The following is a 57671-nucleotide window of genomic DNA, read 5'->3' on the forward strand; positions in this document are numbered from 1 at the left end:
TAAGCGGGATCGAACCGCTGACCTCTTGCATGCCATGCAAGCGCTCTCCCAGCTGAGCTATACCCCCCTTGCAGAACAGAAACGAGATTCTAGAGTGCAAATCGCGCCTTGTAAATACCCTTTGAGTGATTACATGCGACTTTTTTTAAGAGCCGCATGAATCCCCCTCACGGCGCCTCTCGCAGCACTCAGTCAAACGTCAACCAAGCGCCTTTTCGAGGCGGCTCACCACCACATCACGACCGAACAACATCAGCACTGCGTCGATGGACGGCGTGTGCGTGGTGCCTGCCACCAGCAGACGCACCGGCATCGCCAGCTGCGGCATCTTCAGCTTGTGCGCGGCCAGCGTCGCCTTCAGCGTGGCCGAGATGCTTTCCTTGGTCCACTCCGCGCTCTTCAGCGCCGCGGCGAGTTCGGCGATTGCCGGGCGTACCGCATCGGTCACATGTTGCGCGAGCAACTCGGCATCCGGCGCAGGCGTCCGGTAGAACATTGCTGCGTTCTCGGCAATCTCCTTGACCGTCGACGCACGATCCTTCAGCAGGCCCACCACGGCAACCAGATCCGCGCCCTGTTCGAGCGCTACCGCGTCGATCTCCAGTTCCGCGAAGAACGGTCGCGCCAGTTCGGCAAGGCGCGCGTTGTCCGCTTCCTTGATGTAGTGCGCGTTCAGCCACGTGAGCTTGTCGTGGTCGTACTGAGCCGGCGACTTGCCGAGATGCTCGAGGTCGAACCACTCCACAAACTGCTCGCGCGAGAAAATTTCCGCGTCGCCATGCGACCAGCCCAGACGCGCGAGATAGTTGAGCACCGCTTCCGGCAAAAAGCCCGCATCGCGATAGCCCGTCACGCTCATCGCGCCGTGCCGCTTGCTCATCTTTTCGCCCTGCTCGTTCAGCACGGTCGGCAGATGCGCGTAGACCGGCGGCTCGACGCCAAGCGCGCGCAGGATGTTGATCTGACGCGGCGTGTTGTTCACGTGATCGTCGCCGCGAATCACGTGAGTGATGCGCATGTCGATATCGTCGACCACCACGCAGAAGTTGTAGGTGGGTGTGCCGTCCGGGCGCGCGATCACCAGATCGTCGAGCTCTTCGTTAGAGATCTCGATGCGGCCCTTCACGGCGTCGTCCCACGCCACCACGCCGGCGAGCGGGTTGCGAAAGCGCATCACGGGCTGCACGCCGGCCGGCGGCGTCGGCAGCACCTTGCCCGGCTCCGGGCGCCACGTGCCGTCATAACGCGGCTTTTCACCGGCGAGGCGTTGACGTTCACGCAACGCGTCGAGTTCTTCGGTCGACATGTAGCACGGGTACACCAGCCCCTGCTGCTCCATCTGCTTGAGCACTTCGCGATACCGGTCCATGCGCTGCATCTGGTAGAACGGACCTTCGTCGTAATCGAGACCGAGCCACGCCATGCCCTCGAGGATCGCATCGACGGACTGCGAGGTGGAACGTTCGACGTCGGTGTCCTCGATCCGCAGCACGAAGGTGCCCTTCATCTTGCGCGCGAACGCCCACGGATACAGCGCAGAACGGATGTTGCCGAGATGGATGAAGCCAGTGGGACTCGGTGCGAAACGGGTGCGAACGGAGGTGGTCATAAACGGTTACTCGGAAGACGGGCGCCGGCGCGCGGCAGTGAAACACCGGGAAGCGCGGCAGCAGAACGCGTCCATGCGGCAACAGCGTTGCGCATGAAGGCAAGTGAAAAATGCGAGAGCCGAATTATACCTGCCGGCGGCTCTTTCCCCAGCCCAAGCGGCGCGCCCGCGCGCCGCGTGCCGTGCACCGGCGCATTTCGCCGGGACGCCTCATATGCGCCTCATATGCGCCTCCAGACGCATCTGTAACGTTTCTTCACGCGTGTCGTGCGCGAGCCAGGCTTTGATTTATGATGTGCGCGCGCCGTGTTTCAGCTATATCCGCGGCGCATTACGATCGCCGCCGGCGATCCTGTTCGCTTGAAACGCGGCCGCGCGGCAACCCTCACTGGAACCGGCGCCGTTGCTGGAGAAATCGTTGACACAGTCCACCCCACGCCTCTCCCGCCGCAGCTTTTCGCTTGCCGCGGCCTCCGCTGTTTTGACCGCCTGCACGACCACCGGCAGCCAGCCGGACAACGCGTCGCGGCCGGCCAATACCGCGGCGACTAACCCGCCTCCCACGCCCGCAACGCCGCCGCTCGACAAGCCGCAACGGCCAGTTCGCGTCGGCCTCGCACTCGGCGGCGGCGCCGCGCGCGGCTTTGCACATATCGGCGTCATCAAGGCGCTCGAGGCGCGCAATATCCAGGTCGACCTGATTGCCGGCACCAGCGCCGGTTCGGTGGTCGGCGCGCTGTACGCCTCCGGCATGAACGGTTTCGCGCTCAACAAGCTCGCGTTGAACATGGATGAAGCGTCGATCAGCGACTGGGCCATGCCGTTTCGCACGCGCGGCTTCCTGCAGGGCGTGGCGCTGCAGAACTACCTGAATACGACGCTGAACAACCGTCCGATCGAAAAGATGGTCAAGCCGCTCGGCGTGGTCGCCACCGATCTGAATAGCGGCCAGCCGATCCTGTTCCAGCGCGGCAATACCGGCATCGCGGTGCGCGCCTCCTGCAGCGTGCCGTCGATCTTCGAGCCGGTGAAAATTGCTGGTCACGAGTACGTCGACGGCGGCCTCGTGAGCCCGGTGCCGGCATCGTTTGCCCGCAAGATGGGCGCCGACTTCGTGATCGCCGTGGATATCTCGCAGCGTCCCGAAGCGGGCACCACCTCGAGTTCGTTCGATGTGCTGCTGCAGACTTTCACTATCATGGGTCAGACCATCAAGTCGTATGAACTCGACAAGTACGCCGATGTCGTGATCCGTCCGAATCTGGCTGCCATGAGCGGTAGCGACTTCTCGCAGCGCAACGCAGCGATCCTGGCCGGCGAGGAAGCCGCGGCCAAGATCATGCCGGAGTTGCAACGCAAGCTGGCCGCGAGCCGCGTCGCGGTGTAACCGGGTGATACCCGGCTGGACCCGGAAGGCGCTCAGTGGTGCCCGGAAGGCGCCACTGGCGGAAGCCAGAACAAAAGCGCAAACGAAAAAAAGCCTGCTTCGCGAGAAGCAGGCTTTTTTGTCTACCGAACCGGTTTGCGGCCGAAGTGCCGCCTAGTTTGCAGGACCGCCAATCGCAGCATTGACACGCTGCTTCAGATCCTGCGAATCCTGATACGACGTCTCGATACGGCGTGCACCAGTAAAGCGCTTTTCCCAGTAGCCGTCGTCCAGATCGTCGACACGGATCGTGCTGCCCGTGGACGGCGAATGCACAAACTTGTTGTCGCCGATATAGATGCCAACGTGCGAGAACGTGCGGCGCATCGTATTGAAGAACACCAGATCGCCCGGCTTCAGGTTGCTCATGCTGACCTTCTCGCCGACCCGGCTCATTTCTTCCGCGCGACGCGGCAGGGCCATGCCGAGGGTGTCCTGGAACACGTAGCGCACAAAGCCGCTGCAATCGAGGCCCGAGTCAGGCGTGTTGCCGCCCCAGCGGTAACGCACGCCGATCATATTGAGCGCGCCGACCACCACGTCGCCCGCTTTGCCGGCCATGCCGGACAGAAACGAGCGTGCACCACCGCCGTTATCGGCCGCAGGAGCAGGAGTTTGCGAAGTGGGAGCGGACAGCGGAGTCGACCCATCCTGGGTCGAAAACGAGACATTCTGATTAAAACTGCTTACTTCGTCGGCGAACGCGCCGGGAGCTGCTGCCATCAGTACGCCAATGAACATCCCGGCGACGACGCGCGTGCAAGCCTGGGTTAAGTTTCGGTGCTGCATTGGTCGGTAGTTTTTGCCTAAAAATCAGTGGGATACGAAAAAAAGTTTGGTCGATACTAGCTAGTAAGTATTCGTGTGTCAAAACAAATAGAAAAATACAATCGAGACACGCACCCAATTGGTGAAAATCAGTCCGCGAGCGCGGCTTTCAGAAGCTTTCGAGTGTAAGGATGAGCCGGTGTCGCAAAAATCTGCTCAACCTCCCCGGCTTCCACAATCGAACCGTTCTGCATGACCGCTACCCGGTGCGCCATCGCACCGATCACCGCGAGGTCGTGACTGATAAACACGAAGCCGAGGTTGTACTTGCGTTGCAACCCGGCCAGTAACCTGAGCACCTGCTGCTGGATCGAAACGTCGAGCGCACTGGTTGGCTCGTCAAGGATCAGGATGCGCGGCTCGAGCACCAGCGCCCGCGCGATCGCAATGCGCTGCCGCTGTCCGCCGGAGAATTCGTGCGGATAACGGTACAGCACCGTGCGGTCGAGTCCGACCTCGCGCAGCACCGCCAGCACCTTGTCGCGCCGGGCTGCGTCGTCCAGTTCAGGGCGATGCAGCGCCAGACCCTCGCCCACAATCCGCTCGATGGTCTGGCGCGGCGAAAGCGAACTGAACGGATCCTGAAAGACAACCTGCATGTTCGAGCGCAGGACCGTCTGTTCACGTCCCCGGAAACTGGCGAGCGCCCTGCCCTGAAATTCGATCTCGCCCTGTACGGTACGCTGCAGTCCGAGCAGCGCCATGGCGAGCGTCGATTTACCCGACCCCGATTCACCGACAATGCCAAGCGTTTCGCCTTGCCGCACCGAAACACTCGCCTGCGCGACCGCACGGAAGCGCCCCGAGCGGAACCAGCCGCGCAACCCCGGCAATTTCGTCTTGAATTCAACCGAGACATCGCGCGCTTCGAGCAGCACCGGCGAGATCGGCAACACCGGCACCACCGTGCGCTCAGGACGGCTTTGCAACAGACGTTGCGTGTACGGATGCTGCGGCGAGGCGAAGATCTGTTCGACGGGACCGCTCTCGACCAGCACACCGCGCTCCATCACCGCGACGCGCTGCGCGAAGCGCCGTACGAGATTCAGATCGTGCGTGATGAGCAGCACCGCCATGCCGTCCCTCGCCGCTTCGTCGCGCTGCAGTTCGAGCAGCAGCTCGACGATCTGCGCGCGAATCGTCACGTCGAGCGCCGTGGTCGGCTCGTCCGCCAGCAACAGGCGCGGACGGCAGGCCAGCGCCATCGCGATCATCGCACGCTGCCGCTGGCCGCCCGAGAGTTGATGAGGATAACTATTGACGCGCTTGCCCGGCTCGGCGATGCCAGTGCGCGCAAGCAGGGCCACGGCGCGCTTCTTCGCCTCCAGGGCGGGCACGCCGTCGTGCACGACGATCGTCTCCGCGATCTGCTCGCCTACCGTGTAGAGCGGATTGAGCGCCGTCATCGGCTCCTGGAAGATCATCGCGATAGCGGAGCCGCGCAGAGCGCGCATCTCGCGCTCGCTCTTCGCGAGCAGATCCGCGCCGTCGAGGCGGATCGCCCCGCTCACCTCGGCGTCGCTCAGGAGGCGCAGGATCGACAGCGCGGTGACGCTCTTGCCCGATCCCGACTCGCCGACCAGCGCGACCCGCTCGCCACGTTCGATGGCGAGCGAGACGTCCTGCACCGCGACGGTGTCGCCGAACGTCACCCGCAGTCGATCGAGTTCCAGTAGCGGCCCTGCCGCCATTTGCTTGGCCTGCTCGCTCACTGGTTGCCTCCTGCGCGCATCGCATCGGAGATGCGGGTGTCGAGCGCATTGCGCAGCGCATCGCCCATGAAAGTCAGCAGCAGTAGCATCGAGACCAGCACGCCGAAGGTGGACAACGAGATCCACCACGCGTCGAGGTTGTCCTTGCCCTGCGCGAGCAATTCGCCCAGGCTCGGGGTGGGTGACGGGACACCCAGGCCGAGGAAGTCGAGGCTGGTGAGCGACAGGATCGCACCACTCATGCGAAACGGCAGGAACGTGATGACCGGCGTCAGGCTATTGGGCAACACATGACGCCACATGATCTGCCAGTTCGACAGGCCCATCGCCCGCGCCGCCCGCACATAGTCCTGGGTGCGATTGCGCAGGAACTCGGCGCGCACGTAGTCGGACAAGCCGATCCAGCCAAACAGCGAGAGCAGCACGATGAGCAGGATGAAGCCAGGCTCGAAGATCGCCGCGAAGATGATCAGCAGATACAGCTCCGGCAAGGCGCTCCAGATTTCGATCAGCCGCTGGCCAACGATATCGGTCCTGCCGCCGAAGAAACCCTGCACCGCCCCCGCGAAAATGCCGAGCACGGTGCCGATCAGCGTCAGCACCAGCGCGAACTCGACCGAGACGCGAAAGCCATAGACGAGCCGCGCCAGCAGATCACGGCCGCGGTCGTCGGTGCCGAGCAGGTTCTCGCGCGAAGGCGGCGCCGGATTGGGTGCTTTCGAGAAATAGTTGAGCGTGTCGTAGTAGTACGGGTTGGGCGGATAGAGCGCGAAATTGCCCGGCTTGCTGAAACGCTCGCGCACATATGGATCGAGATAATCGGCCGGGGTCGGGAAATCGCCGCCGAAGGTGATCTCCGAATAGCTCTTGAACAACGGGAAATACAGATGCCCGTCGTAGCGGGCCACGAGCGGTTTGTCGTTCGACCATAGCGGCGCGGCGAGACTCGCCGCAAAAGCGACGACAAATACAACCAGACTCCAGTAGCCAAGCCGCTGCCTGCGGAAACGCTGCCAGACGCGGCGGGCCGGCGACGGCGAGACGAATGCACGGACGGGCTCGGTGCGCGGCGCCAGATCGGCTCGGGTACGGGCTCGACTCAAGTCAGCGCTCCAGTTGTTCGAATTGAATGCGGGGATCGACCCAGACGTAGCAGAGGTCCGAGATCAGCTTGGTGGCAAGGCCGATCAGCGTGAACAGATACAGCGTGCCGAGCACCACCGGATAATCGCGCTGCATCACCGACTGATACGACAGCAGGCCGAGCCCGTCGAGCGAAAACAGCGTCTCGATCAGCAGGCTACCGGTAAAGAACGCGCCGATAAACGCGCCCGGAAAGCCGACGATCAGCGGCAAGGAGGCGTTGCGAAACACATGCTTCCACAGCACCCGGCGCTCGGACAGCCCCTTGGCTCGCGCGGTCAGCACATACTGCTTGCGGATTTCGTCGAGGAAGGCATTCTTGGTGAGCATGGTGATCACCGCGAAGCTGCCCACCACCGAAGCGACGATCGGCAAGGTGATGTGCCACAGATAGTCGAGGATCTTCGCGCCGAAACTCAACTGCGCCCAGTTGTCGGAGTAGAGGCCACGCAGTGGGAAAAGCTGCAGGAACGAGCCGCCGCCAAACAGCACGAGCAGCAGCACGCCAAGCACGAAACCGGGAATCGCATAGCCGATCAGCACGATCAGGCTGGTGACGAAATCAAAATGGGAGCCGTTGCGGATCGCTTTGGCAATGCCGAGCGGCACGGAGATCAGATAGGTGAGCAGGAAAGTCCACACGCCGATGCTGATCGACACCGGCAGCTTCGAGACCACCAGTGACCACACGCTTTGATGGCGGAAATAGCTTTGCCCGAGGTCGAAGGTCGCGAAGCGCTTGAGCATCAGCCCATAACGTTCGAGCGGGGGCTTGTCGAAACCGTACAACACCTTGAGTTGCGCAAGCTGCTGCGCATCAACACCGGTGTGGGCGCGCAGTCCGAACGGCGCGCCGTTCTCCGAACCCTTGCGCAGCTCATGCGCCATCTGTTCGACCGGGCCGCCGGGCACGAACTGGATCACGACGAAAGTCAGCGTCAACACCCCGAGGATGGTCGGGATCATCAACAGCAGGCGTTTGAGAATGTAGCTCCACATGGCGGCGTTTCCGGTGCACGTGCGAAAGGCGTTGAAATGGCGGCTCAGGCGTCGACGGACCGCCTCACTGCTGTGGCTTGAACCACCAGGTCGAAGTGATCCAGTCATCTGGCGCATAGTACAGCGGCAAGGTTTGCGGCCAGGCAAGCCCACGCCGGAACGCCACCCGATGAACCGCGCTGTACCACTGTGGAATCACATAGTAGCCATGCATCAGCACGCGGTCGAGCGCGTGGGTCGCATCGACGAGCTGATCGCGCGTCTGCGCCTGCACCAGTGCGCGCAAGATCGCGTCCACAGCGGGCGACTTGAGGCCAATCAGGTTGTCGGAGCCGGGGGTGTCGGCCGCCTTGCTGCCGAAGCGGTCGACCTGTTCGGTGCCCGGTACCTGCACGTCCGGCATCCGGATGGTTGTAACGTCGAAGTCGAACGCATCGAGCCGCTTCTGATAGAGCGCGAAATCGCTGACCCGAAACGTCAGCGTAATGCCGAGCTTCTGCAGATTGCGGATCAACGTGGCAACAATAGGCTGCATTGAAGTCTCGGAGGCCGAATCGTCGAGGATTTCAAACTGGAACGGCTGCCCCTTGGCATTGCGCAATGCACCGTCGCGATAGGTCCAGCCGGCCTGCTCGAGGAGCGCCCGCGCCTCCAGCAGGTTGGCGCGCAACGAGCCGGGCGGGTCCGTGTCAGGCTGTTTGGGCGGCGGCCCGAACACCGCCGGGTCGAGCTGGGCCCGCCACGGATTGAGCAGGGCGAGCTCCCCCGGCGACGGCAGCCCCGTCGCCTGCAAGTCGGTGTTGACGAAGAAACTGTCGATTCGCGTGTATTGATTGTAGAAAAGCTGGCGATTGAGCCATTGGAAATCGAGCGCGAGATCGAGCGCCTTGCGTACCCGAACGTCCTGGAAAAGCGGCCGCCGGATGTTGAAGAAAAACCCCTGCATGCCTGTGCCGTTGTGCTGCACAAACTCGCGTTTGATCAGCTCGCCACTATCGAACTTCTTGCCGACGTCCCGCCTGATCCAGTTACGCGCGACGTATTCGACGAGCGCGTCGTACTCTCCGGCCTTGAAGGCCTCACGGCGCGCTATGTCGTCCGAGTACAGCTTGTAGGTGATGCGGTCGAAATTGTAGGTGCCCACCCGCACCGGCAAACTGGCGCCCCAATAGTTCGGGTCGCGCCGGTAGGTGATGTTGCGGCCGTTATCGTATTGCTCGATCAGATAAGGGCCGCTGCCGATCGGTTTTTCGAATGCAAGCTGGTCGAACGGAATATGGCTGCCGTCCCGCTTCATCCCCCACTTGGGAGAAAAAATCGGGATTCCGCCGGCCAGCAACGGCAATTCCCGGTGCGGCTCGTGGAAGTCGAAGCGGATCGTGAGGCGGTCCACCACCACGGCACGGGTGATCTCAGCGAAGTAAGCAGCGAACGCGGGCGAAGCCTGCGGGCTTTTCAGCGTGTCGAGGGAGTATTTGACGTCCGCGGCAGTCACCGGGTCGCCATTAGAGAAATGCGCGTGCGGATTGATGTGGAACGTGGCGGACAGGCGATCCGGTGCGATCTCGACGTCATCGGCGAGCAGACCGTATGCCGACGCCACTTCATCCGAACTGCCGGCAAGCAGGCTCTCGAACAGAAAGCCGCTCCCGGGCGCAGCATTGCCGCGCAGCGTAAACGGGTTGAACTTGTCGAAGCTGGTTTGCCGGTCGGGGTTGGCCAGCACCAGCGTGCCGCCTTTGGGCGCGTCCGGGTTGACGTAGTCGAAGTGCTTGAAACCCGGTTGATACTTCGGTTCGCCGTACTGCGCAATCCCGTAGGACGCGTGCGCCGGTTGCGCGCCCAGCAAGGCCGCAGAAGCCCCGCACAGGACAAATGCCGCCGCGATCAAGCCACGTCCTGCACCCTGCGAACAGACACACGAGATCTTTTCCATCATGGAGCGCCAGCTTGCGCCATGTTGCTGAACCCGTCGCGTGCCAGTCGTCATAAGGGCCTTGTACGTTGGTGAGAGGTCGGTGGGCGGTTGCAATGTGAGAGAATTCTACCTAAATATCCCGCGCGATCCCGCACATCTGAGCTCGCGGCGCGTTGACTTCATTAGGAGAATTCATGGGCTTCCTCGCTGGTAAACGAATCTTGCTCACCGGCTTGCTGTCGAACCGTTCGATCGCATACGGCATTGCGCAAGCATGCAAGCGCGAAGGCGCAGAACTGGCCTTCACGTATGTCGGCGAACGTTTCAAGGACCGCATCACCGAGTTCGCCACGGAATTCGGCAGCGATCTGGTCTTCCCGTGCGACGTGGCGGACGACGAGCAGATCGCCGCGCTCTTTACCTCGCTGAAAGAACGCTGGGACAGCCTCGACGGCCTCGTCCACTCGATCGGCTTTGCACCGCGTGAAGCGATTGCCGGCGACTTCCTCGACGGCATGACGCGTGAAAACTTCCGCATCGCGCACGATATTTCGGCCTATAGCTTCCCGGCGCTTGCCAAAGCGGCGCTGCCGATGCTGTCGCCGGACGCGGCGCTGCTCACCTTGAGCTACCTCGGCGCCGAACGCGCGATTCCGAACTACAACACGATGGGGCTAGCCAAGGCCTCGCTCGAAGCGAGCGTGCGTTACCTGGCGGTTTCGCTGGGCGCGAGAGGTGTGCGCGTGAATGGCATTTCCGCCGGTCCGATCAAGACGCTGGCGGCAAGCGGCATCAAGGGCTTCGGCAAGATTCTCGATTTCGTCGAAGGCAACGCGCCGCTCAAGCGCAATGTGACGATCGAGCAGGTCGGCAATTCGGCGGCGTTCCTGCTGTCGGACCTTGCAGCCGGCGTGACGGCGGAAATTCTGCACGTCGATAGCGGCTTCAGTTCGGTGGTCGGCGGCATGGCCGCGGTCGCGGAGTAAGCATCGGTCAGAGCGCCCTGCTACGTGGCAGGCGTTTGCGCAAGCTTGTGCATGCGACAAAAAACCGCCCCTCGGGGCGGTTTTTTGCTTTCAGCGCCTGAAAAACCGCGCTAGCCAGCTTTAATTCCAGTGGCCGTGGTCGTGATAGCCGCCATGGTAGCCATAGCCGCCCGGCGGGTGGTGGCGATACCACTCGTCACGCCCCCAGTAGCGACGGCCGTCCCAGTAACGGTCACCGTGCCAGCCGATCACGATCGCCGGGCCGCCGTAGTACACCGGCGCCGGTGCATAGACGACCGGCGGCGGAGGCGGCGGCGGCGCGTAGACAGGTGCCGGAGCAACATAAACCGGCGCCGGGATACCAATGTTGACACCCACGCTCACGCCGGCCATTGCTGCACCTGACGCACCCAGCGCAAGAACCCCGATCAGAAGCGGAACAAGACGAGCGGACTTCATGGAATTCACCTTTTTGGCAAGTGTGTGTTTGTTGGCTGGAATATAGCGCAAGGCAATGATCCGCGTATTTCAAGTTTGTAAGAACTGATGCACAACATCGCACACTGAAGCGCTACGTTACGTCTGGTTACAAGGGACGATGTTTCGGTGAAAAGCGGGCGTGGTGGTAACACATGCGGTGGGGGCTTGGGGCGCCTTGCCGGGCCAGCCGATTTACCGAGGCGCGACGCGCACAATCGCCAGGTCCGCGCTGCACAACAAATCACGATTGATTGGGCATCCGAAACATGTTCGATGCGAATCTGAAAATCAGCGTTTCACGCTACGCCCAATCTCGCGTTGGCGAATTTGTCCGCATCAGAAACGGACGCAGAAAAAACAAAACCCCAAGAGACCGCGATCTCTTGGGGTTCCGCCGCCATTGCTGGCGGAGACGGAGGGATTCGAACCCTCGATCCAGGTTTTGGCCCAGATGCTCCCTTAGCAGGGGAGTGCCTTCGACCTCTCGGCCACGTCTCCCAAACTTTCGGTCGCGCAGGGAGTCAGCGCGACGAAGCCAAGATAATAGCGGCCCGAACCGCGAAGGTCAATGTCTTGGGCACATTTTTTGTGCCAGATTCGTCATCGACGACGCAATTTATTCACATTGGCCGCAAAGAGTGCACCAAGGAGGGCACGAAGCGAAAACACCAAGCGAACGCACGGAACAAATGCACAAGGCGAACGGGACACTCGGGACGCTCTTGTACGCCCCGTTTTTTAAAGCAGATTACGCCTGATCCAGTTCAAACGCCTTATGCAGCGCGCGCACGGCGAGCTCCATGTATTTCTCGTCGATCAGCACCGAAATCTTGATTTCGGAGGTGGAGATCATCTGGATATTGATGCCCTCTTCCGACAGCGTGCGGAACATCGTGCTGGCGATTCCGACGTGCGAGCGCATGCCGACGCCGACCACCGAAACCTTCGACACCTTCGGATCGCCCAGCACCTGCTCGGCCTTCACATGGTCCTTCACCTGGCCGGTGAGAATGTCCATGGCGCGCTGATAGTCGCCGCGGCCCACCGTGAACGTAAAGGCGGTCTTGCCCTCGACGCTCTGGTTCTGGATGATCATGTCGACGTCGATATTCGCATCCGCCACCGGTCCGAGAATCTGGTAGGCGATGCCGGGCTTGTCGGGTACACCCATCACGGCGATACGTGCTTCGTCGCGCTGAAACGCGATGCCCGAGATGACTGCTTTTTCCATGGTCTCGTCTTCTTCAAAAGTAATCAGGGTGCCCGAGGTCATTTCAGCTTCGAGCGGGATCAGCGGATCGGTCAGGCTCGACAACACACGCGTCTTCACCTGATATTTGCCGGCGAACTCTACCGAGCGGATCTGCAACACCTTCGAACCCAGGCTTGCCATCTCCAGCATTTCTTCGAACGTCACGCAATCGAGCCGGCGCGCTTCTTCGACCACACGCGGGTCCGTGGTATAGACACCGTCCACGTCCGTATAGATCAGGCACTCGTCCGCCTTCAGCGCCGCTGCCACGGCGACCGCCGAGGTGTCCGAACCGCCACGGCCGAGCGTGGTGATATGGCCTTCCGGGTCGATCCCCTGGAAGCCGGTAATCACCACCACCTTGCCGGCAGCCAGATCGTTGAGCACGCGCTCGCCGTCGATTTCGTTAATGCGTGCCTTGGTGAATGCGCTGTCGGTTTTGATCGGCACTTGCCAACCGGCGTAGCTGACCGCGTCGACGCCCGCTTCCTGCAGCGCGATGGCGAGCAGGCCCGAGCTGACCTGCTCGCCGGTGGCGGCAATCATGTCGAGTTCGCGTGGGCTCGGCTGGGTCGAAATGTCTTTTGCGAGACCGAGCAAGCGATTCGTTTCGCCGGACATCGCCGAGGGCACGACGACCATCTTGTGGCCAGCCTTGTGCCATTTCGCGACGCGCTTCGCGACGTTCTTGATGCGCTCGACCGAGCCCATCGAAGTGCCGCCGTATTTATGTACGATGAGTGCCATTGTCGTTCTGAACTGGAGAAGTAACCGCGCTGCCGCGCTGGAGACGACCGCACCAAGGCACAAGAGCTCAACGTTTCAGGAACGACGGCGAAGTGTGAAGGGTGGCGGCGTAGATGCAGCGCACGTGCAGCACGCGCGGATTTGCCCGCGAGGAATCGCCAAAGGCCGCTGGCTGGCGGCTCCCCGGTGGCCCCCCGGTGGCTTGTGGTCGCCGGGAAACACAGAAAACGGCCGGAAAACAGCAAGAGCGCATCGAAATGATGGCAATAGCGGCTTCGGGCAAACAAGTTAACGTACCCGATCAGGCGCAAAAAAACAAGCCGAATTCCCGGCATCAGCCGTTGCAAAGGCTTGTGCGCAAAGGAGTTGCGCCTTTTTTCGCAGCGCCGTCTGCCGTCGCGCGCCGGCAGGTGGCGGCTAATCCAGGGGTGCCCGACCGGTCGGTCAGGCGAGCAGCAGATCCTCGCGCCAATCGATCCGCACATAGCCCTCACCGGCCTTTGCAGCGCCGGCGCCGGCTTCAGCCTTCCCGGGCCACGCTGCCCGGTTCACGCCGAGTAACGGCACGAACAACAGCGTGTCGCCGGCGAACAGCAGCGGCACGTCGCGTTTCCATGCCGGTACGCCCTGCTCCTGGAACAGGTTTTTGAGTGTCCGGCTCGCGCCCTGTGCGCTCGTGCGCATGCGCTCACCGCCGCTACGCGAGCGGGCCGCGAGCGGCGCTGCCTTAAGGAGCGCGGCCGGCACAGCGGCCGGGTCGTCCGCCGAGGTCTCGGCAAACACAAAGGTGCCGCGCCATTGCGGCAGACGCCAGATCGATTCGCCCTGCCAGGCGAGTTGCGCGGTTGCGCGCGTGACCAGCGCGGTCTCGTCGGCAGGCTCGGCGCTGTCGCCCGCTTCCCAGTAGATCTGGCCGCGATAGCTGCGCAGCGCCTGACCGGCGTGATCGACACGCAGGCTGTGCGCCGCGCCCACTTCGCGCAGTTGCCGCAGCGCATCGCTCAAACGCGCAGTCGACGCCGCCGGTAAACCGAGCGAGCGCATCCAGAAACGCAGCAGGTTCAGCGCGCGTTCGTCGTCGAGTGCGAGCAAGGCGTCGTGCGCGAGCGCGCGGCCTTCGTCGCAGGAAACTGCCGCCATGTCGAGGCGTGCCAGTTCGTCGAGCAGACGCTGCGCGGAGGCTGCATGGCCCGCGCTGCGTGCAAGCGCATCGCGAAAGCCCGGAAAGTGCACGGCCAGCGCCGGCAGCACATCATGGCGCAACGCATTGCGTGCATAGCGGGTGTCGGCATTCGATTCGTCCTCGACCCATGTGAGCGAGCGCGCTGCCGCGTACTGCTCAAGTTGCGCACGCAACAAATGCAGAAGTGGCCGCACACGTGTCGCGCCGGCGCCCGCCGGCAGGTGCTCGAAAGCCATCGCGGCAAGTCCCGCCACCCCTGCCCCACGCAGCAACTGCAACAGGACTGTTTCGGCCTGATCGTCGGCGTGCTGGGCAAGCCACAGCGTGGCCGCGCCATGCTGTGCACACATGGCGTCGAGCGCGCGGTAACGGGCCTCGCGCGCGGCCGCTTCAACGCTCACGCCCGGGTCGCGCACCACTTCGACGCGCTCGGCCGCAAACGCCACGCCACGCGCGCGCGCAAACGCTTCGCAATGCGCAAGCCACTGGTCTGCCTGCGGACTGAGGCCGTGATGGACATGCAGCGCGAGGCAACGCGACGCGCCGGCCACGCGCACCGAGGCGTCGAGCAATACGCTCGAGTCGATGCCGCCGCTGAACGCCACCGCGACCCGTGCTTCGCCGGACTGCGCCGGCAGCGCGGAAAGCGCTGCGCCGACCGCCTCGATAACGAGGCGGTCGGCGGAAGAGTCAGCGCTATGTGTCACGGCGACGAGGCGCGAAGCGCCCTCGATTGGAGAGACGAGCCGGCTTATGCGCCCGGCGTCGTTTCCTTGAATTTGCCGTACGCCATTAGCCGTTCGAAGCGGCGTTGACGCAGGTCCGGGGTGCTCATGCCATGGAACTGGCGCAGCGAGTCGGCCAGCGCACGGCGCAACATGGCAGCCATGCCCTTCGGATCGCGATGTGCGCCGCCGAGCGGCTCGTTGACGATCTTGTCGATCAGGCCGAGCGCCTTCAGACGGTGCGCGGTCAAACCCAGCGCTTCCGCCGCTTCGGGCGCTTTGGCTGCGCTCTTCCACAGAATCGAGGCGCAGCCTTCCGGCGAGATCACCGAATAGGTCGAGAACTGCAGCATCAGCACGCTGTCGCCCACGGCGATGGCAAGCGCGCCGCCCGAACCGCCTTCGCCGATGATCGTCGAGATGATCGGCGTTTTCAGCTCGGCCATCACATACAGATTGCGGCCAATGGCTTCCGACTGGCCGCGTTCTTCCGCGCCGATGCCGGGGTAAGCGCCCGGCGTGTCGATAAACGTGAACAGCGGCAGGCCGAATTTTTCGGCGAGGCGCATCAGGCGCTCCGCCTTGCGATAGCCCTCCGGACGCGGCATGCCGAAGTTACGCAGCGAGCGCTCCTTGGTGTCGCGCCCCTTCTGATGGCCGATCACCATGCAAGCCTGGCCGTTGAAACGCGCGAAGCCGCCGACGATCGCCAGATCGTCCGCGAACGCACGGTCGCCGTGCAGTTCGTGGAAATCGGTGAACAGTTCGTTCACATAGTCGAACGTGTACGGACGCTGCGGATGACGGGCAATTTGCGAAACCTGCCATGGCGACAGGTTTGCGTACAGATCTTTGGTGAGCTGCTGGCTCTTCTTGGACAGCCGCTCGATTTCTTCCGAAATATCGACGGCCGAATCGTCCTGCACGAAGCGCAATTCTTCGATCTTCGCTTCGAGTTCCGCGATCGGCTGCTCGAAATCCAGAAAAGTGGTCTTCATTGGTTTTAATCCTTGGACTTACCAGGCAGCGCGTATTCTAACCGCGACCGCCGCTGTCAAAACCACCTCGAAACTATCGATCCAGCAAAACCGATAGCCCCAAGACGGCATTACATCAGTTCAGATCTGGTCAGTAATCGACCGGCAACGGATCGAGACTACGCCACATATACCAGGTCGCGACTGTGCGCCACGGCTCCCAGTTCGCAGCAACCTCGCGCGCTTCGCTGCGCGTGACCGGTTCGCCGCTGAAATAATTGATGCTGATCGCGCGGATCAGGCCGAGATCGTCGAGCGGCAGCACGTCCGGGCGGGACAGGTTGAAGATCAGGAACATTTCCGCGGTCCAGCGGCCGATGCCGCGAATCTGCGTGAGCTCTTCGATCACCGCCTCGTCTTCCATCGAAGTCCACTTGCCCACGTGCAAGGCGCCCGAGACGAAGTGCTCGGCCAGATCGAGGATGTATTCGGCCTTGCGCTTGGACAGCCCGCACGCCATCAGCTTGTCTTGCCCGAGCTTGATGAACTGCTGCGGCACGAGCTTCGGGCACGCGCTTTCGACACGCTGCCACGCCGCCTGCGCCGAGGCCACCGAAATCTGTTGTCCTACCACGGAGCGCGCGAGCGTCACGAACGGGTCGCCGCGGCTCAGCAGATGCACCGGGCCGAACTTCGGAATCAGTTTCTTGAGAATGCGGTCGCGCTTGACGAGGTCGGCGCACGCCCTGTCCCAGTAGTCGGGGCGCGTGACTTCCGCCGTGAGGCCGCCGACCTGCACCGGCACGGCCACTTCGGTGTCGTCCAGTGCACGTGTTTTGCGCACGACTTCGCCATCGTGCAGCACGTCGCGAGTGAGTTCCTGCGCGTCGTCGGCGAGTTCGGCCGGCACAGCGCCGTTGCCGCTATGCGGCTTCGCGCGCGCGGCACGCGTTGCCCTCGCCGGCCGCACCGGTTTGGCAAGCTTGCTCGGCGCATGTGCCGAGGCGCCGTTGAGCGCGCGCTTCACCGGTGCCTTCTTTGCGGTAGTGCCTGCCTTGCCGGCGGCCTTCGCCGTCGCCGCTTTCGCCGTCGCGGGCGCCGCTTTCGCCGCGCTGCCGTTACGCGCGCGGGTCGGTTTCACTGCGGCTGCCGCGCTTGTTTGAGACGCGGCCCGTTTAGCCGGCGTCTTCGTGGCCGTTGCCATCCTGCCTCCTGCCTGGCGAGTCGATCAAAGGGAAGTGCGAGGTGCGCTCACACGCGCCGCCACTCGGTCAACCCGCCCGGTTTGTCTTCAAGTGCAACGCCGGCCTCGAGCAATTGCGCCCGAATCCGGTCTGCTGCCGCATAGTCCTTCGCCTGCTTGGCGGCCACGCGCGCGGCGATCTTTGCTTCGATCGCGCCGGCGTCGAGCGCGCCTTCACCCGCACTGCCCGCAGCCTGCTGCAGATACACGCGCGGCTCACGGCCCAGCAGTCCGATGATGCGCGCGAGCGCACGCAGTTGTCGGGCCAGCGCGGGATCACGCGTGCGGTTGACTTCACTTGCCAACTCGAACAACACCGCTACCGCCACCGGCGTGTTGAAGTCGTCATTCATGGCCGCCTGGAAACGCTGCGCGTACGCTTCGTTCCAGTCGAGCCCGGCGCCATCCGGGCTCACGTCTTTCAACGACGTGTACAAACGCGTGAGGGCGTTACGCGCGTCGTCGATATGCGTGTCGCTGTAATTCAAAGGCGAGCGGTAGTGCGCCCGTGCAATGAAAAAGCGCACCACTTCCGCATCGTACTGCGCCAGCACTTCGCGGATCGTAAAGAAGTTGCCGAGCGACTTCGACATCTTCTCATTGTCGATCTGAACGTAGCCGTTGTGCATCCAGTAGTTGACAAACGTTTGACCTGTCGCGCCTTCGCTTTGCGCAATTTCGTTTTCGTGGTGCGGAAACTGCAGATCCTGCCCGCCACCGTGAATGTCGAAATGATCGCCGAGCAACGTGCAGCCCATGGCAGAGCATTCAATGTGCCAACCGGGACGCCCGCGCCCGTACTTCGAGTCCCAACCCGTGTCTGCAGGCTCCTCCGGTTTGGCCTGTTTCCACAGGACAAAATCGAGCGGATCCTGCTTGGCGTCGTTGGCCGCTACGCGCTCACCTGCCCGCAGGTCTTCGAGCGACTTGCCCGACAGCTTGCCGTAGCCAGAAAATTTGCGCACCGCATAATTGACGTCGCCGTCGCTTGCCTGATAGGCATAGCCGTTCGCTTCCAGCTTCCCGATCATGCCGAGCATCTGCGGAATATATTCTGTTGCGCGCGGTTCGAGATCCGGCCGCTCGATGCCGAGCGCGTCCGCATCTTCATGCAGCGCAGCGATGAAGCGATCGGTCAGCGACTTGATCGTCTCGCCGTTTTCGACCGCGCGACGGATGATCTTGTCGTCGATATCGGTAATGTTGCGCACATAGGTCACCTTGTAGCCTAGCGTGCGCAGCCAGCGTTGCGCGATATCGAACACAACCATCACGCGTGCGTGACCGATGTGACAGTAGTCATACACCGTCATCCCGCAGACGTACATCCGTACGACGCCCTCTTGCAGCGGCACGAAAGTTTGCTTCTCACGCGCGAGCGTGTTGTAGATGCGCAGTGATTCCATAGAGACGATGCGTGGGCCGAAAGAAATCCGCAATGTGTACCGTGCGCGCCGTGGCCGTTCGGGACAAGCTCAGTATCTCAGCACAGGGCGTCAGTACCAGGCGTCAGCACGAAACGGGTGTGGCTCATACATATAGCAGCAAACCGGCGCACCTGGTGCGGCGGTCATGCGAACAAGGCGGAGACGACCACGAGTGGCGAAAAGACAGTCTGTGGTTCAACGGAACGCGCAGACCTTTTGTTAGAATGGCTCGGAGTATAACATCCAGACCTGAGCCTATGAAACCTTCCAGCGGCCGCGCGCGCAGCGCCGCGACCCTCGCCGCGACGGCCCTGTGCGGCCTCGCCGTCATGCTGCTGCCGGGCGCCTCCGCGTACGCGCAAAAGACCCCCGTGATGTCGCAAGGCCCGGCCGTGCGCGACGGCACGCCGGAAATCGACACCTCGATCGAGCAGAAAAACTGGAACGCCGCGCTCACGCAACTCGACGCCCGCATCGCGGCCAATCCGCGCGACGCGCAGGCACAGTTCAAGCGCGCCACCGTGCTGGCTCACCTGAACCGCGACGACGAGGCAATCAAGGCCTTCATCGCGCTGACCCAGACGTACCCGGAACTGCCCGAGCCGTACAACAACCTTGCGGCGCTGTATGCCAAGCACGGCCAGTATACGGAAGCCCGTGAAGCGCTCGAGACCGCCACCAAGGCGAACCCCGACTACGGTCTCGCCTACGAGAATCTCGGCGACCTGTACCTGCGCCTCGCCGCCTCCGCCTACCAGCGCGCGCAGAATCTCGGCCATGCCAGCGGTCCGACGCAACAGCGCCTCGCCGACATCCAGAAGATCATTTCGCCGCCGGCAAGCAGCGCGAAACCGGTCAAGAAGGTTGCAGCGCCGGAAGACTACACCAATCGCGCCACCTCGAATATGACGGAGTCGCCAAGCTTCCAGTTCGGCGGCCCGAACGGTTCTCTCGCCATGCCGCCGTATATGGCGCCGTCGCAGTAGGCGCCCCAGGCACCCATACCGCGGACTCATCGCCAACGTTTTTTTCCACCCTGAGGATCTTCATGAAATGGTTGATGCTGGCGCTCGGTAGCGCCGCCCTGATCGCGAACGCACCCGCTTTTGCCCAGTCCGCCACGCCGGCTGCGCACCCGTCCGTCCTCTTCAAGACCACGGACGGCGACATTCGCGTCGAGCTGTACCCCGAGAAGGCACCGAAGACCGTGGCGAATTTCCTCGACTATGTGAAATCCGGCCAGTACAGCGGCACGATTTTCCATCGCGTGATTCCCGGCTTCATGATCCAGGGTGGCGGCTTCACGCAGAGCTACGCGGAAAAGCCGACGCGCGCGCCGATTCCGCTTGAAAGCCGCAACGGTCTGAAGAACGTCGTGGGCGCGATCGCCATGGCGCGCACGAGCGACCCGGATTCGGCCACGGCGCAGTTCTTCATCAACACTGCGGATAACGCCGGCCTCGACTACCCGGGCCAGGACGGTAACGGCTATGCCGTGTTCGGCAAGGTCACCTCCGGCATGGATGTCGTGAAGAAGATCGAAGGAACGCCGACCACCACGCGCGGCCCGATGGCCGACGTGCCGCAAACGCCGATCGTGATCGAATCGGCTACGATCGTCGGCAAGTAACCAGGCAAACAGGCAAGGGGCGCGGGCGCCCCCCGCCGGTGAGGCAGTCGCTTACCGCCCTTGCATCACTCACGCCCCGGCGCGGGCCCATCGCTTGATGCGCCTCGCCTTCCACCCACCTGTTCATCAAAGGATTCCATCATGGTCGAACTGCACACGAATCACGGCGTCATCAAGCTCGAACTGGACGCCGAAAAGGCACCGAAGTCGGTTGAGAACTTCCTCAACTATGTGAAGGCCGGTCATTACGACAACACGGTGTTCCACCGCGTGATCAACGGCTTCATGATCCAGGGCGGCGGTTTCGAACCCGGCATGAAGCAAAAGCCGACCGAAGCGCCGATCACCAACGAAGCCAACAACGGCCTGAAGAACGTCACCGGCTCGATCGCGATGGCGCGCACCAACGACCCGCATTCGGCAACGGCGCAATTCTTTATCAACGTGAATGACAACGACTTCCTGAACCACTCGTCGCCGACGCCGCAAGGCTGGGGCTACGCCGTGTTCGGCAAGGTGGTCGAGGGTCTCGACATCGTCGAAAAGATCAAGTCGGTGAAGACGGGTTCGAAGGGCTTCCATCAGGACGTGCCGGTCGACGACGTGATCATCGAAAAAGCGGTCATCGTCGAATAAGCACCTGGCCGTGCGCGAGCGGGCGCCGCCGTCCGCTCGCGCACGGCTCGCTATCGAACGATAGCCTTTACTGCAACTGCATTCAGGCACTCTTCAATGCTGCAAGATACGCCGCTGCGAAGCGTCGCTGCGGGCGTGCCTGGCGAGGGCAAACGCCCGAACGCCGCACGCCCGTTTTTTTTCATCTCGGATCTGCATCTGAGCGATGCGGTGCCGCGCACGGTCGCCGCATTCGAGCATTTTGTGCGCATCACGGCCGAAGAGGCCGACTCCATTTTCATTCTCGGCGATCTGTTCGAATACTGGATCGGCGACGACATGCTGAGCGATCCTTTCGTCGCCCGCATGGCAGCGTTGATGCATACGTTGTCCGAGCGCGGCATCGCGCTCTACATCATGCATGGCAATCGCGATTTTCTGCTGGGCAAGCGCTTCATGAAAGCGGCCGGCGCGATCTGGCTGCCCGATCCGTTCGTGATTACGGCGTTCGGCGCGCGTATCACGCTCGCGCATGGTGACGCGCTCTGCACGGCGGACCGCGCCTACATCCGGTTTCGCCGTTTCGCGCGCTGCCGTTTCGCGCAAATGCTGTTTCTTGCCTGGCCGTTCAGATGGCGCCGGGCGCTGGCCGAGCGGATGCGTTCGGCCAGCGAGGCAGGCCGCTCACGACCGGTCTCACCCAAGTACGACGTGACGCCCGAAGGCGTGGCGGCGTTGTTCAAGGAGACCGGGACGGCCACGATCGTGCATGGCCATACGCACCGGCCGGCGCGCCATCGCGAACCCGGCGGCACGCGCTGGGTGTTGCCGGACTGGGATCTCGATCACGGCGAACGCCGTGGCGGATATTTGCGGGTCAATTCCGAAGGGATCCGGGCGTTGCCGCTCGATTGACGGGACTGGCGGCGCCGCGGCGGCATGCCTACACGCACGAACATTCACGGCGTCATAACCGGAACGAACCGCGGGATCAAAGCGGGACAGAAGTGAGACAGAAGCGGGACAGAAGCGGGATAGAACCGCGCGCTCAGCTTTCCACCGTCACGCCATCCACCTTCCCTGCAATGACCGCGGACAGGCGGCGCAGATCGAGCAGCGCTGCATCCGTGCCCTGCAGCGCTTCGAGACTCGCGCCGAGCCGCTCGAGTGCGGCGACGATTTCATCGATGCGTTGCGACTGCGTCGCCGCATGGTCGATCAAGCCGTGAATGGCGACCGACACCGGATCGTCCGCATTGGGTGTAATCCCATAGGCACAGAACGCGGCGCGCGCCGGCGCCCCGTCCTGCGCATTGCGGCCGGCCGCCGCCTCGGACGCGGGCACCGCTGCCGGCGCAATCACCCGCGCCGGATTGCCGACCGCCGTGCCGCCCGCGGGCACCGGCTTCACCACCACCGCATTCGAACCGATCTTCGCCTCCGCGCCGACCGTGAAGCCGCCCAGCACCTTGGCGCCCGCACCCACAATCACGCCGCGTTCCAGCGTGGGATGGCGTTTGGCGCCGCGCGTGAGCGAGGTGCCGCCGAGCGTGACGCCCTGATAAATCGTGCAGTCGTCGCCGATTTCCGCGGTCTCGCCAATCACGACGCCCATGCCATGGTCGATAAAAACGCGGCGTCCAACCGTGGCGCCGGGGTGAATCTCGATGCCGGTCAGAAAGCGCGCCAGCTGCGACACGAAGCGCGCGAGCCAACGGCGCCTCGCCCGCCAGCAGGCATGCGCAAGCCGGTGCAGCACCAGCGCATGGAGCCCCGGATAACAGGTCAGGACTTCCCAGGCGCTGCCGGCGGCGGGATCGCGCTCGCGGATCGTAGCGATGGCTTCGCGAAGTCTCGTGAACATGGCAGTGACGCTTTTGTGGGGGGATAACTCGGCGCCTCGCGGCGCGCGACAGCGCTGCCGGTTAGCACGCCGGCAGCTTTGCTTAGAACGTTTCGAGGAATTGTAGGGCGATTGCGGCAAACCCGCCGGATGCCCCCGCTCCCGGCAAGGTCGTCGGGGATGAGCGGGCCGGGAGTGGCGGAGGTGGCAGACTGCGAGCCGGCCTCAGGACGCGTCGTCGCCCGGCGGCTTCACTTTCAGCAGAATATGTTTCGCGATGCCGCGCACGATGTTCACCTCTTCCCGCTCGAGCCCGGAGCGGGCAAACAGGCGCCGCAGGCGCGACATCAGCTTCTTCGGATTGGCCGGATCGAGAAATTCGAGCGCGACGAGCGCGCTTTCGAGGTGCGCAAACATCCCTTCGATGTCGTCGCTAGGCGCAAGCGAACCGTGTGCCGCACCCTGCCCCTCGGCGCCCGCCACACCGCCCGCCGCCGCACCACCCGAGCCGCCCAGGCCGCCCGCGCCGAGGTAAGCGGTGCGCAATTCGTACGCCAGCACCTGCACCGCCTGCGCCAGATTGAGCGAGCTGTAAGCCGGATTGGCCGGAATATGTGCAAGCAGGCTGCAGCGCTCGACGTCCTCGTTGGACAGTCCGGTGCGCTCATTGCCGAACACCAGCGCGATGTCGCCATGCACCGCGTGCTCGCGCGCATGCGCCGCCGCGGCGCGCGGCACGAGTTGCGGCGGCCCGTATTCGCGCGCGCGGGCCGTCAGCGCCACCGACCACTGCACGCCGTTGAGCGCGTCGGCGAGGGTCGGCACTACGTGGGCGCCGGCCAGCACATCGTCCGCGCCGCTCGCCATGGCGATGGCCTCGGGATCGGACTGCACATGCGGCACGCGCGGCGCCACCAGCACAAGGCGCGAAAATCCCATGGTTTTCAGCGCACGCGCCGCCGCACCGACATTGCCGGGATGGCTGGGCTCGACGAGCACGAAGCGGGTGGACGTAAAACCGCCGCGCACGGGCGCTGCGCTGTCCGGCCCGCAGATTTCGGACGGCGGCGGGGAGGACGAAGACGGATTGTGGGGTTGTGCCACGATAAAAATGGGGAGCTAAAGATGCTTATGGTAGCGCCAACCAGCGCTGCGAACCTACCGGCATCGCACGGCGCCCTGACGAGGGGGCCCGGAGTCGGGTAAAATCACGCACATTGCGCCGTCCTGGCACGTGCGCCCCGTTCTTATTCAATTCGTCTCCGTCGACGGAACGCGCCGTCCAGCGCCGTTTCGTGTTGTTTCGGCTGATTTATAGCTCATTCAGCTCCTTACTCAGCTCATTTTACCGGCAAGCAGCCGCGCTGCCCCGGCACAAACAAGGATCCAGGCTCATGCATCCCATGCTCAACATCGCCGTCAAGGCCGCCCGCCGCGCCGCGCAGATCATCAACCGGGCGTCGCTCGATCTCGATCTGGTCCAGGTCAGCAAGAAGCAGCACAACGATTTCGTCACGGAGGTCGACAAGGCGTCGGAAGCCGCGATCATCGATACGCTGAAGACCGCCTACCCCGATCACGCCATCCTCGCCGAAGAATCCGGCAAGTCGGACAACGAGTCCGAATACCAGTGGATCATCGACCCGCTCGACGGCACCACGAACTTCATCCACGGCTTCCAGTACTACTGCGTGTCCATCGCCCTCGCACACAAGGGCATCGTCACCCAGGCCGTCGTCTATGACCCGAACCGCAACGACCTGTTTACCGCCTCGCGCGGCCGCGGTGCGTTCCTGAACGACCGCCGCATCCGCGTCGGCCGCCGCGACCGTCTCGCCGACGGCCTGATCGGCACGGGCTTCCCGTTCCGCGAGACCGACGGTCTGGAGGCTTATGGGCGCCTCTTCAAGGAAATGACCGAATCCTGCGCCGGCCTGCGCCGCCCGGGCGCGGCTGCGCTCGATCTCGCGAACGTCGCGGCGGGGCGCCTGGACGGTTTCTTCGAACAGGGCCTGCATGCATGGGACATGGCTGCCGGCAGCCTGCTGATCACCGAAGCCGGCGGTCTGGTGGGCAACTACACGGGCGATTCCGACTTCCTGCATATCGGCGAAATCGTCGCGGGCAACCCGAAGCTGTATGCCCAGATGGTGCCGATCCTCTCGCGCTACAGCCGCACCAGGCAGCAGGCAGCGTAAGGCTCACCCACCCAGGAAGCGGCTTCGGCCGCTTTTTTGCTGGTGCCGGCTGCGCGGCCCGCGGGTTGCCGCGCATGCATGCGGCGCCCCGGCACGCAGACGCGCCGAACCGCCCGCATCCTGCCTCCCACCGGCACGCGCAAACGCCAGCCCCCCTGCACGCCGCAGCGCTTCATGCTACAAAGCGACAGGCCGCGCCGGCATCCGTTTTTCTCGAGCCGTCGTCATTTTGGCGCGCGATTGAGCGCAGCATCCCGAACTGCTTAATGAAAAAAGGCTTCTATACGATCATCGCGGCGCAGTTCGTGTCGTCGCTTGCCGACAACGCGCTGCTGATCGCGGCGATCGCGCTGCTCTCGGTGATCCGCTCGGCCGCGTGGGTGACGCCGCTGCTGCAGATCTTCTTCACGGTCTCTTACGTGCTGCTCGCGCCATTCGTCGGCGCCTTTGCCGACGCACTGCAAAAGCGCCACGTCATGTTCGTCGCGAACGCGCTGAAGGCAAGCGGCTGCCTGATGATGATTGCCGGCGTGCATCCGATGATCGCCTATGGCGTGGTCGGCTTCGGCGCAGCGGCCTACTCGCCGGCCAAGTACGGCATCCTCACCGAATTGCTGCCCGCCGAGAGCCTTGTCGCGGCCAACGCGTGGCTGGAGTCGGCCACCGTGCTGTCGACCATCGTCGGGACCATGCTGGGTGGCGCATTGATCAGCACGTATGCGACCAATTTCGTGACCCATGCGCGGCTGCCGCTGATTCACTCCGCAGCGGATCTGGCGATGTTCGCCGTGATGGTGACCTACGCGATCGCAGCGGCGATCAATGTGGGCATCCCCGACACCGGGGCTCGCTATCCGAATCGCCTCACAGAACCGAAAAAGCTGGTCAGCGATTTCACGCATTGCTTCAATGTGCTGTGGGCCGACAAGCTCGCGCAGATCGCGCTGTGGGTGACCACACTAATGTGGGGCGGCGCGGTCACGCTGCAGTTGCTGGTGTTGAAGTGGGCCGACGTGAACCTGGGGCTGTCGCTTTCGAAAGCGGCAGTAATGCAGGGGGTCACGGGGCTCGGCATTGCCGTCGGCGCCGCGGCGGCCGCGACGTGGGTGCCGCTGCGCGGTTCGTTAAAGGTGCTGCCGATCGGCATCATCACGGGCGCTGTGGCGGTCGCGATGGCGTTTTATAGCAAGGGGCTGTTTCCCCCCGGCATGGGAATTCGCGTCGGTCCTTTCGTTGCGCCGATCTATATCGTGCTCGCCTATCCGCTGATGATCCTGCTTGGCGCGCTATCGGGGTTCTTTATCGTGCCGATGAACGCCCTGTTGCAGCATCGTGGCGCCACTCTCCTCTCCGCCGGCCATTCGATCGCGGTGCAAAACTTCAACCAGAACCTGGCCGTGCTGCTGATGCTCGGCCTGTACGCGGCGCTGCTGACGGCAAAGCTGCCGGTGCCCTGGATCATTGTGGTGTTCGGCACGTTCATCACGTTCATGATGTGGCTTGCGAAGCGCAGGAGCGCGGCGAATGCGCGCAAGGTCGATATGCGCGCACTGGTCGAGGAATAGTTGTTTGCGAGCAGGCTGTTGCAACGATTTATTTAGCAATCCAGATTTAGCACACCCGACGCCCCTCGCGAGCGTGCCTCATCAGCACGTGCTCTTTTGCCAGCTAGCGCCCGCCATCGCAAGGAAGCCGGGAACGAAGTCTCGAACGGCGCCGCTTTCCTGTCTCACATCAGTCCCGAAACGGCTCACCAGGCAGCAGAAATGTGAGCATCCCTCTCGCCGTTCCTTCCATCCACCTCTCCCCTTGCCGCTACCGCCGCGCCAGAAGGCCCACAAGCCCCTAAATGCGGGCCAGCGGCGAAAGCGAGTATCCAATGTGAGCAAATGCTCATAAATTAGAGCCGTCATCCATCAACGAGGAATCCACGCGATTCCGACCGGTGGATCCGGCGTCGCGGCGGCCGGATTCAGGCAACCGGAGGCGGCCGCAAGGAAAGGGATAACGATGAAAGTCATCATTGCAGGCGGCGGCATTGTCGGGTTGACCACGGGGATCGCCTTCAGGGCGATCGGCTGGGAGGTGCTCGTATGTGAACAGGCCCCGGAAATTCGTGCCGCGGGCGCAGCCATCGGACTGTGGCGCAACGCGCTCGACGTGTTCGCCGAGTTTGGCGTGGGCGATGCCATCCATGCGATCGGCACGCCCGTGGAAACGTGGTTCTACGACGGTCGCGGAGAGCGCTTCAGGGCGCCCGGATTCGACCAGGCCGATCATGCCTTTGTACTGGTTCCTCGGCCTGAACTGAACCGCCAGCTTGCCGCGGCGGTGGGTGCTGAAAACATCCGCCTCGATACCAGGATCCGGAGTTTCGAGGAGGAAGCGGACCACATCACGGTGTGCTTCGACGATGGCACGACCGAACGCGCAGATCTGCTGGTGGGAGCGGACGGTGTCTACTCGGCCGTGCGCGCCCAACTGGTTCCCGGTCATGCCGCGCAGGAACATCAAGGCCATCATGTGTGGCGCGGCATGCTCGCCTCAGGCGACGAACCCCCGCAAGGCTCCATCCTGACAGTTGGAAATCAGCGTACGCGCGGCGGATATGCCCGCACCTACGGCAATCAGGTCGTGTGGATGGTCAACCAGTTCGACAGCCCGCTTCCCACGGGCAGCAACAAGGAAGAGGCCTTGCTCCGCGCCGCGCATCTGAACGAGAACGGCTGGAACGATCCGCTGCTCAGGCTGATCGAGAGGACGCCGGAAACGCAGATCCTGCACAACCAGATCATGTTCGTGCCGTCCCTGCCGCGCTGGACCTCCGCACGGGTTGCGCTGATCGGCGATGCGGCGCATGGTCTTTCGCCGCATATCTCGGCGGGCGGAACACTCGGCGTGGAAGATGTGCGGGTGCTCGTGCAAGCCGTGCTGAGGTACGACGAACTCGCCGCGGCCCTGCCGGCATACGAGGCCAACCGGATGCCTCACTATGCACGTGTACATGAACTGGCCGCGGCCGTGGAATGGGCCGGCAACGCCCGCGAATACGCCCGGGAGTACGCGACGTTCAGCCACTGGATGCTCAACGAGGGTTATCGCGCCTCACGCGCCTGAAGACCTGCGCAACTCCGCGACCGCTGCTTTCGCGCAGCGATGTCGTAGAGCGTCTACCGTGCCTCGTATGGTGATAGAAAGGCACGCTGCTCCCCCCTGCCGCAACTCCCCCTCCCACTCCGGGATCCGCCACGAGCAGCAGTGCCCAGTCGGGCACTGCCTGCGCCAGCTTCGCGCCCTCGCACACATCCGGCCTCGGATGCCAGCCTCCCATATCGATTCCCTTATACCCAAAATCACACCAAAAATTCTCTTTCGGTAAGGCTTTGGCATGTGCCGTGCTTATAGTCCCCGCACTTGCTCCGGCGCGGCTCAAAAGCCAACGGTTTGCCTGATCGGCTGGCGAACCAGCGGCATCCGCGCACGATTTTTGGGCACTCAGGCACGAAGCTGGGCTATCCAGCCGAATTACATTCAAACAAAGTACCCCATGAATAAAAAGAAACGGCTTCAGACTCTTGTTTGCGCAGGCCTCGCATTCGGCATTCAAACGGGCGCCTTCGCCGCGCAGCCCTCTTCTGCACCGCTGCCCGTCAAGGTACTGATTATTTCGATGTTCGGGCCGGAGGGGAAAACGTGGCTCGATCACCTTGGCCACACACGGGCCATCACCGTGGCCGGCCTGTCGCCGGATTACCCCGCGGTTCATTGCAACCACGACGAGGTGTGCGTCATCACCACGGGCATGGGCCACGCGAATGCCGCCGCCTCGATGGCCGCGCTGGTTTATTCGAGGAAGTTCGATCTGCGCAAGACCTACTTCCTGATATCAGGCATCGCCGGCATCGATCCGGCCCAAGGCACGCTCGGCTCGGCGGCGTGGGCCCGGTATCTGGTGGATTTCGGCATCCAGTGGGAACTCGATGCACGCGAAATCCCCAGTAACTGGAAATCCGGATATCTCGGGATCAACACCCGGAGCGGGAACGAAAAGCCTCCGCTGGACTACCACACGGAAGTGTTCCAGCTAAACGAGGCGCTGCTGCAAAAAGCCTATCTGCTCTCGCGCAACGTAACCCTCACCGATAGTCCGGCCGCCCAGGCGTACCGGGCGAAGTACTCGTACGCACCTGCCAATCAACCGCCTGCGGTCATCCAGTGCGACACGCTCGCCGGCGACACGTGGTTCTCCGGCGAATCGCTTGGGCAACGCGCGCGCGACTGGACCCGACTGCTGACCGACGGCAAGGGCACGTACTGCACCACCCAGCAGGAAGACAACGCGACCTTCGAGGTCATCAAGCGAGCCGCCGCCGCGGGCCTCGCCGACACGAACCGGGTCGCGGCTCTGCGCGCGGGATCGGACTTCGACCGCCCTCCACAGGGCGGATCGAACGTTGACAACCTGCTGGACTACCAGCAACAGGGCGGATTCGTTCCCGCGCTGGACAACCTCTATCTCGCCGGTGCGCCCCTCGTCAGCGCCATCGTCAGCAACTGGGCGCAATGGAAAGACGGGGTTCCCGCTAACTAGAACCCGCGCTGCCGGACGCACGGGGAGCGTCCGGCAGATTGCCGGTCTTAAGCATCTGGAAATATATTAGTAATCCTTATTTATATTGATGTAATCGAATTGCATGTGATTCGTTGTTGTTCCGGCTGTACCGAAGTACCAGGGCGGAGGAATTGACATGCCGCGCCGCCTGACGTCGAAAAAAATGCCCAGGCGTACTCCGTTGAGTCGCGCAATGGGTTTGGCTTACTGACAAGAGTGAAGGGAAATCATGAAACAAAGGACTTTGGCGTCAGCCATCAGAAAGATGCTTTGGGCTGAAATTGCGCTGTCGGCAGCATTTGGCACAACACTCGGCACCCCTGTATTCGCGCAGAGCCAACCGGCCACGGTCGACGGCACGACGCCGTCGGCACCGGCTGTTGCAGCGCCGGCTACCGCGGCACCCGTTGCCGCCGCGTCGGATGCAGCCGCCACGACGACCCAGAATGGCGCCGCACCCTCCTCGTCCGGAACGTCGACCAACAACGGCGTCGCCCAGTTGAAGCGCTTCGAGGTGACCGGTTCGCTGATCCGCAGCGCCGACAAGGTCGGTTTCAACCAGGTCCAGGTGGTCACCGCAAAGGATATCCAGCAGAGTGGCGCTAACAGCGTGTCCGACTTCCTGCGCAACACCAGCGCCAATTCGGCCGATAGCTGGAGTGAAGCCGAGTCCAACAACTTCGCCGCCGGGGCATCCGGTATGGCGCTGCGCGGCCTGAGCGAAAAATACACGCTTGTACTGGTCGATGGTCAGCGGGTTGCGCCGTTCGCCTTCTTTTCGAACGGCGTCGATACGTTCTTCGACCTGAACACGCTGCCGCTCAACGCGATCGATCGCATCGAGATCGTCAAGACCGGCGCCGTGTCGCAATACGGCTCGGACGCAATCGCGGGCGTGGTCAACATCATCACGAAGCACGATTTTCAGGGTCTGCAGCTCGACAGCAGCTACGGCGGCTCGACCGATGGCCGCGGCGGCAATGGAACGGCGAAGTTCAGCGCGCTCGGTGGCTTCGGCAATCTCACGTCCGACGGCTACAACATCACCGCGTCCGCGAGCTTCTTCAGGGACAACGGCTCCACGCTCGCCGATCGCGACTCGACAGCGGCGCAGGATTTCACAAATCAGCCGGGCGGCATGTCGATGCTGGCGCCTTCGTACTGGACCAATCCCGTGACGGGAAATGCCCAGGCGCTCAGTTCGTGCCCGTACGGCAGCAGCGTCAAACCGGCCAGCACGAATTTCACCTCGGTGTTTTACGGCCAGACGGCCGGCACGGTCTGCGGACTGAACACCGCAAACAGCTTCTCCATTGAGCCGTGGAGCGAGCGTCTGAGCGCGAAGGTGGATGCGCAGTTCAAGATCAACGACTCGACCAGAGCGTTTGTCGATCTCTGGGAAAGCAACAATAACAGCGTCCAGGGCGGCGGCGTCTGGAACAACACGGTCGGCGGGACCAACTCGTCACTGGTCTACAACCCGGCCACGAAACAGTTTTCCCTGTTCAATAACACTGTGCCGGCCAGCAACCCGTACAACCCGTTCGGTGTTGCGACACCGCTTATCTATACATTCCCCAACGCGGTGGCGGAAACGACGAACGCCAACTACTGGCGCGCGGCCGCCGGCGTCAAGGGTACGCTCACGCTGCCGAACGGAGACTGGGACTGGGCGACCACCTACACCCACTCGCAAAGCGATGTGTCCAATACGTACTCGAACCAGTTGAATGTCAGCGTTCTGAACAACATCTATCAGAACGGCACGTTCGACTTCGCCAATCCGTCTGCGACGCCGAATGCCCTGAACGGCCTCTATATGGACGCGAACAATCTGGCCGTGTCGAAGCTCGATACACTCGACGCGACGATTTCGACCCCGACGCTGTTCCATTTGCCTACGGGCGACGTGGGCCTCGGTCTGGGCGCCGAGTTCTTTCACCAGAGCGAGTCCCTGACCCAGGGCGCAGCGTATTCGGAGGGCCTGGTCCTCACCCCGGATGAGGAAGAGGTGCAAGGCCAGCGCAACGTCGCTGCGGTGTACTACCAGTTCGACATTCCGATCATCAGGACGCTGACGTTCAGCCAGTCGGGCCGCTACGATCATTACAGCGATGTAGGCGGCGCGTTCTCGCCGCGCTTCGCCCTGCGCTGGCAACCGGTCAAGGCATTGACCGCCTACGCCTCTTACGATCGCGGCTTCCGCGCACCCACGTTCGTAGAGGACAGCACCTCGCAGAACATGGCGCTCGTGATCAATCAGTCCGGCGCCGTCACGGCATTGACCTCAGGCAATCCGGACCTGCAGCCTGAGCGCACGAAGAACTACAACATTGGCTTCGAACTGTCGCCGACCCGCACGACTGACGTCGGTCTCGACTGGTACCGGATTCACATCGGCAACGTGATCGGCATCGACCAGCCATCGTCGACGGTCTACTACCCGGGCTCGACCACCCCTGAATACGAGACCTTCCAGTATCAGAACCTCGGGGATCTCGATACGAGCGGATTCGAAACCACCTTCCGCCAGTCATTGCCGACTCCGGTCGGTACGTTCACGCTGTCGGGCGACTGGGCTTTTGTGGACACGTTCAAGTTCCAGCTGGGCGGTCAAACGGTGAATGCGGCCGGCAACAACCTGGCGCTCAATGAGCCGTTCGGCGGCAGTTTCCCGCGCTGGAAGGGCAATACCACGTTGGACTGGGCATATCACAAGTGGGATGCGGCGCTCACATGGCAGTACACCGGGCCGTACACGCAGACCTTCACCTATATCCCGACGCCAACCCCGCAAAACAGCAGCGTCGGGTCCTATAGCCAGTTCAACCTGATGGTGACTTACACCGGCTTCAAGCACTGGACGCTCTACGGCGGCATCGACAACATTTTCAATCGGGTGCCTCCGTTCGACGCGGTCTGGGCAGACGGACCGCTCTGGGAACAGGGCTACGACACCTCGATCTACACGTATGTGGGCCGCTTCGCCCAGATCGGCGCGACGTACAAGTTCTGACAAAAGACCCGGCGCCTGCCGGGTCTTTGCATTGCGCCGCAGGAAACAGCAGGCGTTAGAAGCGGTGACGCAGACCAACCGTGGCGGCTACCTGGCTGCTCGACGACGACGCGCTCAGGCCGTTGATATCAGCCGTCAGACCCGAGTTGCCGGTATCGCTGACGTGCTGGTACACGCCCATCAGATACACGTCCGTGCGCTTGGACAGTGCATACGCCGTTTGCAGGCTGATCTGGTTGTATTTCGGGCTCACACCGTCGAGGTGCGCGTCGGTAAACGTGTAGGCGCCCGACACCGACAATGCCGGCGTAAAGTTGTAATGCGCATTCACTTCGTAGTTCGTAAAGCGCGCGCTGCCGTCGGTCAGCGTCAGGCCCGATGACGTACCCGAAGCCGACGCACCGATACCGGTTGCGTTGTCGAGGTGAGTCTGGGTGAACACGAAGCCGACGAACGCCTGCCCGAACGAATAGTTCAGGCCCGCGCCATACGTGCGTTGCGTGCCGGCCGCGAAGGTCGCATCGTTGGTGACTGCGCCGCTGGAATTGAGCGTCGTGCCCGCACTATTCAGCTCCATGTAGCCGGCTGCGAAGTTCAACGGACCGTAGTTATACGAAGTACCCAGGCTGTAGGCGCGGTTCGTTGCGAAGCCGCCCGAGTCGTTCGAGAAGCCATACAGGGCGCCGAACTTGAGGCCGCCGTAGTTCACGCTCGAGTACTTGACCGAGTTGTTGATACGGAACGAGTTGTCGAGGTTATCGTTGTCGAACGGGTGCGCAGCCTGGGTGCCGCCATATCCGGTACCGGTCAGCGCCAGCGGGGCCAGGTAGTCGACCACCGAGTCATATTGACGGCCGAGCGTGACAGCGCCGTACTGGTCGCTCGACAGGCCGACGAACGCCTGGCGGCCGAACTCGAGGCTGTTCTGACCGAGCTTGCCGTTTGTGATGTTAAAGCCGTTTTCCAACGTGAAAATCGCCTTCAGGCCGCCGCCCAGGTCTTCCGAGCCACGCAGGCCCCAACGGCTGCCGTTCACCGCGCCACTGGTTTCCTGGATGTTGCGCGAGCCGCCCTGATTGTTCGTGTAGGTGATGCCTGCGTCGATCAAGCCATAGAGTGTCACGCTGCTCTGCGCGTAGGCCGCGCTCGCGCTACCGAGAATCGCCAGCGAGAGGCCGGACAGTACCAGTTTCTTCATTGCTTCTCCGTTAACCGAATATCGGTTGTTATCGAGCCGCGGAGAATATCTTATTTTTCTCAATACTGTGTTTCAGATCCATTAGCGTTGCACCTTTACCACCCTCCAATTCTTTCCTTTTAATACGGTAATTTAAATCCGTAACAAAACAAACAAAAAAAGGGGTGCACTCCTCTCGCGAGTACACCCCGGGCGCCTGTCAGGAAGCCTCTTCCAGATTCTCAAGCAGATTCAGACTAGCATAAATGTCGCATGCCAATGTTCACATATTCCCCATTAAAATTTCTCCAACTTTCATCCTGAACAATTCGCTTCGATTGCGCCGAACCCGCAATCTCATGCGTAATAATCGATAAAGCCATGAAATGTAATTTCCTGAATTGAGGGTGCGCTTGACGGATTCGCAGATTTTTTCTGCCCAATGTCGATCCTGCAGCCTGCCGATCGTCGTATCGTTGCAGACAACCGGCGAAAAGCGTCGGATCCGCCGATCGATCCAGGCTCTAGCCGCCCTCTCACTCTGACTCGGGAGACAACCAGGTGATCAAGCTCGACAATCCGGTCCTGCAGGTTCTGGAGGACTACAAAGCTGCGGTGCTGGCAAAAGACGTCGACGCGTTCGTCGCGCTGTACGACGAGGACGTGCAGATCTTCGACATGTGGGGAGTGTGGTCGTACAACGGCATCGCGTCCTGGCGGGAGATGGCGGCGCGCTGGTTCGGCTCGCTGGGTACGGAGCGCGTTATCGTCGATTTCAGCGATGTGCAAACCATCGGCACGCAAGATCTCGCCGTCGTTCACGCGTTCGTGAAGTACAAGGCAGTGAGCGCCGATGGCGTGGATCTTCGCTCGCTGGACAATCGGCTGACGTCTACGCTGCGCAAGCAAGGCGATGGCTGGAAGATCGTTCACCAACACACCTCGTCTCCAATCGACTTCGAGACAGCGAAGGTCATGTTCACGCGCTGACACGGCCACGCATACCCAGCGCCGGCGCTGGATCGGCGTCGACGATCCAGCGCGCAAGCCTCGTGACCGTCTTCCCGGCAGCGCGGATTTCCAGGCCGGGCAGCGCAGCGTGGTTCTAATCCAATAGAATGTGGGATTTGTTTCCGACGTTCGCTTCGCCAAGCCGCGCGCCTTTGGTGCTGGGCCGGACCGGCTGCTACTTAGCGATTTTCAGGCGCCCGATTCGCGTCAGGCTCAAGTCTGCTTCCGTACGTTCTGATTCGTTTCCGCTATCTGTGAGTCACCCTGTCAGCCACTCGCCACGGGAACCGGAAGATTCTGGCCAAACCCTTTCTATACAAGGGCTTGGCCGTTCGGCGGATAGCCGCGGAACTACGTTCGAAGTATAGTCTGTGAGCCGGCGCGGCAGGCCGCTCGAGTTCCCGGTGAAACCTCGTGGAACAGGGCCGAAAACAGAGGCGAATGTCCGCAACTGTCAAAACACGAATTTCAGCAAGTCATTGAATGAACACAGAAACCAGGTCAGACGCTTCGACAGATCAAACGCTCGCGGGTCATACCCCGATGATGCAGCAATACCTGCGCATTAAAGCGGATCATCCGGGCACGCTCGTGTTCTACCGGATGGGCGATTTCTATGAGCTGTTTTTCGAAGATGCTGAGAGAGCGGCGCGCCTGCTCGATCTCACGCTGACGCAGCGCGGCGCCTCAGCGGGCAACCCAATCAAGATGGCCGGCGTGCCGCACCACGCGGTCGAACAGTACCTGGCCAAGCTCGTGAAGCTGGGTGAATCGGTCGCCATCTGCGAGCAGATTGGCGATCCGGCGACCTCGAAGGGACCGGTCGAACGCAAGGTGGTGCGCGTGGTCACGCCCGGCACGCTGACCGACGCCGCCCTGCTGTCGGACAAGAGCGACGTCTACCTGCTCGCCGTATGCGTAGGTCATAACCGGCGCGGCGTCGCCATCAATGTGGGCCTCGCATGGCTGAACCTGGCGAGCGGCGCCTTGCGCCTCGCGGAAGTTGCCCCGGATCAGGCCGCCGCGGCCCTCGAGCGGATTCGCCCGGCGGAAATTCTGGTCGCCGACGGCCCCTCGGACAGCAACACCTGGTCGCCGCCCGCCGGCTCCGGCGCGCTGACGCGCGTACCCGTCTGGCATTTCGACGTCGCCTCGGGCGTCCAGCGCCTGTGCGAACAACTCGACGTGGCGGGCCTCGACGGTTTCGGCGCGCATTCGCTGTCGAGCGCCTGCGGCGCAGCCGGTGCGCTGCTGTTGTATGCCGCCGCAACCCAGGGCCAGCAGTTGCGCCACGTGCGCAGCCTCAAGGTCGAATACGAATCCGAATATATTGGGCTCGATCCCGCCACGCGCCGCAACCTCGAGCTCACCGAAACGCTGCGCGGCACCGAAAGCCCCACCCTCTGCTCGCTGCTCGATACATGCTGCACGACCATGGGCAGCCGCCTGCTGCGCCACTGGCTGCATCATCCTCCGCGTGAGGCCGCAATCGCCCAGGCACGCCAGCAGGCCATCGGCGCACTGCTGGATGCGCCGGCCGGCGCAAGCGTCGACACGCTGCGCGGCGCGTTGCGGCAAATCTCCGATATCGAACGGATCACCGGGCGTCTCGCCTTGCTGTCTGCACGTCCTCGCGACCTGTCGAGCCTGCGCGATACTTTCATCGCCTTGCCTGAATTGCGCGCGCAACTGGCTGCCGTCACCGGCGCCGCGGATTCGCTCGCACGCATCGACGCCGCGCTCGAACCGCCCGCACCTTGCGTGGACCTGCTGAAGCTCGCCGTCGCCCCCGAACCGGCGGCCATGGTGCGCGACGGCGGCGTGATCGCACGCGGCTACGACGCCGAGCTCGACGAATTGCGCGACATCTCCGAGAACTGCGGACAGTTCCTGATCGACCTGGAGACGCGCGAGCGGACGCGCACCGGCATCGGCAATCTGCGCGTCGAATACAACAAGGTGCATGGCTTCTATATCGAGGTCACGCGCGGCCAGACCGACAAGGTGCCCGACGACTATCGCCGGCGCCAGACGCTGAAGAACGCCGAGCGCTACATCACGCCGGAACTGAAGACTTTCGAAGACAAGGCGTTGTCGGCGCAGGAACGCGCGCTGGCACGCGAACGCTCGCTCTACGATGGGTTGCTGCAGGCGCTACTGCCATTCATCGCCGATTGCCAGCGCGTGGCCGCTGCGCTCGCCGAACTCGATCTGCTGGCGGCGTTTGCCGAACGGGCGCGCGCGCTGGACTGGGTCGCGCCTGCGTTCACCGCAAGCGCCGGCATCGAAATCGAACAGGGGCGCCACCCGGTCGTCGAGGCCCAGGTCGAACAGTTCATCGCCAACGACTGCACGCTCAACCCCGAGCGCAAGCTGCTGCTGATCACCGGCCCGAACATGGGCGGTAAATCGACCTTCATGCGCCAGACCGCGTTGATCGCGCTGATGGCGTATGTCGGCAGCTATGTGCCGGCGCGGCGCGCTTCGTTCGGCCCAATCGACCGTATTTTTACGCGCATCGGCGCGGCCGATGATCTGGCCGGCGGCCGCTCGACCTTTATGGTCGAAATGACGGAGGCCGCGGCGATCCTCAACGACGCGACGCCGCAAAGCCTCGTGCTGATGGATGAGATCGGCCGCGGCACCTCGACCTTCGACGGTCTCGCGCTGGCCTGGGCAATCGCCCGGCATCTGCTCGCGCACAACGGCTGCCACACGCTGTTCGCCACGCACTACTTTGAGCTGACGCAACTGCCGGTGGAATTTCCCCAAGCGGCCAACGTGCATCTGTCGGCCGTCGAGCATGGCCACGGCATCGTGTTCCTGCACGCCGTCAGCGAAGGCCCCGCAAATCAGAGCTACGGTCTGCAGGTGGCGCAACTGGCCGGCGTGCCCCCTGCGGTGATCCGCGCGGCGCGCAAGCATCTTGCGCACCTCGAACAGCAATCGGCCGCCCAGCCCGCGCCGCAACTCGACCTGTTTGCGGCGCCCCTGATGCTGCAGGACGCTGACGAAGAGCACGACAACGCCGCCCCGCCCGCCCCCGCGCTGACGGCGGCCGAGCAGGCGCTGATCGAACGTGTGCGAGCCATCGATCCGAACGATCTGCGCCCGCGCGAAGCGCTGGACCTGCTCTATGAGCTGCATGACCTGGCGTCTGCGCCGGATGCGGATCATTGACCGTCGCAGTCATCCGCGGCGTTCGCGCACGATGTGCGCGGCGCTCGCCTGTGCGTTCTTCCTGACGGGCGCAACGTCGACGCAGGCGCAGGCCACACCGGTTCGCTACACCTTCGCGGTGATTGCCGGCACGCTGCAAAGCCCGGCTGACGAAGCGCCGACCCAGCGGCTCATCGATGCCATCGGCCGCGAGCGCGACATGTCGTTCGTCGTCTACGACGGCAACCTGAAGGGTGGCAAGGAAGCCTGCCGCGACACGCTGTACGAGCGGCGCCAGGCGCTGCTGGAAGCGGCACGGCCGGCGCTGATCTTCATCCCCGGCCAGCATGACTGGACCGACTGCGGCACGGTCGAAGCCGGTGGTTTCGATCCGGTGGAGCGGCTCGACCAGCTCAGGCAGACGCTCTTCGCGGACCCCTCATCCATGGGGCAGAATCCGCTCGCGCTGACCCGCGAAAGCGAGGTCTCGCGTTTTCGGCCATATCGCGAAAATGTGCGCTGGCAACTCGGCGACACCGTGTTCATCGGCCTCAATGCGCCGGGCGCCAACAACCATTATCTGACCGCGGGCGGCCGCAACGGCGAGTTCGAGGACCGGGTGATTGCCAACGCGTTCTGGATCGAACATGCGGCCGAATATGCGAAGCGGCGCGAGGCGCGCGCGATTGTCGTGTTCATTCAAGGCGACCCTGACCCGGAGCGCTACGAGCGTCCGGACCGCTTCGCGTGGCTGCGCTTTGCACGCAACTCGCGTCGCGACGGTTTTCTGGAGCTCAAACGCAGCCTCGTGAAAGCCGCGGAGATTTTTCGCGGCCCGATCCTGCTGATCCATAACGACGACCAGCGACCAACCGGCGGCTTCGTCATTGACCAGCCGCTGCGCAACGATAAGGGAGAGGTGGTGACGAATCTCACGCGCATCGCCTTCGCGCCGCGTGATCGTCTGGATGAGTGGCTGCAGATCGAAGCGGACCTGTCGCGCCGGCCGCCGTTCCGGGTGAGTGTGCGAGAGGTGCCGAAAAATCTGCCGCTGGTGCCGTTCGAGCCTGCACCGCCGGTACAGCCGACGCCCGCACCCGACGAAACCGAGCCCGGGTTGCCCGCGCCGCCGATGCTCAATCCGGCCGGGCAGTCGCCGAATCAATCGCTCTACCCGGCCTCGAATCTGCCGCCCTTGCTGCCGACAACGCCGCAACCGTCGCTCGCCCTGCCGTCGGGTACCGGGAGTGAAACGCCGGCCTCATCAGGAGCATCAGCGGGCGCATCGCAAGGCGCATCACCAGGCACCTCACCCGGAGCGCCCGCCGCCACGCCAAACGGCATACCCGCCGCAACACCGCCGGCCGGCTTGCCTGCCGGCTCAGTGCAACGTGGGCCCTGACGGCTCTTCGTCGCCTTCGTCGTCGTCCTCGTCGAGCACTTCCAGGCCATCTGCGCCATGGGCATGCTCGTGCTGGATTTCGTCTTCGGTGGCGGGGCGCACGTCCTTGACGGTCAGCGCGAAACGCAGCGCCATGCCGGCGAGCGGATGGTTGCCGTCGAGCACAACCTTGTCTTCTGCCACATCGGTGACGACGTAGACCAGCGAATCGATATCTTCGTCGCCCTCTTCCGGCGTGCCTTCGAATTGCATACCGACTTCGAGCGGCTCGGGGAAGCGGGTGCGCGGCTCGATCTTCACCAGCTCGGGATCGTATTCGCCGAACGCGTCCTGCGGTTCCAGTTGGATCTGGGTCTCGAAACCAGCCTCATGGCCGTCGAGCTCTTCCTCGATCTTGGGGAACGTGCCATCATAGCCGCCGTGCAGATAGACCATCGGCTCGTCGCTCTCTTCAATCAGGTTGCCCTGCGCATCCGACAGCTTGTAAGCGACCGACACGACGGTGTTCTTTGCAATTTTCATTCGATTCTCCAGAATACAAATCACATTATACGATGCCTAAGCGGCCCCTTGACCACCCGGCGCACGCAGCTTCTGCGCGGATTTCTTCGCCGCTTGCGCCGCCCTCGCCCGACGTGCCGACGCCGCTGCTCGGCAACCTCACACCGGCGCAATTCATGCGCCGCTACTGGCAAAAAAAGCCTCTGCTGATTCGTCAGGCCATCCCGAACGTCGCCGCGCCGCTCTCGCGCGACGAGCTGTTCGAACTGGCCGATCAGGACGACGTGGAAGCGCGCCTCATTACGCACTTTCGCAACAAGTGGCAACTGGAACACGGCCCGTTTGCGGCTGACGAATTGCCCGCGCTCAAGCAGCGCGCATGGACGCTCCTCGTGCAGGGCGTCGACCTGCACGACGATCGCGCGCGCGCCCTGCTCGAGCGCTTCCGCTTCGTGCCAGACGCGCGTCTGGACGACCTGATGATCTCGTACGCAACCGATGGCGGCGGAGTCGGCCCGCACTTCGATTCGTACGACGTATTCCTGCTGCAGGTTCACGGCAAGCGCCGCTGGCGCATCAGCGCGCAGCGCGATCTGTCGCTGCGCCCCGGTGTGCCGTTGAAAGTTTTACAAAATTTCGAGCCGGAAGATGAATGGGTTCTCGAACCGGGCGACATGCTGTATCTTCCGCCGCATATCGCCCATGACGGGGTGGCGGAAGGCGAGTGCATGACGTGTTCGATCGGCTTCCGGGCGCCCTCCTCGAACGAGCTCACGGCGCAGTTTCTGTATCATCTCGCCGAGCGCGGAGAAAACGCGGCGGGCGGCGAACACGAAGGACATGCGCCGCAACTTTACCGCGACCCGCAGCAGCCGGCTGTGGCCCATCCGGCTGAGCTTCCGGCAGCGCTGATCGAGCGTGTAGGCGCGCTCCTTGCTCAGGTGAAATGGAACGAGCAGGACATTGCCTCGTTCCTCGGCACATACCTGAGCGAACCGAAACCGAGTGTGGTGTTCGATCCGCCGGAGCAGCCGCTCAATGAAGCCCGTTTTATTCAGCGCGCTTCAAAGTTGGGACTCAGACTCGACCGGAAGACGATTTTGCTGTACAACAGCCGCTTTTTCTTCCTGAATGGGGAAGAAAACCGGCTTACAAGCCGTAAAAAATGGTTGATTGAATTCGCTGATAGCCGATGTATGAGTGCGAAACGCTTTGTAACACTCTCTGACGAATCATCGGTGACAGCATTGCTGCACGAGTGGTATTGTGCGGGCTGGATACAAGTGGGCGAGCTTGCCTAAGCTTGTCTGCCTGTTATATGAAGTACTGTGAAATTTTGTATGAGAAAGACAACGTATTGACCCCGGATTTGTCGACGGTCGATACGAAAGTGCATATAATTTCCGCCCAAGCCGTAGGGAAGATTCACGCTCTTCTGAAGTGCGTCTCCACCAGCGGCCCAGGTCGGTGTTGGAGCACATTACCGGTATTATTTTGCGCTGTTGCTTACCTTTAACCATAAAAGGACGTGATCATGAAGAAATCCCTCCTCGTAGCATCCCTGTTGGCAGCTGTGGCACTGGCTGCATGCAACAAGAGCAGCGACCAAGCAGCTGCCCCGGCTAGCGATGCATCGGCTGCTTCGGCACCTGCTGCTGCTTCGGATGCAGGCGCTGCTGCTTCGAGCGCTGCTGCTGCGAGCGACGCTGCTGCTTCGGCTACTGCCGCTGCTTCGGACGCAGGTGCTGCAGCTTCGGACGCTGCTGCTTCGGCTGCTGCTCCGGCTTCGGGCGCAAGCCAGTAAGCTGTCGTACAGGGTTCGCCTCTGGGCGAAAACCACGCGGGGAGATCATTCCGGTCTCCCGGCGGGGTAAAGCAAAACGCCACGGATTCTCATCCGTGGCGTTTTGCTTTTCTGCTGCCGCTTTTTAGCAACCGTTTTTCAGGAGGCGGCTTTTCAGCGGCCGGCTTTCACGGCCACCCCGCCCCTATCCCCCTCGCTCAGCTCGCGGGGGCCGCGGCCCCTTCCTCAAAGAACTCACGCACCACATCGATCTCTCTCGTGCGCTTGAAGGGTGGCAGGCTCTGCCATATACGGCGCCCATAGGGTTTGTCGACCAGACGCGTATCGCAGATCATCAGCACGCCGCGATCGGTCTCAGCGCGAATCAGACGCCCTGCGCCCTGCTTGAGCGTAATCACTGCCTGCGGCAACTGGTGGACCGCAAATGGACTCAGCCCCTTCTTGGTCAGCGCATCGAGCCGGGCTGCCAGCACCGGGTCGTCAGGCGGCGCAAACGGCAGCTTGTCGATCACCACGAGCGAGAGCGCATCGCCGCGCACATCCACGCCTTCCCAGAAGCTCTGGCTGCCCACCAGAATCGCGTTGCCGTAGGTGCGGAAGCGCTCCAGCAACTCGGTGCGGCTCGCATCGCCCTGCACCAGCAGCGGATAATTCCAGCCGCGCGCTTCAATCGTATCGCGCAGCTTCGCGGCAATCCGGTCGACCGCGCGCAAGGTCGTGCAGAGCATGAACACGCCGCCGCCCGAGGCTTCGATGGCCGGCAACGCGGCTTCGAACACGGCGTCGGTGAACATCGGCGAAGACGGCTGCGGCAGATTGCGCGGCACGTACAGCAGCCCTTGAGACGGATAGTCGAACGGGCTGGGCAGCGTCATCGAGCGGCGCGCGTTCAGGCCCATCTGTGCCGCATAGTGGGTGAAATCGCCGCGCACCGAGAGCGTGGCCGAGGTGAAGATCCACGCCCGCGGCACGCCGGCGCGTTGCTTGGCAAAGATCGGCGCGACCGACAGCGGTGTCTCGTGCAACTGCACGGTATGCGCGAAGACTTCGATCCAGCGCACCTTTTCGTTCGGATCGGTGACGGTAGCCTTGGCATCGGCAGCGCCCGAGGCCGCATCGCGTTCGGCCTCGGTCGGTGGCGTAGTCCAGCCTGACAGAATCCCCTGCAGTTCACGGGCGCGTCGCAGACAGGCGCCAATCGATTCAGCGCGCTCGGCCTGGCTCGACAAGGCGTCGGCCAGCGCGTCCAGTTCCGTTTCGAGCTTTTCCAGCGCAGGAAAAAGCGCGTGATCGTCGGGCAACTGGCCGATCGACAGGCGCACCGAGTCTTCCCTGAAGGCAACACGCACGTCGCGCGCCGAGCGTTCGAGCGCCGCGCCGAGCTTTACCCAGTCGACCACCTCGCGCGCATGGCCCAGACCCTCGGCCACCGAATCGCGGGCGAGTTCGAGGAACTGCGCGGTCGAAAGCGTCTCGCCGAAAAACAGCGTCGCCGTCTCCGGCAATTGATGCGCTTCGTCGAAGATGATCGTGTTGGCGGTCGGCAGCAACTCGGCCATACCGGTGTCGCGCAACATGATGTCAGCGAAAAACAGGTGGTGGTTGACCACCACGATATCGGCCTGCTGTGCTTCGCGGCGCGCCTGCATCACGAAGCATTCCTTGTAGTGCGGGCACTCCTGGCCGAGGCAATTCTCGCGCGTCGAGGTGACCATCGACCACACCGCGGCGGTTTCCGGCACACTCGCAAGTTCGGCCTTGTCGCCGGTGCGCGTGATCTTCGCAAAGCGGACGATGTCCTGCAGATACGAGGTTTCCTGGCGCGACGGCAAGCGGCCGTTATCCGCGGTGCGCTGCAGGTAGTAATGGCACAGGTAGTTCGCACGGCCCTTGAGCATGGCCACCGAAACAGGCACCGCAAGCGCGTCGCGCACGGTGGGAATGTCGCGCTGGAACAACTGGTCCTGCAGGTGCTTGGTGCCGGTCGAGACGATCACCTTGCCGCCCCACAGCATGGCCGGCACCAGGTACGCATAGGTCTTGCCGGTACCCGTGCCCGCCTCCACGATCAGCGTGTTCTCGCTGCCGTCGAGACCGCCGGCCGCTTCGCTCGCACCCGCATCCGCGGATGCATCAGCCGGAGCTTCCCCAGCGGGCGCCTGCAGACGCCGGGCTGGACGCTTCTGCGCCTCGAACATCGCCGGCTCGGGCATCGCACGGCCCGACGCTTCCATCGCGGCGGCCACCGCACGCGCCATCTCGATCTGCGAGGCGCGCGAGCGGTAGCCGTCAATCTGGCGCGCCAGCAGGCCGTCGGCGGCAAAAATGTCGTCGAGCTCGGTCTTGCGGCGAGGGTTCAGCGCGGCCGCGAGCGCGCCCTCAGCGGCGCGTGGCTCGCGTGCGGAAGCGTCGTCGTCCGACGAGCCGCGCGAAGAAGAAACAAGCGGTGCATTCAAGGCAAGCGTTTCCTGCAAAGTCCGGTGCGCGCGTGGCGACCCGGCGCCTGCCAGGTCGCGCGCCTAGGCGCGCGCGTCCGGTTCGAGCTGCAACTGCAGCAAGATGATGGTGTCCTTGACCTTGAGCTTGCGCTTCTTCAGGCGCTGCAGCTCAAGATCGTCGAAGCCGGGCTCATCCGACATTTTGTCGATCAGACGGTCCAGACCACTGTGTTCCGATTCCAGTTGCAGAATGCGGTCCTGAAGTGCGTTCGCGTCGATGACGTGATGATGGTCGCGCATGCTCGCCTCCTCTCCCGATGTGGCGCTAGCTGCCTCGTGCAGCCCAGACGCCTGAGGTTGCTGTCCGGCTAAAAACGCGTTACTGCTATTGCTGTTGTTGCTGCTGCTTTTGCTGCTCGAGTTGCTGTTGCTGCTGCAACTGCTCCTGCTGTTTTTGCTGAGCCTTATCGGCTGCCTGCTTCTGGCGCGTCTCGACGTCCTGCTTATGCTGCGCGGCCGTCTCCTGCTTGCGCTCATAGCTCTGCTGCTTCTCGATACGCTCCTGCGCCTTTTGCGCCCCCTGCTCGCGGGCCTGCTCGAGCTGGGTCTGGAAATTCGCCTGCTTCTGGTCGTACGCCTGCTGGTTCGCGGCCGCCTGCGGCGTACTGATACCGCGTTGCGCCTGATCCAGCGCGTGCTGCTGCAACTTTTGCTGATAGGCCTGCTCGTTGGCCGCGCGCTGCGGCGCCTCCGCGTTGCGCTGAGCCTGGTCCAGTTGATGCTGACGCTGCTTCTCTTCGAAAGCCTGCTGATTGCCGGCCTCGTTCGCCGCCCGCTGCGGCGCGTTGGCCTCGTCCTGGGCGCGCTGCAAGGCTGCCTGCTGGTCGCGCTGCTGCGCGCGCTGCGTGCGCTCTTCCGAGTTGAGCGCGAGCTGCTCCTTGCGGATATCGGCCTGTACGACACGCATCCTGTCACGCGCCTTGTCGAGACAGTAGTTCACGAAAAACTTGCTATAACAGTTATGTTCGTCAACTGCGTACTGATAGTTGTTCTCCTCGGTGCGGCGGTTCAGGACATTCTGCCGCGCATCGAAGCCGTTATTCGCCGCCTGCGTGGCTCCAGCGTCCGACGCGCTCACCAGACTACCCGCCGCGCCACCCAGCGCGCTCTCATCCGGGCGCAGTACCGTACCGGAAGCCGCTGACCCCGCGGCATCCGCGGGGCTATCCACCAGGCCCGCAGAAGCCGCCAACGGCACGGAAGCCGCCGGTCCCGACACCGCCGGCTGGTCTTGCGCCAACGCCGGTGCGGACACGGCGAAAGAGGCGGCGGCAACGCCCAGCGCAGCGCAGGTGACGAGCGGCGCGGCAAGCGTGACGGTAAGCGAAGCAAGTGGAAAACGGGAGATCGGCAACGTCGTAGATGGGCAACGGGACATGCCCGAAATTCTATCACCCCGCGGTTGAGCCCTTTGGCATTTATGGCAAAATGCCCCGCTTCAGCAACCCGGTCGCAGCGCGCACGCCTCCCGCGTGCCGTCACGCGCGGCCTCAGATTGAGTCCGGCAGGAACACCTAGACCCTATGACGGAAACCGTAGCACTCAAGATCGTACAGCGCATTGCCAGCGAACTCTCCGTCCAGCCGCGCCAGGTCGCAGCGGCGGTGCAACTCCTCGACGAAGGCGCGACCGTTCCGTTTATCGCGCGCTACCGTAAGGAAGTGACCGACAACCTCGACGATACGCAACTGCGCAATCTCGAGGAACGGCTCCTGTATCTGCGCGAGCTGGAAGACCGGCGCGCCGCGATCGTTGCGAGCATCGAAGAACAGGGCAAGATGACCGACGAGTTGCGCTCCGCCATCGAAGGCGCGGACAGCAAGCAGGTGCTCGAAGACCTCTATCTGCCGTACAAGCCGAAGCGCCGCACGCGTGCGCAGATCGCCCGCGAAGCGGGGCTCGAACCCCTCGCGCAGGCTCTGCTGGCCAATCCGCTGCTCGATCCGCAGACCGAAGCCGCCCAATACGTGGACGCCGAAAAGGGCGTGGCCGACGTGAAGGCGGCGCTCGACGGCGCGCGCGACATCCTCTCCGAACAATTCGGCGAAACCGCCGAGCTGCTCGGCAAGCTGCGCGAGTACCTGTTCAACCAGGGCGTGGTGTCGTCGAAAGTGGTGGAAGGCAAGGAAAGCGCGGAAGAAGAGAAATTCCGCGATTACTACGACTATTCGGAAACCATCAGAACGGTGCCGTCGCACCGCGCGCTCGCCCTCTTCCGCGGCCGCAATGCCGGCGTACTGATGGTCAAGCTGGGCCTAGGCGAAGAGCTGGATGCGCAGGTGCCGCATCCGGGTGAAGCGCTGATTGCGCGCCACTTCGGCATTGCCAATCAGAACCGCCCGGCCGACAAATGGCTCGCCGACGTGTGCCGCTGGTGCTGGCGCGTCAAGGTGCAGCCGCACATCGAAAACGAACTGCTCACCAATCTGCGCGAAGAAGCCGAGCATGAGGCGATCCGCGTGTTTGCACGCAACCTGAAGGATCTGCTGCTGGCGGCGCCCGCCGGACCGAAGGCGGTGATCGGCCTCGACCCGGGTCTGCGCACGGGCGTCAAGGTGGCCGTGGTCGACCGCACCGGCAAGGTGCTGGTGACCGATACGATTTACCCGCACGAGCCGCGCCGCGACTGGGACGGCTCGATCGCCAAACTCGCACGCATCTGCGCGCAAACGCAAGCCGAGCTGATCAGCATCGGCAACGGCACGGCCTCGCGCGAAACCGACAAGCTCGCAAGCGAGCTGATTGCGCGCCACCCGGAGTTCAAGCTGCAGAAGATCGTCGTGTCCGAAGCGGGCGCGTCGGTGTACTCGGCCTCCGAACTCGCGGCCAAGGAATTCCCCGACATGGACGTGTCGCTGCGCGGCGCGGTGTCGATTGCGCGGCGTCTGCAGGACCCGCTCGCCGAGCTCGTGAAAATCGAGCCAAAGGCGATCGGCGTCGGCCAGTATCAGCATGACGTGAACCAGCGCGAGCTGGCCCGCTCGCTCGACGCGGTGGTCGAGGACTGCGTGAACGCGGTCGGGGTCGATGCGAATACGGCATCGGTCGCGCTGCTTGCACGCGTCTCCGGTCTGAACGCCACGCTTGCGCGCAACATCGTCGACTTCCGCGACGCCAACGGTCCGTTCCCGTCGCGCGAACATCTGCGCAAGGTGCCGCGCCTGGGCGACAAGACCTTCGAACAGGCCGCGGGCTTCCTGCGCATCAACAACGGCGAGAACCCGCTCGACCGTTCGTCGGTGCACCCGGAAGCGTATCCGGTGGTCGAGCGCATGCTCGCCAAAATCAGCAAGCAGGTGGGCGAAGTGCTCGGCAATCGTGAGGCGCTGTCAGGCCTGTCGCCGAGCGAATTCGTCGACGAACGCTTCGGTCTGCCTACCGTGCGCGACATTCTGGCGGAGCTCGAAAAGCCGGGCCGCGACCCGCGCCCCGAGTTCAAGACCGCCACCTTCCGCGAGGGTGTCGAGAAGATCTCCGATCTTTCGCCGGGCATGGTGCTCGAAGGCGTCGTGACCAACGTGGCGGCCTTCGGCGCGTTTATCGATATCGGCGTGCACCAGGACGGCCTGGTCCATGTGTCGGCCATGTCGACGAAGTTCATCAAGGACCCGCACGAAGTCGTGAAGGCCGGCCAGATCGTCAAGGTCAAGGTGCTGGAAGTGGATGTGAAGCGTCAGCGTATTTCGCTGACCATGCGTCTGGCCGACGAGTTCGGTGCAACGGGTGCGGCAGGTGCAGGACCGCGCAGTGGCGGTGCCCAGCAGGACCGCGGCGCCGCCCGCCCGGGTGGCAATGGCCGCGGCGCACCGCAACGCTCGCGTGAACCGGAACCGTCCGGCGCGATGGCTGCGGCGTTCGCCAAGCTCAAGCGTTAAAGCCCCCTGGGCGCGACGGGCGCACACGCGTTCGGTCGCCGCTTCGCGGGGCAAGCGGTGAGCCGTCGCACCGGCTCGCACTGCCAGAAACAACGCACAACAAAAAACCCACGCAGATGAAAACCGCGTGGGTTTTTTGTTGGCTGAGCCCCCTGGAGTGGCGCCTTCAGGAAGCATTCACGAATGCGCTACCGCCTGAAGCTCAAATCTCGATCTTGGTCCCCAGCTCCACCACACGATTGGCTGGGATGCTGAAGAAATCGGTCGGTTTGGCCGCGTTCTGATGCATCCACGCGAACACCCGTTCGCGCCATACCGACATGCCAGGCAACTGCGTCGGCACCACCGTTTCGCGGGCGAGGAAGAACGACGTGTCCATCAATTCGAAGGTCATGTCGTGCGTGCGGCCCACGTCGGTCAGCACGGCCTTCACATCGGGCGTCTCATTGAAGCCATAAGCCGCCTTCACAAGGTACAGGCCCCCGCCAATCTCCTTCACGGTGAGCCGGTCCGCCTCGTTGACGTACGGAATATCGAGCGTCGAGAAGGTCAGGAAAATGGTGCGCTCATGCAGCACCTTGTTGTGCTTCAGGTTGTGCAGCAGGCTCACCGGCACCAGCACGTCGCTGCCGGTCAGATAAATCGCCGTACCGGAGACCCGGTGCGGCGGATGCGCAAGCAACCCCTGCAGGAACGGCATCAGCGGAATACCGTCGGCCGCCGTGCGTTCCTTGACGATCATCCTGCCCTTGAACCAGGTCATCAGCAGGAAGAACAGCAGCGCACCGATGCCGAGCGGCAGCCAGCCGCCCTCCTCGACCTTCAGCAGATTGGCGCCAAAGAAGCCCAGGTCCACCACCATCAGGCCGCCGATAATCAGCGCAACCAGCGCCTTGTTCCACTTCCAGACGTTCACCATCACCACGCAGGCGAGCACCGTAGTAATGACCATCGTAGCCGTCACGGCAATCCCGTAGGCGGCCGCGAGGTTGTCCGAGCTCTTGAAGGCCACCACGATGCACAGGATGATGAAGAGCAGCATCCAGTTCACCACCGGCACATAGATCTGTCCGATCGCCAGATCCGAGGTGTGCAGGATCTTCATGCGTGGCACGTAGCCGAGCTGGATGGCCTGGCTCGTCAGCGAATAGGCGCCGGAAATCACGGCCTGCGAAGCGATCACGGTGGCCACCGTCGACAGCACGACCAGCGGCAGCAGCGCCCAGTCGGGCGCGAGCAGGAAGAAGGGGTTTTCGATAGCCTTCGGGTCGTGCATCAGCAGCGCACTCTGGCCGAAGTAATTCATCACCAGCGAGGGCATCACGAGGCAGTACCACGCGAGGCGAATCGGCTTCGCGCCGAAGTGGCCCATGTCGGCATATAGCGCTTCGGCGCCGGTCAGCACCAGCACCACCGAGCCGAGCACGACATACGCCTGCAGCACATGCGCCGCCATGAACGAATAGGCGTAGTAGGGATTGAGCGCGCGGATAACGCTGGGTGACTGCACGATGTGAGCAAGACCGAGCAGGCCGATCACCGCGAACCACAGCACCATGATCGGTCCGAACAGGCGCCCCACCATGGCCGTTCCGTGCCGCTGGATCCAGAACAGCACGATCAGGATCACGATGGTCAGCGGCAGGACCAGATGAGTCAGATTGGGCGCCGCGATCTCCAGCCCCTCGACGGCGGAGATTACCGAGATGGCGGGCGTGATCACCGCGTCGCCGTAGAACATGCAGGCGCCGAAGATGCCGAGCATCACCAGCAGACCGGCCATCTTCTTCGCTGGATCCACCGAGCGCAGCGCCAGCGCCATGAGTGCCAGCACGCCGCCCTCGCCGTTGTTGTCGGCGCGCATCACGAACAGAACGTACTTGATGCTGACCACGATCACGATCGCCCAGAACAGCAGCGAGATCACACCGAGGATGGATTGTTCGGTCAGCGGGATGCCATGCGCCGGGCTGAAGGCCTCTTTGAGCGAATACAGCGGGCTCGTGCCGATATCGCCGAACACCACGCCTATCGCAGCCAGTGCGAGGGTGGGCAAAGGCTGTTTGTGCACGTGCTGGGTATCTGTCATAAACGCGAGGTATCCGTTCCTGGGCGGAAAAAACGAGCGCTATTCTAAACTGACTGTAAGGAAGCACCCGGCGTGTTGTTGGCACACCACGTGGACAGCCCGCGCAGTTTAGCACCGTGGTAATGCTCCGTCAGCCGCTTGACAGGCGTTGGTCAGGTGTTGGCGGGATTCGCCGTAAGCTGCGCTGAGCGCGCCGTAATAACACCGGACACGGGTCTTGCATCGCTCCTGAGCCGCGCACGCAGGCGAAAAAAAACGGAGCCGCGTGGGCTCCGTTTTTGCGGGTTCGCTGCAACGGCCCAGGCGGGCCGCCACGCGTCACGTATCCGAGCGATCCTGCGCGGTACCGCGCTTGATCCACGCGCCGAGGTTATGCGGGCGCACCGTGTCCCACTCCTCGAACGGCTGATGGATCCACGGATTGGTAGGCAGGAACTGCACGTGGTAGTCGGGTTTGACCTTCGAGCAACCCTTGTACCAGAGCACGGCCGAGCGCACCGCCGTGATGGCCGGATAGCGCTCCTTCAGATGCTGCTGCACGCGCGCCAGCGTCACGCCCGAATCGACCAGGTCGTCGACCAGCAGCACGTTGCCCGACAGCTCACCGCGCGTCATGGTGATGTATTGCGCGATGTCGAGCTCGCCCTGCTCCGTGCCGGCCGCTTCGCGGTACGAACTGGTGGCGAGAATCGCCAGCGGCAGATCGTAGATGCGCGAGAGCTGGTCGCCCACGCGCAAACCGCCGCGCGCGAGACACAGGATCTTGTCGAACTTCCAGCCGGACTCGTGCACGGAGAGCGCCAGCAATTCGATCAGGCGGTGATACTCGTCCCAGCCGACCCACAGGTTCTTGTCGTCATTGCGCGGGTCTTTCATCGCAATCATCGGTACACCCTGCGTCATCTGTTAAACCTTGAACGGGTGGCGAAGCAGAATCGTCTCGTCACGATCCGGGCCGGTCGAAACCATGTCGATCGGCACGCCGGCGACTTCCTCCACACGCGTGAGATAGGCGCGTGCGTTGGCAGGCAGCTTGTCCCATTCCTTGATGCCGACGGTGCTTTCCTTCCAGCCGCCGAAGGTCTCGTACACCGGCACGCAACGCGCCACTTCGGTCGCGCCGCGCGGCAGGATATCGCAGTCCTTGCCGTCGACCGTGTAGCCCACGCACAGCTTCACTTCGTCGAGGCCGTCGAGCACGTCGAGCTTGGTCATGCACAGGCCCGAGACGCCGTTGATCTGGATCGAGCGGCGCAGTGCAGCGGCGTCGAGCCAGCCGGTGCGGCGCGGGCGGCCCGTGACCGAGCCGAATTCCTTGCCGACCGTGGCGAGCGTCAGGCCGACCTGCTCCTGGCGATCCGCATTGTCCGCATCGTACAGTTCGCTCGGGAACGGGCCCGAACCGACGCGCGTGCAATACGCCTTGGTGATGCCGAGAATGTAGTTCAGCTTTTGCGGACCGACGCCCGCGCCTGCCGTGGCTGCACCGGCCACGCAGTTGCTCGACGTGACGAACGGATAGGTGCCGTGGTCGATGTCGAGCAGCGTGCCTTGCGCGCCTTCGAACAGCAGGTTGTTGCCCTTGGCGTTTTCGTCGTAGAGACGGCGCGACACGTCGGTCACCATCGGCTTCAGACGGTCCGCGTAGCTGAGCATCGTGTCGAGCGTTTGCTGGAAGTCGACAGCGGCGACGCCCAGGTATTGCGTGAGCACGAAGTTGTGATAGTCGAGGTTTTCACGCAGGCGTTCGGCGAACGTCTCCGGCTCGAACAGGTCCTGAACGCGCAAACCGCGGCGCGCCACCTTGTCTTCGTAGGCCGGGCCGATGCCGCGGCCGGTGGTGCCGATCTTGCCCGCGCCACGACGCGCTTCGCGGCCCTGGTCGATGGCGATGTGATACGGCAGGATCAGGGTGGTGGCTTCGGAAATGAAGAGGCGATTCTGGACATCGACCCCGGCGGCTTCGAGCTCGCCAATTTCCTTGAACAGCGCTTCCGGCGACAACACGACGCCATTGCCGATGTAGCACGCCACGCCGGGATGCATGATGCCCGACGGAATCAGACGCAAGATGGTTTTCTTGCCGCCGATGATAAGCGTGTGACCGGCATTGTGACCGCCCTGGAAGCGAACGACGCCTTGAGCGTGGTCCGTCAGCCAGTCGACGATCTTGCCCTTGCCTTCATCACCCCATTGGGTCCCCACGACGACGACGTTACGTCCGGGGTTCACATTCACAGCGCTGGCAGACATGTTGTTTCGTATGCTGGTTAAAAACGTATTCTACCTATGTTCGCGGAACCTTCCGAATTTTTCCGTTTCCGCTCAACGGTATGGACGTTATTCTGGGTATACCGAAATGATGCGGCTGGTCACCGCATCCATCCTTTTGCAAAGCCTTTTGCAAAGCTCTGCGAGCCTTTTGACGTTCTCCTGATGCCGCTCAGGCGCGCGGTTCGACCACCCACGCGCCGTTGCGCTCGACCAACACGCGGTCGCAGGCAAACTCGTCGAGCGCGTGGTCATGACCCGGCAGCGCCTGGATCACCACCTCGCCGGCATCGCGCAGCGCGGCCACGCTGATGCGCAGCGCGTCGTCGTGCTGCCACGGCGCGAGAATCGCGCTGCTACGGGCTTCGACCGGGGAAATCCGCGCCACTTCGCGCAGGTCCAGCGAAAAGCCGGTGGCCGCACGCGCACGGCCGTAGGCCTGCCCCACGTGGTCATAACGGCCGCCGCGGGCGACCGCATTCGGCACGCCGTCCACATAGGCCGAGAACATCACGCCGCTGTGGTACGCGTAGCCGCGCAGGTCGGCCAGATCGATCATCACTTCCGCACCGTCCACCTGGCTCGCAAGGAACGCCAGATCGTCAAGGGCGCGGGCAATTTCCGGCGTGGCGGGCAGGCGCTTGCGTGCCTCGTCGAGCACCGAAGCGTCGCCATACAGGGACGGCAATGCGCGCAGCGCATCGCGCGTCACCGGCGTGAGCGCTGCCGTCAGTTCGGCCAGACGCGGCACGTCCTTGCCAGCCAGCGCTTCATACAGCGACTCGCCGAGCGCAGCCGCAGCCGGTTCCGTGTCGATCAGCGCCGCCAGCACGCCCGCGTGGCAGAGGTCCAGGCGCACCTTGGCGAGGCCCGCGAGACGCAGCGCGTCGAGCATCAACTGCTGGATCTCGAGGTCCGCTTCGAGACCGGCGTGACCGTAGATTTCCGCCCCGATCTGGATCTGCTCGCGGGTTGCGTGCAGGCCGCGCGGACGCGTATGCAGCACGTTGCCGGCGTAGCACAGACGCGTCACGCCCTGACGGTTCAGCAAGTGCGCGTCGATCCGCGCGACCTGCGGCGTCATGTCGGCGCGCAGGCCGAGTGTGCGGCCCGACAACTGATCGACCAGCTTGAAGGTGCGCAGATTCAGGTCGTGGCCCCCGCCCGTCAGCAGCGACTCGAGGTACTCGAGCAGCGGCGGCATCACCATTTCGTAGCCATAGGCGCGAAAACGGTCCAGCAGACGACGCCGCAATTCTTCGATCTTGCGGGCTTCCGACGGCAGCACGTCGGCAATATTCTCGGGAAGTAACCAGGTCGACATCGATACAGTCCTACGACGGTGAACACGGCGCCTCGCCGCGCCGGTAAATGAGAGTGAATGGCACAGAAGCCCGGTGGTGCGCCGGCTCCAAGACCGGCCGCCCGTTGGCGCGCAACGCATGCTGGCCCGCGCCGGCACAGGCGGCGCTACGCGGTAGCGCACAGGCTACCCGCGGCCGCCACGCATCGCCTCGCGCCCCGCCGCGGCCTCTGCCACGGCTGATGCTGCGCAGGCAACCTGCGTCAGCCCGAAGCTCGCGCCCTCAGGTCGCGATAAACAGTAGCATGAGCCCAAGCGCCATCACGATCAGCCCGCCAATGCGGATCTGATGCGGCGGACGTTCCGCTATTTTACGAAACGTATCGCGCCAGGCACTCGGAAAAACGAAGGGGAACATTCCCTCGATGATCAGCATTAGTGCGATCGCAAGCAACAACGAGCCGGCTATATCCATGCGAATGAGGGTGCCGCGATACGTATGCCGCGGCGCTCCCGTAATCAGTGTTTGCGCGGTGCCGCGGCGGCGTCCGGCGAGATATCACCGGTCGGACTACGCATGAAGCGGAAAAACTCGCTGCTCGAATCGACCACAATCACGTCGTTCGGCTTGAAGGTGTTCCGGTAAGCCAGCATGCTCTGGTAGAACTGGTAGAACTGCGGGTCGCGCCCATAAGCGTCGGCGGCGATCGCAGCAGCCTTGCCGTCGCCCTCGCCCTTGATGGTCTGCGCCTGCATGTAGGCATCCGCGAGCAGCGCCTGCTGCTGGTTGGCCGCATCCGCCTTGATCTGGTCGGCTTCGGCCACGCCCTTGGCGCGCTCCTCCGCGGCCGCCTGCTCACGCGCGGCGGTCATGCGCTTGTACACGGTGTCGGCCATCGCCGCCGGAAAATCGACCCGGGCGAGCTGAATGTCGATGACCTCGACGCCGAGCGAGGCCGCAGCCGCCGCCATCGCGGCGCGCGCTTCATCCGCAATCTGCTGTTGCTTGCCCAGTGCGTCCGTCAGCGTCACCTTGGCAAACGCGTCGCCAAGCGCGCTGCGCGCGAGCAGGGCGAGGCGGTCCGGCAGCGTCTGTTCGTCGCCTCTCGTCTGCGCGAACAGCTTGAGCGGATCGGTCACCCGGTACTTGATCAGCGGATCGACCAGCAGGTCGGTTTTGTCAGACGTGACGTAACGGTCTTCATCCGGCGTGTCCAGCGTCTGGATCCGGCTGTCGACCAGCATCACGTTTTGCAAGGGCGGCGGCAGCCTGGCGTGGAGACCGGGGCCGAGCAGCGTAGGCGCGGCGTCGCCGCGCGCGGACAGCACAGCCATGTGACGCTGGTCGACCACGAATACGGTCGACGACGCCGCAAACAGCAGCAGCACGATAATCACGACGAGCGCAATGATACGGTTCATGTTCGCGCTCCTTATTGAATATCGTCTTCGCGGCCGCGGCTGCGGAACGATTCGCGCGAACGCAGCGGGTCGCTTGCGGCGTCCGCGTCGCTGGCCGGCCCAGAGGCCTGGGCGGCCGGTGCGGCAGGGACCGGAACCGAAGCCGCTGCGCCGCTCGTGCTACTCGCACTGCCTGTATTGCTTGTACCGCTTGTACCTTGCACACCCTGCGCCTGGCCCTGGGCCGCAGCGCTTGCCGCCGCCCCCGAAGCCGCGCCCGCTGCGGCCGCCTCGGCCGCACGCTGACGGCTGGCCTCGATCAGCTTGTCGAGCGGCAAATACAGCACGTTGTTGCTGGCCTTGCTGTCGACAAATACCTTGGTCGAATTCGAGTAGATATGCTGCATGGTGTCCAGGTACATGCGCTCGCGGATCACCGCCGGCGCTTTGGAGTACTGCTCGTAGACCTGCTTGAAGCGCGCGGCGTCGCCTTGCGCCTGCGCCACCACCTGGTCGCTATAGGTCTTCGCTTCGTCGACGAGGCGCGCCGCATCGGCCTGCGCATGCGGCAACAGGTCGTTCGCGTAGGCCTGCGCGTCGGCCTTTGCGCGCTCCCGGTCCTGATGTGCCTTGATCGCGTCGTCGAAGGCCCCCTGCACCTGTTCGGGCGCCTGCACGCCCTGGATCGTCACCCCGGTCACGACGAGGCCCGTCTGCGATTCGTCCAGGGAATGCTGGATCGCATCGGTGAGCTCCTGGCGGATTGCTTCGCGATCCTGATAGAGGATGTCGTTGGTGCTGCGCGCGCCGACAATGCTGCGCACCGCCGCCTGCCCCGCCTGGGTCACGCTCTGGTCAGGGTCCACGCTATGGAACAGATAGTCGGTTGCGCTACGCACCTGGTACTGCACGGCAAAGCGCACGTTGACGATGTCGCCATCGTGCGTGAGCATCGACGCGTCCTTGACGTTGGCGAGCCGCACCAGATTGCTGCGGCCGATCTCCACGGTGCGCACGTCACCGATATTGACGAGCTCATGCGCTTCGAACGGATACGGCAGGCGCCAGTGCACACCTTGAGTGGCCGTATAGCGATACTTGCCGAACTGCGTGACCACTCCCGCCTCGCCATCCTGCACGACGAACACGCCGCTGCCGAGGTAGATGGCGATCAGCACGCCGATCACGATACCCACGCCGATGCGGGCGCCGCGCCCGTTGTCCGGACGGCCGATACCGCCACCCGGGCCCTTGCGGCCGAACACGCTGCTCAGGCGGCGATTGAAATCGCGCCACATCTCGTCGAGATCCGGCGGCCCGTCACCGTCCTTGCCGTTCTGAGGGCGCCTGGGATCGTTCGGCCGTTGCCGGTCGCCATTGCCGTCACCCCGGCCCCAGCGCGGATCGTTCATCGAAAGAATGGCGCGCAGGCGCAGCCAGATACTCCGCTCGTTGTAATCGTTCACCTGTGTTCGTTCACCAGAGTAGACAGCGGGTCAGTGCAATTTGGAACGGGTCAGTGCCCGAGTTCTGGGACCTTGCGATCGTCGCGTGCTTCGGCGAACCGGCGGTCTTCCTCCGGCGCTACACGCTGCGCGTCGTCAAGAGAATCGGCAGCCGCGATTTCGGCAATGGCAGCGCGCAGTGTATCCAGCCCCTGCCCGGTGCGCGCGCTCAAAAAGACGCGCGAAATATTACCATACTCATCCCGCTCAACCGCCTCGCCGCGGGCCGCCAGTTCTGGCACCGCGTCGATCTTGTTGAACACCAGCACCTGACGGATCGTGTCGGCGCCGATTTCGTGCAGCACCTCGTTGACCTGATCGATCTGGTCGAGGCGCACGGCGCTCGAGGCATCCACCACGTGCAGCAGCAAGTCGGCGTGAATGGTTTCTTCGAGGGTGGCCCGGAATGCGGCCACCAGCTGGTGAGGCAACTCGCGGATAAATCCGACCGTATCGGACACCACCACCTGCCCCACCTCATCGCCAAGATAGACGCGCCGCGAGGTCGTATCGAGGGTGGCGAACAACTGGTCCGCCGCGTAAGCCTGGGCCTTGGTCAGCGCGTTGAAAAGCGTCGACTTGCCGGCGTTGGTATAGCCGACCAGCGACACCGACATGGTGCGGTTGCGCTCGCGCGCGCGCCGTTGCGTGCCGTGCTGGCGGCGCAGTTTGTCGAGCCGGGTCTTGAGCGCCTTGATGCGCTCGCCGATCAGCCGGCGGTCGGTTTCGAGCTGGGTTTCACCGGGGCCGCGCAGGCCGATACCGCCTTTTTGCCGCTCCAGGTGGGTCCAGGCGCGGATCAGCCGCGTGGACAGGTACTGCAGTTGAGCGAGCTCGACCTGCAGCTTGCCTTCGTGGCTGCGGGCGCGCTGCGCAAAAATATCGAGAATCAGGCTCGTGCGATCGATCACGCGCCTGTTAAGCGCTTGCTCCAGATTGCGCTGCTGAGCCGGCGCGAGAGCATGATTGAAGATGACGAGTTCAATGTCGTTCGCCTCGCACGCGAGACGCAGTTCTTCGGCCTTGCCGCTGCCGACGAACATCTTGGCATCGGGACTGGACCGGCGTCCGGTGAGGGTAACGATGGGATTCGCGCCCGCGCTTTG

General features: G+C 63.3%; 43 protein-coding genes and 2 tRNA genes (2 of these 45 cut by a window edge). 16 read left to right on the forward strand and 29 right to left on the reverse strand.

The window, feature by feature from the left end; translation table 11 throughout:
* Both FFS45_RS15475 and gltX read right to left on the reverse strand, forming a co-directional pair.
* Positions 1 to 67 (reverse strand) — tRNA-Ala (locus tag FFS45_RS15475) (it extends 9 nt beyond the left edge of the window).
* Between the two features lie 132 nt (positions 68 to 199).
* On the reverse strand, positions 200 to 1609 hold the full coding sequence (gene gltX / locus FFS45_RS15480) for a glutamate--tRNA ligase (RefSeq protein ID WP_137955526.1): 1410 nt from the start codon (positions 1607 to 1609) through the stop codon (positions 200 to 202).
* Between the two features lie 418 nt (positions 1610 to 2027).
* Here gltX and FFS45_RS15485 point away from each other — a divergent pair, with 418 nt between their 5' ends.
* Positions 2028 to 2996, forward strand: coding sequence for a patatin-like phospholipase family protein (locus FFS45_RS15485; protein ID WP_137955527.1), 969 nt, complete (start codon positions 2028 to 2030; stop codon positions 2994 to 2996).
* A gap of 153 nt (positions 2997 to 3149) precedes the next feature.
* On the opposite strand, the gene FFS45_RS15490 is transcribed toward FFS45_RS15485, so the two are convergent.
* The 5 genes from FFS45_RS15490 to FFS45_RS15510 all read right to left on the reverse strand — a co-directional run bounded on the left by FFS45_RS15490 (position 3150) and on the right by FFS45_RS15510 (position 9656).
* A complete protein-coding gene (locus FFS45_RS15490; protein WP_137955528.1) occupies positions 3150 to 3824 on the reverse strand; it encodes a C40 family peptidase in 675 nt (224 codons plus the stop codon).
* Between the two features lie 128 nt (positions 3825 to 3952).
* Entirely contained in the window at positions 3953 to 5554 is a 1602-nt protein-coding gene (locus FFS45_RS15495; RefSeq protein WP_137955603.1) for a dipeptide ABC transporter ATP-binding protein, read from the reverse strand.
* Between the two features lie 17 nt (positions 5555 to 5571).
* A complete protein-coding gene (locus tag FFS45_RS15500) occupies positions 5572 to 6678 on the reverse strand; it encodes an ABC transporter permease (protein WP_137955529.1) in 1107 nt (368 codons plus the stop codon).
* Position 6679: 1 nt separating this feature from the next.
* A complete protein-coding gene (locus FFS45_RS15505) occupies positions 6680 to 7717 on the reverse strand; it encodes an ABC transporter permease subunit (protein WP_137955530.1) in 1038 nt (345 codons plus the stop codon).
* Positions 7718 to 7781: 64 nt separating this feature from the next.
* Entirely contained in the window at positions 7782 to 9656 is a 1875-nt protein-coding gene (locus FFS45_RS15510) for an extracellular solute-binding protein (protein ID WP_249362799.1), read from the reverse strand.
* Positions 9657 to 9829: 173 nt separating this feature from the next.
* Between FFS45_RS15510 and fabI the strand changes: the two genes are divergently transcribed.
* Complete coding sequence (gene fabI, locus FFS45_RS15515; RefSeq protein WP_137955532.1) at positions 9830 to 10621, forward strand: enoyl-ACP reductase FabI; 792 nt, start codon at positions 9830 to 9832, stop codon at positions 10619 to 10621.
* Between the two features lie 120 nt (positions 10622 to 10741).
* Here fabI and FFS45_RS15520 read toward each other — a convergent pair whose 3' ends face one another.
* The 7 genes from FFS45_RS15520 to cysS all read right to left on the reverse strand — a co-directional run bounded on the left by FFS45_RS15520 (position 10742) and on the right by cysS (position 18634).
* On the reverse strand, positions 10742 to 11080 hold the full coding sequence (locus FFS45_RS15520) for a hypothetical protein (RefSeq protein WP_137955533.1): 339 nt from the start codon (positions 11078 to 11080) through the stop codon (positions 10742 to 10744).
* A gap of 425 nt (positions 11081 to 11505) precedes the next feature.
* A tRNA-Ser gene (locus FFS45_RS15525) sits at positions 11506 to 11599 on the reverse strand.
* A gap of 250 nt (positions 11600 to 11849) precedes the next feature.
* On the reverse strand, positions 11850 to 13100 hold the full coding sequence (locus FFS45_RS15530) for an aspartate kinase (RefSeq protein WP_137955534.1): 1251 nt from the start codon (positions 13098 to 13100) through the stop codon (positions 11850 to 11852).
* A 444-nt stretch (positions 13101 to 13544) separates the two neighbouring features.
* A complete protein-coding gene (gene tilS / locus FFS45_RS15535; protein ID WP_137955535.1) occupies positions 13545 to 14990 on the reverse strand; it encodes a tRNA lysidine(34) synthetase TilS in 1446 nt (481 codons plus the stop codon).
* 44 nt (positions 14991 to 15034) lie between these two features.
* Positions 15035 to 16006, reverse strand: coding sequence for an acetyl-CoA carboxylase carboxyltransferase subunit alpha (locus FFS45_RS15540; protein ID WP_137955536.1), 972 nt, complete (start codon positions 16004 to 16006; stop codon positions 15035 to 15037).
* Positions 16007 to 16136: 130 nt separating this feature from the next.
* Positions 16137 to 17189 carry a DNA-3-methyladenine glycosylase gene (locus tag FFS45_RS15545; RefSeq protein ID WP_137955537.1) on the reverse strand — a complete coding sequence of 351 codons (1053 nt, stop codon included), beginning with the start codon at positions 17187 to 17189 and terminating at the stop codon, positions 16137 to 16139.
* Between the two features lie 47 nt (positions 17190 to 17236).
* Positions 17237 to 18634, reverse strand: a complete 1398-nt coding sequence (cysS, locus tag FFS45_RS15550) for a cysteine--tRNA ligase (RefSeq protein ID WP_137955538.1) — start codon at positions 18632 to 18634, stop codon at positions 17237 to 17239.
* A gap of 278 nt (positions 18635 to 18912) precedes the next feature.
* Between cysS and FFS45_RS15560 the strand changes: the two genes are divergently transcribed.
* From FFS45_RS15560 to FFS45_RS15575, 4 genes are all read left to right on the forward strand, one after another.
* Positions 18913 to 19641: a tetratricopeptide repeat protein gene (locus FFS45_RS15560; RefSeq protein WP_137955540.1), complete on the forward strand. Its 729-nt coding sequence runs from the start codon at positions 18913 to 18915 to the stop codon at positions 19639 to 19641.
* A gap of 62 nt (positions 19642 to 19703) precedes the next feature.
* On the forward strand, positions 19704 to 20285 hold the full coding sequence (locus FFS45_RS15565; RefSeq protein ID WP_137955541.1) for a peptidylprolyl isomerase: 582 nt from the start codon (positions 19704 to 19706) through the stop codon (positions 20283 to 20285).
* A gap of 141 nt (positions 20286 to 20426) precedes the next feature.
* Positions 20427 to 20921 (forward strand): peptidylprolyl isomerase, encoded by a 495-nt coding sequence (locus tag FFS45_RS15570; protein WP_137955542.1) that lies wholly within the window; start codon positions 20427 to 20429, stop codon positions 20919 to 20921.
* Positions 20922 to 21017: 96 nt separating this feature from the next.
* A complete protein-coding gene (locus FFS45_RS15575; RefSeq protein WP_137955543.1) occupies positions 21018 to 21815 on the forward strand; it encodes a UDP-2,3-diacylglucosamine diphosphatase in 798 nt (265 codons plus the stop codon).
* 133 nt (positions 21816 to 21948) lie between these two features.
* Here the strand turns inward: FFS45_RS15575 and cysE are convergent, their stop codons facing one another.
* Positions 21949 to 22764, reverse strand: a complete 816-nt coding sequence (gene cysE, locus FFS45_RS15580) for a serine O-acetyltransferase (RefSeq protein ID WP_137955544.1) — start codon at positions 22762 to 22764, stop codon at positions 21949 to 21951.
* Positions 22765 to 22968: 204 nt separating this feature from the next.
* A complete protein-coding gene (locus tag FFS45_RS15585; RefSeq protein ID WP_249362800.1) occupies positions 22969 to 23799 on the reverse strand; it encodes an RNA methyltransferase in 831 nt (276 codons plus the stop codon).
* Positions 23800 to 24137: 338 nt separating this feature from the next.
* On the opposite strand from FFS45_RS15585, the gene FFS45_RS15590 reads away from it, so the two are divergent.
* The 5 genes from FFS45_RS15590 to FFS45_RS15610 all read left to right on the forward strand — a co-directional run bounded on the left by FFS45_RS15590 (position 24138) and on the right by FFS45_RS15610 (position 32569).
* A complete protein-coding gene (locus FFS45_RS15590; protein ID WP_137955546.1) occupies positions 24138 to 24941 on the forward strand; it encodes an inositol monophosphatase family protein in 804 nt (267 codons plus the stop codon).
* Positions 24942 to 25207: 266 nt separating this feature from the next.
* Positions 25208 to 26506, forward strand: coding sequence for a lysophospholipid transporter LplT (lplT, locus tag FFS45_RS15595; RefSeq protein WP_137955547.1), 1299 nt, complete (start codon positions 25208 to 25210; stop codon positions 26504 to 26506).
* 445 nt (positions 26507 to 26951) lie between these two features.
* Complete coding sequence (locus FFS45_RS15600; RefSeq protein ID WP_137955548.1) at positions 26952 to 28058, forward strand: NAD(P)/FAD-dependent oxidoreductase; 1107 nt, start codon at positions 26952 to 26954, stop codon at positions 28056 to 28058.
* A gap of 430 nt (positions 28059 to 28488) precedes the next feature.
* The gene (locus FFS45_RS15605) at positions 28489 to 29532 is read left to right on the forward strand and encodes a purine nucleoside permease (RefSeq protein WP_137955549.1); all 1044 of its coding nucleotides are present in this window, start codon (positions 28489 to 28491) and stop codon (positions 29530 to 29532) included.
* Positions 29533 to 29782: 250 nt separating this feature from the next.
* The gene (locus FFS45_RS15610) at positions 29783 to 32569 is read left to right on the forward strand and encodes a TonB-dependent receptor (protein WP_137955550.1); all 2787 of its coding nucleotides are present in this window, start codon (positions 29783 to 29785) and stop codon (positions 32567 to 32569) included.
* Between the two features lie 55 nt (positions 32570 to 32624).
* On the opposite strand, the gene FFS45_RS15615 is transcribed toward FFS45_RS15610, so the two are convergent.
* Entirely contained in the window at positions 32625 to 33767 is a 1143-nt protein-coding gene (locus FFS45_RS15615; RefSeq protein WP_137955551.1) for a porin, read from the reverse strand.
* Positions 33768 to 34307: 540 nt separating this feature from the next.
* Between FFS45_RS15615 and FFS45_RS15620 the strand changes: the two genes are divergently transcribed.
* The 3 genes from FFS45_RS15620 (at position 34308) to FFS45_RS15630 (ending at position 39318) form a co-directional block, all read left to right on the forward strand.
* Positions 34308 to 34736, forward strand: coding sequence for a nuclear transport factor 2 family protein (locus tag FFS45_RS15620; protein WP_137955552.1), 429 nt, complete (start codon positions 34308 to 34310; stop codon positions 34734 to 34736).
* Positions 34737 to 35240: 504 nt separating this feature from the next.
* The gene (gene mutS / locus FFS45_RS15625; RefSeq protein WP_137955553.1) at positions 35241 to 37937 is read left to right on the forward strand and encodes a DNA mismatch repair protein MutS; all 2697 of its coding nucleotides are present in this window, start codon (positions 35241 to 35243) and stop codon (positions 37935 to 37937) included.
* Positions 37924 to 39318, forward strand: a complete 1395-nt coding sequence (locus FFS45_RS15630) for a hypothetical protein (protein ID WP_137955604.1) — start codon at positions 37924 to 37926, stop codon at positions 39316 to 39318. Before mutS ends, FFS45_RS15630 begins: the two co-directional genes overlap by 14 nt.
* Here FFS45_RS15630 and FFS45_RS15635 read toward each other — a convergent pair.
* Positions 39298 to 39840 carry a peptidylprolyl isomerase gene (locus FFS45_RS15635; protein WP_137955554.1) on the reverse strand — a complete coding sequence of 181 codons (543 nt, stop codon included), beginning with the start codon at positions 39838 to 39840 and terminating at the stop codon, positions 39298 to 39300. The two genes, FFS45_RS15630 and FFS45_RS15635, sit on opposite strands and share 21 nt — an antisense overlap.
* A gap of 32 nt (positions 39841 to 39872) precedes the next feature.
* Here FFS45_RS15635 and FFS45_RS15640 point away from each other — a divergent pair, with 32 nt between their 5' ends.
* The gene (locus FFS45_RS15640) at positions 39873 to 41120 is read left to right on the forward strand and encodes a cupin domain-containing protein (protein WP_137955555.1); all 1248 of its coding nucleotides are present in this window, start codon (positions 39873 to 39875) and stop codon (positions 41118 to 41120) included.
* A 700-nt stretch (positions 41121 to 41820) separates the two neighbouring features.
* On the opposite strand, the gene FFS45_RS15655 is transcribed toward FFS45_RS15640, so the two are convergent.
* From FFS45_RS15655 to FFS45_RS15665, 3 genes are all read right to left on the reverse strand, one after another.
* Positions 41821 to 44079, reverse strand: coding sequence for an ATP-dependent DNA helicase (locus FFS45_RS15655; protein ID WP_137955557.1), 2259 nt, complete (start codon positions 44077 to 44079; stop codon positions 41821 to 41823).
* Between the two features lie 63 nt (positions 44080 to 44142).
* On the reverse strand, positions 44143 to 44361 hold the full coding sequence (locus FFS45_RS15660) for a DUF465 domain-containing protein (protein WP_137955558.1): 219 nt from the start codon (positions 44359 to 44361) through the stop codon (positions 44143 to 44145).
* Positions 44362 to 44446: 85 nt separating this feature from the next.
* A complete protein-coding gene (locus FFS45_RS15665) occupies positions 44447 to 45499 on the reverse strand; it encodes a hypothetical protein (protein ID WP_171029659.1) in 1053 nt (350 codons plus the stop codon).
* Positions 45500 to 45644: 145 nt separating this feature from the next.
* Between FFS45_RS15665 and FFS45_RS15670 the strand changes: the two genes are divergently transcribed.
* Positions 45645 to 47996, forward strand: a complete 2352-nt coding sequence (locus FFS45_RS15670; protein WP_137955559.1) for a Tex family protein — start codon at positions 45645 to 45647, stop codon at positions 47994 to 47996.
* A 202-nt stretch (positions 47997 to 48198) separates the two neighbouring features.
* Here the strand turns inward: FFS45_RS15670 and FFS45_RS15675 are convergent, their stop codons facing one another.
* The 8 genes from FFS45_RS15675 to hflX form a co-directional block, all read right to left on the reverse strand.
* The gene (locus FFS45_RS15675; protein WP_137955560.1) at positions 48199 to 50085 is read right to left on the reverse strand and encodes a potassium transporter Kup; all 1887 of its coding nucleotides are present in this window, start codon (positions 50083 to 50085) and stop codon (positions 48199 to 48201) included.
* Positions 50086 to 50403: 318 nt separating this feature from the next.
* Positions 50404 to 50988, reverse strand: coding sequence for a phosphoribosyltransferase (locus FFS45_RS15680; RefSeq protein ID WP_137955561.1), 585 nt, complete (start codon positions 50986 to 50988; stop codon positions 50404 to 50406).
* Positions 50989 to 50991: 3 nt separating this feature from the next.
* Positions 50992 to 52338 carry an adenylosuccinate synthase gene (locus tag FFS45_RS15685; protein ID WP_137955562.1) on the reverse strand — a complete coding sequence of 449 codons (1347 nt, stop codon included), beginning with the start codon at positions 52336 to 52338 and terminating at the stop codon, positions 50992 to 50994.
* Between the two features lie 190 nt (positions 52339 to 52528).
* On the reverse strand, positions 52529 to 53680 hold the full coding sequence (locus FFS45_RS15690; RefSeq protein WP_137955563.1) for an ATP phosphoribosyltransferase regulatory subunit: 1152 nt from the start codon (positions 53678 to 53680) through the stop codon (positions 52529 to 52531).
* Positions 53681 to 53942: 262 nt separating this feature from the next.
* Positions 53943 to 54134 (reverse strand): DUF2065 domain-containing protein, encoded by a 192-nt coding sequence (locus FFS45_RS15695; protein WP_137955564.1) that lies wholly within the window; start codon positions 54132 to 54134, stop codon positions 53943 to 53945.
* 44 nt (positions 54135 to 54178) lie between these two features.
* Positions 54179 to 55081, reverse strand: a complete 903-nt coding sequence (locus FFS45_RS15700) for a protease modulator HflC (RefSeq protein WP_137955565.1) — start codon at positions 55079 to 55081, stop codon at positions 54179 to 54181.
* Positions 55082 to 55092: 11 nt separating this feature from the next.
* Complete coding sequence (gene hflK / locus FFS45_RS15705) at positions 55093 to 56526, reverse strand: FtsH protease activity modulator HflK (RefSeq protein ID WP_137955566.1); 1434 nt, start codon at positions 56524 to 56526, stop codon at positions 55093 to 55095.
* Between the two features lie 50 nt (positions 56527 to 56576).
* Positions 56577 to 57671: the 3' portion of a GTPase HflX gene (hflX, locus tag FFS45_RS15710; protein WP_137955567.1), read on the reverse strand. 96 nt of this gene lie beyond the right edge of the window; 1095 of the gene's 1191 nt are visible here — the last part of the coding sequence; its start codon lies off the right edge, out of view; the stop codon is at positions 56577 to 56579.

It is taken from the genome of Burkholderia sp. 4M9327F10, assembly GCF_005503145.1.
Taxonomy (GTDB): domain Bacteria; phylum Pseudomonadota; class Gammaproteobacteria; order Burkholderiales; family Burkholderiaceae; genus Paraburkholderia.

Coding starts and splice junctions, on each gene's coding strand:
- gltX (WP_137955526.1), bottom strand. CDS start 1,609: ATGACCACCTCCGTTCGCACCCGTTTCGCACCGAGTCCCACTGGCTTC.
- FFS45_RS15490 (WP_137955528.1), bottom strand. CDS start 3,824: ATGCAGCACCGAAACTTAACCCAGGCTTGCACGCGCGTCGTCGCCGGG.
- FFS45_RS15495 (WP_137955603.1), bottom strand. CDS start 5,554: ATGGCGGCAGGGCCGCTACTGGAACTCGATCGACTGCGGGTGACGTTC.
- FFS45_RS15505 (WP_137955530.1), bottom strand. CDS start 7,717: ATGTGGAGCTACATTCTCAAACGCCTGCTGTTGATGATCCCGACCATC.
- FFS45_RS15510 (WP_249362799.1), bottom strand. CDS start 9,656: ATGATGGAAAAGATCTCGTGTGTCTGTTCGCAGGGTGCAGGACGTGGC.
- fabI (WP_137955532.1), top strand. CDS start 9,830: ATGGGCTTCCTCGCTGGTAAACGAATCTTGCTCACCGGCTTGCTGTCG.
- FFS45_RS15520 (WP_137955533.1), bottom strand. CDS start 11,080: ATGAAGTCCGCTCGTCTTGTTCCGCTTCTGATCGGGGTTCTTGCGCTG.
- FFS45_RS15530 (WP_137955534.1), bottom strand. CDS start 13,100: ATGGCACTCATCGTACATAAATACGGCGGCACTTCGATGGGCTCGGTC.
- FFS45_RS15540 (WP_137955536.1), bottom strand. CDS start 16,006: ATGAAGACCACTTTTCTGGATTTCGAGCAGCCGATCGCGGAACTCGAA.
- FFS45_RS15545 (WP_137955537.1), bottom strand. CDS start 17,189: ATGGCAACGGCCACGAAGACGCCGGCTAAACGGGCCGCGTCTCAAACA.
- cysS (WP_137955538.1), bottom strand. CDS start 18,634: ATGGAATCACTGCGCATCTACAACACGCTCGCGCGTGAGAAGCAAACT.
- FFS45_RS15560 (WP_137955540.1), top strand. CDS start 18,913: ATGAAACCTTCCAGCGGCCGCGCGCGCAGCGCCGCGACCCTCGCCGCG.
- FFS45_RS15565 (WP_137955541.1), top strand. CDS start 19,704: ATGAAATGGTTGATGCTGGCGCTCGGTAGCGCCGCCCTGATCGCGAAC.
- FFS45_RS15570 (WP_137955542.1), top strand. CDS start 20,427: ATGGTCGAACTGCACACGAATCACGGCGTCATCAAGCTCGAACTGGAC.
- FFS45_RS15575 (WP_137955543.1), top strand. CDS start 21,018: ATGCTGCAAGATACGCCGCTGCGAAGCGTCGCTGCGGGCGTGCCTGGC.
- cysE (WP_137955544.1), bottom strand. CDS start 22,764: ATGTTCACGAGACTTCGCGAAGCCATCGCTACGATCCGCGAGCGCGAT.
- FFS45_RS15590 (WP_137955546.1), top strand. CDS start 24,138: ATGCATCCCATGCTCAACATCGCCGTCAAGGCCGCCCGCCGCGCCGCG.
- lplT (WP_137955547.1), top strand. CDS start 25,208: ATGAAAAAAGGCTTCTATACGATCATCGCGGCGCAGTTCGTGTCGTCG.
- FFS45_RS15600 (WP_137955548.1), top strand. CDS start 26,952: ATGAAAGTCATCATTGCAGGCGGCGGCATTGTCGGGTTGACCACGGGG.
- FFS45_RS15605 (WP_137955549.1), top strand. CDS start 28,489: ATGAATAAAAAGAAACGGCTTCAGACTCTTGTTTGCGCAGGCCTCGCA.
- FFS45_RS15610 (WP_137955550.1), top strand. CDS start 29,783: ATGAAACAAAGGACTTTGGCGTCAGCCATCAGAAAGATGCTTTGGGCT.
- FFS45_RS15615 (WP_137955551.1), bottom strand. CDS start 33,767: ATGAAGAAACTGGTACTGTCCGGCCTCTCGCTGGCGATTCTCGGTAGC.
- mutS (WP_137955553.1), top strand. CDS start 35,241: ATGAACACAGAAACCAGGTCAGACGCTTCGACAGATCAAACGCTCGCG.
- FFS45_RS15630 (WP_137955604.1), top strand. CDS start 37,924: ATGCGGATCATTGACCGTCGCAGTCATCCGCGGCGTTCGCGCACGATG.
- FFS45_RS15635 (WP_137955554.1), bottom strand. CDS start 39,840: ATGAAAATTGCAAAGAACACCGTCGTGTCGGTCGCTTACAAGCTGTCG.
- FFS45_RS15640 (WP_137955555.1), top strand. CDS start 39,873: ATGCCTAAGCGGCCCCTTGACCACCCGGCGCACGCAGCTTCTGCGCGG.
- FFS45_RS15660 (WP_137955558.1), bottom strand. CDS start 44,361: ATGCGCGACCATCATCACGTCATCGACGCGAACGCACTTCAGGACCGC.
- FFS45_RS15665 (WP_171029659.1), bottom strand. CDS start 45,499: ATGTCCCGTTGCCCATCTACGACGTTGCCGATCTCCCGTTTTCCACTT.
- FFS45_RS15670 (WP_137955559.1), top strand. CDS start 45,645: ATGACGGAAACCGTAGCACTCAAGATCGTACAGCGCATTGCCAGCGAA.
- FFS45_RS15675 (WP_137955560.1), bottom strand. CDS start 50,085: ATGACAGATACCCAGCACGTGCACAAACAGCCTTTGCCCACCCTCGCA.
- FFS45_RS15680 (WP_137955561.1), bottom strand. CDS start 50,988: ATGACGCAGGGTGTACCGATGATTGCGATGAAAGACCCGCGCAATGAC.
- FFS45_RS15685 (WP_137955562.1), bottom strand. CDS start 52,338: ATGTCTGCCAGCGCTGTGAATGTGAACCCCGGACGTAACGTCGTCGTC.
- FFS45_RS15690 (WP_137955563.1), bottom strand. CDS start 53,680: ATGTCGACCTGGTTACTTCCCGAGAATATTGCCGACGTGCTGCCGTCG.
- FFS45_RS15695 (WP_137955564.1), bottom strand. CDS start 54,134: ATGGATATAGCCGGCTCGTTGTTGCTTGCGATCGCACTAATGCTGATC.
- FFS45_RS15700 (WP_137955565.1), bottom strand. CDS start 55,081: ATGAACCGTATCATTGCGCTCGTCGTGATTATCGTGCTGCTGCTGTTT.